This window comes from Parabacteroides johnsonii DSM 18315 (assembly GCF_025151045.1).
Classification (GTDB): Bacteria; Bacteroidota; Bacteroidia; order Bacteroidales; family Tannerellaceae; genus Parabacteroides; species Parabacteroides johnsonii.
The window spans coordinates 3,979,331-4,037,001 of sequence record NZ_CP102285.1 but is presented as its reverse complement, the minus strand read 5'-3'; the positions used below and the strand labels follow the sequence as shown (position 1 = coordinate 4,037,001).

Genomic DNA, 57,671 nt, shown 5'->3' with positions numbered 1-57,671 from the left:
CCAACTATTTTGTGCTGATCGACCATTTCCTGTTCTCGAAGCATCCCTGGAAATTCTTGCTATGCAATGTCGTACTGATCGCCGCTGCAATGGGAGCCGTCCATCTGATGTTCGAACTGCTCCCGCACCCCGAATGGGCACATCCGAGACCGGAAAGGGAATGGCAGGAGATAGTCGGCTTTTTTATGGTGAACGCCATGCTGTATATGCTGGTGGCAGGGCTAAGCGTCGCCATCAAGATGACCGGAAGCTGGTATCAGATGGAATCGTCGCGCCGGGAGTTGGAGAAAAGCCGTGCCGAAGCGGAATTGCAGAACCTAAAGAGCCAGTTGAACCCGCATTTTCTCTTCAACACGTTGAATAACATCTACAGTCTGATCGCTTTCAGCCCGGAGAGGGCGCAAGAGGCCGTGCACGACCTGAGCCGCCTGCTCCGCTACGTGCTCTACGACAGCAGCCAGCCGATGGTTCCGTTGGAGAAGGAACTCGACTTTATCCGGAACTATGTGGAACTGATGCGTATCCGCCTGCCGGAACATGTGAAACTGACTACCGACATATCGGCTGCCACGCCTGAAACCCTAGTGGCACCTCTCCTCTTCATCTCCCTGATCGAGAACGCTTTCAAGCATGGGGTAAGTCACAACAAACCCTCTTTTATCGACCTGAAGATTCACCAGGAAGGAACACGGATCGTCTGCTCCATCCGCAACAGCCACTTCCCGAAAGATAACGGGCAGGACAAGAGCGGTTCCGGTATAGGGCTTCAAAACCTCAGCCGACGGCTGGAATTATTGTATCCGTCTCATCATATTTTTACTTACGGGCAAAAGGGGGACGAATATGTCTGCCTGTTAGAGTTGCAGGCATAAGGATTTATAAGTACATAAAAGCAAGAAATTATGACGTTAACGTGTGCAATCATCGATGACGAGCCACTGGCTATCAGTCTGCTGGAAAGTTATGTAAACAAGACTCCGTTCCTCCGCTTGGCGGGTAAGTTCAGCAGTGCCCTCGAGGCATTGCCTGTATTGAGCGCCCAGCCAGTGGAGCTGCTTTTCCTCGATATCCAGATGCCTGAGTTGAGCGGCATGGAATTCTCGCGGATACTGGAGGCAGACACCCGCATCATCTTTACGACGGCTTTCGAACAGTATGCTCTCGACAGCTACAAAGTGAACGCTCTTGACTATCTGCTGAAACCGATCAGTTACCCGGACTTCCTCAAGGCGGCCAACAAGGCGTTACAATGGTACGAGCATATGCAAGTACCTGCAACAGAGATCGAGTCGATCTTCATCAAGACTGAATATAAACAGGTACAGATCGAACTGCGCAAGATACTCTACATCGAAGGGCTGAAAGACTATGTCAAGATCTTTATCGAGGACGAACCGCATCCCATCCTTTCGCTGATGAGCATGAAATCGCTGGAAGAGATGCTGCCGACAAGCCGTTTTATCCGCGTACACCGTTCCTTTATCGTACAGCCGGAAAAGATCAAGGTGATCGAACGGAACCGGATCGTGTTCGGCAAAGAGCATATCCCGATCTCCGACAACTACAAACCAAGGCTTGTCGAGTTTCTGGCGCAACGGGCACTTAATTTCAATTGATAATTAGCCTTTTAAAGTTTCATCTGGCAGGAAACGGGAGTTTCCTTAGCAGGGAACGAGAGTTTCCCTATAGGGGAATTATCAATCGCCAGTTACAAAAGTTGCAACAGCAGCCTTTCCAACGCCCCCGTCATCCGACTCATAGAACAAGAATAGTTATTCGAGAAAACGGCTACCGCATACGTCTTTCCATCTTTCGTAATATAGCCGGCATAACTTCTAACACCCGTAATACCTCCACTTTTCAGGCGGGCTTTGCCCTGCAACTTCGATCCTTTTAGGAAATTGCGCACCGATCCTTCTATCCCGGCTTGCGGTAAAGAAGACAGGAAAGCATCCGAGACGGCAGACTCCGTCGCCATATAGACCAGCAGTTCTCCCATAAACCCGGCCGACACCTTATCTGCCGGAGCCAGGCCGCTACCGTCGTTCATCCGGAGCGGGAAGACATCCAGACCTTTCTTCTCCCAATAATCTTTCACTACCCGCACGCCGCGACCGAACGAAGAGATCACTTCGTTCCTGCGCGGTTTATATTGCAATCCGACCGTTTTGACCAAAGCATCCGCATAGAGGTTATGGCTGACATGGTTGCACACGCTTGCGATCTCCCGCAGGGTGGGCGAATAGGTCGTGACAATCTCTTTCCGTTCTCCCTTCTTCCATCGGTTTTCCTCCGTCTCGATATGGTGGCAGGAAGGAGCCCCGTCCACCCGTATGCCCTTCCGCTGAAGCTGATCCGTCAGATAGTGTGCCAGGTACAAAGCAGGATCGGGGATATCTCCTTTCAAGACATACGTCTCCCGGTTTGCCGGCAGGACACCATACAGGTAGCGCACGTCCTCGAGCGGAGCACCAATAATATAGGCACTGTCCGAAGCAACCGGAGCAGTTTCCAGGTAGTTCTTAAATCGGATAAAGGGAATATCCGGTTCCGTCCCCTTCAAGGTAGGTCGCGTCCCGGCAAGCCCTGTTTGCAACGATAACTTATACATGTTATCGAAGATGGAAAGACCGTAACTTCCGGGGGCATAATAGTTTCCCATATCTTCCCGGAGCCATTTGATAGAAGCGCCTTCGGTATCGAAGATGCTTTCGTCCGATATGACCGATCCTGTTATATGCCTGATGCCGGCCTTCTGCAAAGCGGCTATCCAGGTGGTCAGGAACTTGTTCTGTCCTGGTGCGAAATGCGAAGAGCCCAGGGAGGGATCGCCACTGCCTTTTATATAGAGGTTCCCCTTCAACGTACCATTTTCCAGTATTCCGTCATATTCCAGCATGGTCGGATAACGGTAGTCTTCTCCCAAAAGCTCGAGTGCTGTCGCCGTGGCAACCGTTTTCAATACCGAAGCGGGCGATTGCAGCCGTTCCGTATCATAACTGTAGACTGTTCTTCCATCCTGCACATCTTTTACAACCAGAGAAAAAGAGGCTCCCCGCATATAAGGGGCCTGCAATAACCGTTTAACAGGAGCGGGAGTCTGTGCACCGGCAAGCAAATGGAAGCAAATCAGCAGGCAAAGCGGTACTATTTTGTTTCGTATCATCCTTTCTATTCAACTTTATTTTATCTTTGTCCACAAAGATAAGAATTTAATATGAACCCATTGTTTGATAAACCGTTCACATTCGACAGGGTGGCACGTATTCTGTTCGGCCTGGCTGTTATCAGCGGCGTCATCTATCTGATCGCCGTCCTGCGAAATGCTTTGTTACCTTTCCTGATTGCCTGGCTGCTGGCTTATATGATGCAACCGTTCGTCAAGTTCTTCCAGTATAAAGTCAAACTAAAAAGCCGTTTGCTGTCTATCCTGGCCGTTCTCGTGTCCACCCTTCTGGTGATTTCGTTGGTGGGCGTCGTAATCGTCCCTTCTGTTACCCAAGAGGTCAACCGGACTTTGGAACTGATGCAGGAACATAACAGGGGCTACGGGCATATCCCGATGATACCGCAGTCATGGGCGGAATACCTGGAAAAAAATATCGATCCGGACCAGTTGGCACAGCTCCTGAGCAAAGAGAACATAGAAAAGGCGGTCAAACAGATCGCTCCCAAAATGTGGATAGTGCTGACCAATACTTTCTCCATCCTGTTCAGTATCACGATCGTGTTTGTAATCTTCCTCTACTTCATCTTTATCCTGCTGGATTACGAACGGATTGTCAACGGCTGGATCCGCCTGATCCCCGAACGTTACCGTCCTTTTGTCCAAGGGCTGGCCGACGATGTCGAATACAGCATGAACCGCTATTTCCGCGGACAGTCGTTGATTGCTTTATGCGTCGGTATCCTCTTCGCCATCGGATTTAAGATCGTCGGCTTCCCGCTAGCTGTTATCCTGGGGCTATTCATCGGTTTCCTCAACCTCATTCCTTATATGCAAACGATCGGCATTATCCCGATGATCTTGCTGAGTCTCCTCAAAGCTGCGGAGACCGGGGAAAACTTTTGGCTGATCTTCGGATCGGGAATTCTTGTCCTTTGCGTCGTGCAGTGTATACAAGACTTGTATCTCACTCCCCGTATTATGGGAAAGGCAATGGGTCTGAATCCTGCCATCATCCTTCTTTCTTTATCCATTTGGGGAACTTTATTAGGTTTTATCGGCTTAATCATCGCTCTCCCCCTGACAACCCTCTTTCTTTCTTATTACAAACGTTTTATACTTATGGAGGAAGACCAGTCTCTCGTAGAGAAGCATGAGTTATCAAAGGTTCAAAAGAAAAAAACACCCCCAAAAGAATAAAAAACTTGCATTAACTATTGCATATATAAAAAAAAGCCCTACCTTTGCACCCGCATTACAGAAGTAACGCATAGGATGATTCGCTAGCTCAGCAGGTAGAGCACATCCCTTTTAAGGATGGGGTCCTGGGTTCGAACCCCAGGCGGATCACCAAGAAGCTGGACAAAACCAGACAAAGAAAAGACAACTCCTACAATATCAAGGTATTGTAGGAGTTTTTTCTTTGTATAAAGTCCGTGACTGAAGACACGGAAAGGTCACAAAAAGACATACTTTCGTGACCAATTCGTGACCTGTCCGACCTTTCGGATTTTAGGTCACGGAATGTCTGAAATTGGCAGTTTGTTGTCTTGATTTGTCCGTACTGCAAATATCTCATTTTCAGTTCATCAATTTAATTTTGTAACTAAAAAAAGAGATTATGAGAAGTACTTTCAAGCTACTCTATTTCGTCAAACGAAATGCAGTAAAGAAGAACGGCAACGCACCGATTATCGCACGTATCACCATTGACCAAGTTGTAGCCCAGTTCAACACCAAGCTGGAAATAAATCCGACTCACTGGAGCGTGAAGTTAGGCAAGGCTTCCGGCAGAACCGCAGAAGCCGTACATATCAATTCCATGTTGGAGAGTATTCGCAGCACGGTACACCAACATTACCATGCGTTAATGGCGCAGGACGGATATGTAACGGCAGAGCTGGTAAAGAACGCCTTTTTAGGCAAGATTGCAAGGGAACGGACTTTGATAGAGTTCTTTAAACAGCACAATGAACAATACTTGGAGAAAGTGAAGATGAATACCGCAGACAAGACCTATTCACGTTACGAACTGACAAAGAAACGGCTTGTTGAGTTCATGAAGTTCAAGTATTCGATTTCCGACATACTGATTAAAGACATTAATGTGGTGTTCATTGAGGACTTTTTGCTGTATATCAAAAACAACTACGGGTGCAGCCACAATACGGCGATGAAGTTTGTGCAACGCTTTCGCACGGTGGTAAACTTCGCCAAGAATACGGGTTTAGTGACTGCCGACCCTTTCGGTAGTTATCGGGTAAGGTTTGAGCGTACCGATAGAGATTATCTGACTATGGAAGAAATTACCACTATTTACAATCATGAGTTTAGCTCTAAACGGCTGGAACAGGTACGTGATTTGTTCATTTTCAGTTGTTATACGGCACTTTCCTACATTGATGTATGCGAGTTAAGGCAGGAGGACATTCGTATCGGATTTGACGGTAATTTGTGGATTATACGGAAAAGACACAAAACGAATGTTACATCTACCGTCCGATTACTGGATATACCCAAAGCCATATTGGAAAAGTACAAAGAGCAGTTACCAAACGGTAAGATTTTACCCATTATCAGCAATCAGAAAATGAATGATTACTTGAAAGAAATCGCAGCCATTTGCAGAATTGAAAAGACCTTGACCTACCATGTGGCACGCCATTCGTGCGCCACTTCGGTGTTGCTCGCAAACGGTGTTCCCATTGAAACGGTATCTAAGATTTTAGGTCATACCAACATAAGGACTACTCAAATCTATGCGAGGATTACTGATTTGAAGGTAAGCAGTGACATGGAAATGTTGGCTCAAAAGTTGGACACTCCACATCGGACTGCCAGCCGTTGAAATCGTGTTATCGTCAGATAACAGCAAGGTGTGATTTGTGGCACACAAATCTGTTTTCCGTGCCGCAAAACACCTTGGGCAAATTCACTCCGAAGTCGTGTTGCCAATTAAAGAAAGACATTCCCTAACTAAAGATTTTCGCTCGTCGGGACGGGTGGTCCCGCCCCTTGCCGCTGGGCGTTCCCCGACCGATGAGTTTATTTTGCAATCCTGCAATCTTGTTTTATTGAAATATTGATAGCTGGATTGATTGAAAGCAAGATTTCAATATGGCAGGATTGAATGAAAACAATATAACACTGGAGAAAAGAAAAATAGAAACCAGTCATTTACTATCATCTTCGTCCATTCGTTTGACTAAGCTGTCTTGTAAACGGCTAAGATATGCCGTCCGGTCTTTCTTCCGTTCTTTCATGGCAATATAGGCGGCATAATAATCGCCTAACTCCACTTGGAATACCGTACCGAGAAAGTTCATCATTTCTTTTATTTCCACGTTGCCATTGTTGATGTCGCCCGAAGAAACAAGAGAATACCCCAACTCTATCAGAAAGACCTTTTTACCAGTGAAACGAAAAGGATATTTCAGGCACTTTTGCAGGCTGTCTTCTACTTGGATATTGGTTTCCAGTTTTACCAGTCTTTTATTCAGATAGATACGCAGCATTTCATTGGCTATAATTTTAGCCACCTTATAATCATACCCGGTGGAGAAATTCGGGTCTTTATCGAATTGTGCGCTATCGGTACATAGGCGTAAATCAGACTTTCCACGGACAAAATAATATTCATCATACAAGGTTGAATGAGAGCGATAATATTGGTAAAAGTCCAAATTACGGTTAAAGAAGTAGGTCAGGTTATCCAGTTCTTTGCTGATATAGTTTCTGATTACATCATTGCTACCATTGGGGCATTGTGTTTCTATCCGATAAATCTTATAGAAAAATAGCAGCCTGCCAAGAATTTCCGGCTTCTGTGTTTTGAAGAATCTAATTTCATCCTCTTTGGCTGGAAAAGAATAGGTTTGCAGTTTTGTTTTTAAATCATTAAGAACCGTCTGCAAACGATGTACCATTGAAAGAGAAGTTTCAATAATATCATAACCGTAGAGGTCTATCTCGTCAATCTCTACATCTATTTTTGACAATATATCTGCTAACATCTCTTCCATATGGCAATAGTCATTTCCTCTTTCTATTTAAAATACAGGAGTTTGGTGTAGTTTCCCAACATTTATTACAAGAAATACATTTAGGTGTATAATTCGGATTTTCTTTCCACTTATTAATCAAATCAGGTTCAGCAAACAAAGTACGAGCCAAAGAAAATAAAGGGATATTATCATGGTTTAATACCTCTTCCATTACAGCTACATTGCGGTTCCCACCAACAAGAATCAAAGGCGTTTGAACATTTTGGGCTATTTTAGATACCTGCTTTTTAAAATAAGACTGTTTTTCAATAGAACGTGCTATGTGTGGAAAAGATTGAGTTATTCCATTACCGGACGACAAATTTGTTCCACTTGGCTCTATAAAATCCAGTCCTAATGCATCCAAGTGCTTAAACATTTCAAGTGATTCAGGAAAAGATAACCCTTCACCCTCTGACATGAAATCATCAAAATTAATTTTTATCATAACAGGAAAATCTTCACCCACAGCAGAGCGCACGCCTGCCACAACTTCATAAATAAGACGAGCACGATTTTGTACCGAACCGCCATATTCATCTTTTCGCCTATTATAATAAGGAGTAAGGAATTGACTAAGCAAATAACCATGCGCAGCATGGATTTGCACAGCATCAAATCCTGCTTTTTTCACTCTTAGAGCCGCCTTTTTATGGCTCTCTATGATATGCAAAATATCATCCTTGGTCATTTCTTCCGGTGTGATACCTGTTACCCTGTTTAAAACCGCTGATGGCCCGACTATTCGGCGGTGCTTGGAAGCGGCTAAACCACTCTGAGAGCCACCCGATGCAATTTGACACGCTATTTTTGTTCCCTTGGCATGGGCGTAATCTATAATTTCTTTCCATTCAGAAATGAAGGAATCATCATACATACCTATCATACGTGGATTGGGTTGGTCATTGACATCTATATAAGTATATTCGGTAATAATAAAACCAACACCACCGTCAACTAAAGCCTTATATACATCAATCAAATCAGGTGTTAAATGACCCTGTTCGTCAGCCATTTCCATCCAAACCCCGGAGCGTACAAACCTATTCTTTAATGTTAGTTTCGGGAAACTAACTTGTTCAAAAAGAGTTTTCCTTTTCATGTTCATTGATTTTTGGTACAAAAATATGGTTCTTATAAACAATCACCAATAAGGGAAATTTTTCTCATAGAATGATAAATTTATCACTCTCTGATTATCAGAAAAATACATTATCTTTGCATAAAAAGACCATGTACGAACGGAAAATACCTATAAACTTAGGATGTGGAATAGAAGTCACAATGAATGTTATTGGTGGTAAGTGGAAACCTTGGCTCATAAATCGTTTAAGAGAAGGACACCACCGTCCTATTGATATACAGCGTGCTATTCCTATCGCAGATAAAAGAGTCCTGACACAACAACTGAATGAGTTAGAAAACATGGGAATTGTACATAAGATAATATATCCCGTCATCCCTGCAAAAGTTGAATATTTCCTTACTGATTTGGGGGAAAGTTTATTGCCTATTATAGATTTAATGGAAGAATGGGGACGTAACCACCGAGATATATTAGAAAGCAGCCTGTAATAGATAAAATATAGTCTATCCGTATAGGCCATGTTAGCTTATTAATGTAGGGCTATTTTTTAGTGCAAGGTGCAAGTATATATCTATATATATAGCTTGCACCTTGCACTAACCTTAGAATGTTTATTTTCAACGGTTTGCATAATCCAAAAATAATGCGTACATTTGAACCCAAGATGTTGGCAGACAGACACCGGACAACAGCAGACAGTTTTCAAGGACTAAAGCGTGACGGATGCAAAGCCGAAATTTCTGAAAGCACTGATATTGAGGAAGAAATAACGCTTGGTTCATGACCCAGGCGGATCACCAAAAAGCTGGACAAAACCAGACAAAGAAAAGACAACTCCTACAATATCAAGGTATTGTAGGAGTTTTTTCTTTGTATAAAGTCCGTGACCGAAGACACGAAAAGGGATCATACCGAAATCCTGAGGGATTAAAATATAATCATCTCCTAAAGTATCTATTGCATCTTCCTATAAGCCTCCTGATAGTATTTATTATAATCCCCGATAGTGTAAAAATAATTCCAGATAAATTTGTTTTGTATAAAATAAAAGCGTTCCTTCGCGCTGTCACTCATTTTCAGAGAGATTATACGTATAGAGTGAACAAAAACAAAGGAGCCTTGACTGTGCAATGGGTATAGCTTGACAACTTTCAGGTCAAGCTTTTTTTGTAACAGTATATAACGACAAGAAATATAATAACCCAAACCTTAACTATTAGAAAGAGCGTGTTGCCTCTATATTGGAGGGACACGCTTTTTTTAATAAGTTATGTTGCAGTTCTTTTATTTAGCTCGGTTATGTACGTATGAGGAGATACCTATATCCATAGAGAATTAATTATGCATACATATTGGTGAGTCTGAATAAGAAAAAAGCAATATCCCTCACGCCTCTCAGCTGTGCTCTAAAAGCTTTGATTTTAGCATTGAAGGACTCACTCGCGGCATTGGTGGAGCGTCTTTTAAAAAAGCCAACAATATTCAAGTAGTGTGTTTGTATGGTTCTGGCGACAGTGCCAAAAGACAGGAAACCGGATTTGTCCACCTGATCATACCAATGTGCCAAACGCGTCAAGGCAATATCTGCCGATTGTGCCTGATGATATATCAACCCTAACCTCATGCTTAAGTAATAGGCCTTCTTGATATCGGGATATTCCCGGAAAAGGATTTTAGCTCTTTTTCTTTGGCTCTCCGACCACAGTTCAGTTTTTTTGAACAAAAGATAGCGGCTTCTGGCCAACAGCTGTTTTCGACTGTCCCCATTCTCAAATGTTTCAGTAACAAAAGGCTGTCCTGATGCTTTAGCGTATGTGATCTCGACCATTTCTTTATCCAAAGCTTCCCATCGTGCCTTTATCCGCATTTCCTGAACGGCTTCAAAAGCTAACTTTTGAACATGAAAACGGTCGATAACCAGCTTGGCAGCCGGGAAACAGAGACGAGCTATCCGGGCCATATTGGGTGCCATGTCCAATGTTATTTCCCGAACTTGAAACCGCCTGCGACGGGAAAGTTTGAGTATAACTTGGGATACCTTTTCTACGGATGTCCCTTTGATCATGGCGATGATTGTGCCTTTTCTTCCTTTGGCCTCTTTGTTAATCAGGATTGTATACAGTTCTCCCGACGACAGTGCCGTTTCGTCCATCCCGACGTAGGGTCCAATGTTTTTCTCGAAGAGAATCCATTCTTCGGCATGGGCACGTTGCTCCCAATTCCTGAAATGACTCAGATGATTCTTATATTGGGACTCCAACAGTTTGGCTTCCATTCCGTAATGATCCGCCAAAAGACTAATGCTAAGAGCGCGAGAGTCGATCCAATGCTTTTAAAAAAGACGCAAATTCAGTCGTTATTTGCGTTCCTTCTGCCACTAAGATACGATTTCTCCACTCAGGATTTCGGGATGATCCACGAAAAGGTCACAAAAAGACATACTTTCGTGACCAATTCGGGACTTACTCTACCCTTTAAATATCAATCGATTACTTTCACTGTATGAATTCCTGTATACGATTTCTCCAAAAAATTTCATCCATGCACCTTAAAAATTTTCATAAAAAGTTTTTGTGGAATAATTTGTTCTTGTATATTTGTACTATAATAATAGTACAATATTAATATAGCATAATATAAAATCATATGATCAAGTTTTTATTAGATTACTCCAGCGGTATGCCGATATACCGTCAGATCATTGATCAGATCAGGTTTGGCATAGCATCCGGGCAACTCAAGTTGGGTGAACAGCTTCCTACGGTCAGAGCGCTTGCCGTAGAATTGAAGGTAAATCTAAATACTGTATCCAAGGCTTATAAAGAATTGGAGATCAAAAATATCTTAGAAACTCAACAAGGAACCGGAACGTTTATTAGCAAAACGGACCATGTAGTTCCGGAAAAAGAACGGGAAGACAAGTTAAAAGAAATTTGTACACAATTTTCTTCTGTCGTACTGAGTTACGGCTTCAGCCTGGACGAGGTTATTCAAGAATTAAAGGATATCGAAACTTCTAAAAAACAATGAATATGACAACAAATGTAATTAACAAGGGTTGGTTTAATCCCATATCCCTTTCCGTATTTCTGATACTGGTTATCGTATCAGCCGTTTTGTATGTTTCGCAGATTGTAAACATATCGGTATTCATCTTTCTGCTCCTTCTTTCCGGGTTGGCGGCTTCTGCAATCCGTATTGCCGACCAGTGGGAACGGGCGGTAGTCTTGCGTATGGGGAAATACAGCGGCTTGAAAGGCCCCGGCCCCTTTATGATTATCCCGGTTATAGACAGTGTGTCGACTTATATCGACCAGCGTGTACGGGTAAGTGCGTTCAAGGCCGAACAAACTCTGACCAAAGATACGGTTCCGATAAATGTGGATGCAGTCGTATATTGGACCGTCTGGGACGTGGAAAAAGCTGCATTGGAAGTACAGGAATATCAAAAAGCGATCGAACATATCACACAGACCGGTTTAAGAGATACCATCGGTAAGCACGAACTGTCGGATCTCTTGCAGGAACGCGATAAGATAGCTGAGGATTTGCAACAGGTCTTAGACAGAAATACGAATCCGTGGGGCATCACATGCCAGACTGTCGGTATCAAAGATATCGCCATTCCGCAAGACCTGGCCGAAGCAATGAGCAAAGAGGCCCAGGCAGAACGTGAAAGAAGAGCTCGCGTCATCTTGGGAACGGCAGAAACGGAAATCGCAGAAAAGTTCGAACAAGCCAGTAAGAAATATACCGACAATCCTGTGGCATTGCATCTTAGAGGGATGAATATGCTGTTCGAAGGTTTAAAAGAAAAAGGATCAATGGTAATCGTACCGAGTTCGGCACTCGACACCATGAACTTAGGGGCTATGGGAGGCTTGGTTTCATTGGCTAAGAACAACGAGACACCGAAATAAACTATTTCCTAACAACAAAAAATCACCATTTATGAAAATACACAAACAAGGGATTACTTTTGTTCTCCTTCTATTAATCTTCACAAGTTGTTCACGAAAACAGTCACTGCAATGGATTCCATTCAGTTGGGAAGGTGATTCGATTTCCGGAATATACATTGAAAAAGCATATTTATATATTCCTGTAAACATAGAAAACCTATCGGACGATTTCACTATGCAATTTGATTTGGGAACATATAACACAGTCTTTTATGGAAATCCAATCGATCCCTATCTGGAAAAATCCGGCTTAGTAAACAAATTAGATTCTACCGGAATGTTTAAAAATGTCTGCCTCAAAATGGGAGCCATTCCATTCAACAATATTAACGTCGTATACAAAAAGGATTTTGGCGAGAAAGTCCCCATAGACTCGCTCCATACAAAAACACCTAAGCATATCGGAACGATTGCCACAGATATGTTTCAAGATAAAATAGTGATAATCGATTACAAATCATGCAGGCTCGCCATTACAGACAGTTTACCAAATGAATACACAGATTTACCGGCAGAAAAATTTGAATTAACAGATGGTATAATGAGACTGCCATTTCGTATCAATAGCAAGGAGCACAAATTAATGTTCGACACCGGCTCAAGTCCATTCCAGTTAGTCACAACAAAAGAAAGAGCATTAGAAATATCCAACTCAGCCATTGTCGACTCTTTAAGCGGTCCTTTATGGTGGGGACAAGAAATAACATTTTATGGTTTTAATGTAACCAAACCGATCGAGTTCGGCGGAAAAGCCCTGAACAATTCGAAAGTCTACTACGCCAAAGACGGCCTTTGGGATAGTATTTATAATTCCCTCGATGTCTGGGGAATAACCGGAAATGCTTATTTCTTTGAAAACACCGTGATTATCGATTATAAAAACAAACTATTCAGGATAAAATAAAAATTCGGTCCCATACTTCTTCATTCAGATGCAAGTGTAAGTTGTTTTCGACGTTGTCGTATATATTCCCGACAACGTCAAATATATACTCGACAATGTCGAATTTATTCTCGACAACGTCGAAAACAACTTACACTTGCATCAAAACAAAAACACATTGCCATCTTACATCAAACCTTTGCCAGAGCTTGGTCCAGGTCATCAAGGATATCATCGATATATTCGGTACCGATACTCAGGCGCACAGTAGAAGGCGTGATATGCTGTCCGGCCAGCTCTTCCGGAGTCATTTGAGAATGGGTAGTCGTATACGGATGGATCACCAGGCTCTTCACATCAGCCACATTGGCAAGAAGGGAGAATATTTCGAGCGAATCGATAAACTTCCAGGCCGCTTCCTGTCCGCCTTCGATCTCGAAAGTAAAAATACTTCCGGCACCTTTTGGAAAATACTTTTTATAAAGTTCATGATCCGGATGGTCTGGAAGAAGCGGATGGTTCACTTTGGTTACTTTCGGATGTTCGGACAAATACTTGACAACTTTCAGAGCATTGGCAACGTGACGTTCCACACGGAGAGACAAGGTTTCCAGACCTTGCAGCAGGATAAAAGCATTGAAAGGCGAGATCGTGGCTCCTGTATCACGCAGAATGACAGCCCGGATGCGAGTGACGAAAGCTGCCGGCCCCGCCACATCGGCAAAGACCGCCCCATGATAACTTGGGTCCGGTTTGCCCAAGGTCGGGAACTTATCGGCATTTGCTTTCCAATCGAAATTGCCACTGTCCACAATCACTCCTCCCAAGCTCGATCCGTGTCCGCCGATAAATTTGGTGGCGGAATGGACGACGATATCGGCGCCGTGTTCGATCGGGCGGATCAGGTACGGCGTACCGAATGTATTATCCACGATCAACGGGATATTATGACGGTGGGCCACCTCCGCCACAGCATCGATATTGGTAACATCAGAATTAGGATTGCCGAACGTTTCGACATACACCACTTTCGTATTCTCCCGAATGGCAGCCTCCAACGCCTTCGAGTCGTTTACATTTACAATCGTATGAGTAATACCCTGAGTCGCTAACGTATGCGTAATCAGATTGAAGGAACCGCCATAGAGATTGTCGGCTGCCACAATATGATCGCCCACTCCAAGTATATTTTGCAAGGCATACGTAACGGCCGCCGCACCGGAAGCCACCGCCAGGCCAGCCACTCCCCCTTCAAGAGCCGCAACACGTGCTTCGAAAACTCCCTGTGTCGAATTGGTCAGGCGACCATAAATATTCCCGACATCGCGAAGGGCGAAACGGTCGGCAGCATGCTGTGAATCATGAAATACATAAGATGTTGTCTGATAAATAGGGACGGCACGTGCATCTGTTGCGGGATCGGCTTGCTCCTGCCCTACATGAACCTGTAATGTCTCGAAATGTAATTTCTTCGTTGCCATAGTCGTATTCTTTTAAATTATTCTTCTTGCTTATTTTCCAGCAAAACTATAGCAGGCAGATATATCAAACAAGACATACGGAAAATACAGAAAATAACGCTATTTTTACAGCCACTAACAGAACATATAAACTGAATCAAGATCGAAAAAAAGATTTCGACAGAATTTTATTCTTATGAACACACTTGAGAAATTAGACAAAGTCGACTTGCAGATCCTCCGTACCCTGCAAACGAATGCCCGGCTCACCACAAAAGAGCTCGCCGCCAGTGTCAACCTCTCGTCGACACCCGTATTCGAACGCCTGAAACGCCTCGAAAACGGAGGATATATAAAGAAGTACATTGCCGTGCTGGACGCCGAAAAGCTAAACCAGGGCTTCGTGGTCTTTTGCAGCGTCAAGTTGAGAAGACTGAACAAAGAGATTGCGGCGGAATTCACAAAAATCATACAGGAGATTCCGCAAGTCACGGAATGCTACAACATATCGGGGAGTTATGACTACCTGCTGAAAATCCATGCACCGAACATGAAGTATTACCAAGAGTTTATCCTGAACGTGTTAGGCACGATCGACAGTCTCGGCTCGCTCGAAAGCACTTTTGTGATGGACGAGGTGAAGCATGAATACGGAATACATATTTAATACGCCACCCCGCCCATAGATCGCATTTATTTCTTCAAAGCATAGATCCGCTGGATAATGTCAACGACCTTCATGCCTTCCAGTACGTTGGTCGTGATACATTCCGAACTTGCGCCGGAAAGGACACGGACCACATTACGGATCACGAAATTATGGTTCTGGGCGGAACCTTTATAAGGCCCGTAGTCATTTCCCGGATTCGTCGGTGCCAGTTCCGGCATTTCATACTCTTTGATATGGCAGTATTCGACTTCGTTCATATACTGTCCGCCGATTTTCACGCTGCCGTTCTCCGCAACAATCAGCATACTGCTTTCCATGTTCTTGTTCCAGACAGAAGTGGAATAACTCAAGCTCCCCATTCCTCCGTTCACGAAGTTGAAATTCACAAAACCCGAATCTTCAAAAGCCGTGAGTCCGGCATGGTTGAAATCAGCAAAGCGAGCCTGGATGTTGCAGATATCTCCAAAAAGCCAGTACATAATGTCGATGAAATGGGAGAACTGGGTGAAAAGCGTCCCTCCGTCCAAAGCTGCATCGCCGTGCCAGCCTCCGGGTTTATAATAGCGCTCGTCACGATTCCAATAACAATTCAACTGAACCATATAGATTTTGCCTAACTTACCGGAATCTACCATCTCCTTGATCCAGACAGAAGGAGGAGAATAACGGTTTTGCATGACGCAGAACACTTGTTTACGGTATTTCAGCGAAGTATAGACCACCTTTTCGGCATCGGCAAGTGTCAGTGCCATCGGCTTCTCGATCACGACGTTGCAACCAGCTTCGACAGCCTGGATAGCCATCACCGCATGTAAGCCGTTGGGGACGCAGATATTCACGACATCTATAAAGAGGCCACTCTGCAATAATTCCGTAAGGGAAGAAAAGAACGGGACGTCGTATGCTTCAATCCCCAATTCTTCACGAGGACGAATATCACAAAGGGCCACCAGCTCGGCTCCCGGATCGCGTGTCACCATCTCGGCATGACGTTTGCCGATATGGCCACAACCGATGACTGCAAATTTTATCTTTTTATCCATCATTGTTTGATTTATGATTTATGATTTATGAATTATGATTTATTTGTGACGCATAAATCATAATTCATAAATCATAAATCTTTTAGTTTTTCTATTATATATTGCTGTTGTCCGAGGGACATTTCCGTATGAATGGGCAAGGAAAGGACGGATTCGCACAAACGGGTGGAGACGTCCAAATTGCCGGATACACGGGAGATCTGACGGTAAGCTTCCTGACGGTGCACCGGCAGGGGATAATAGATCATGGAAGGGATTCCCTGCTCTTTCAACAGATGCTGAAGAGCATTCCGCCGACCGCCTTTTACCTGAATCGTATATTGGTGATACACATGAGTCGAAAATGTCGATTTCGCAGGGATAACCAACGAATCGCAGGAAGATAAGGCTTCATCGTACTGGCGGGCAACCGACCTGCGGGCTTCCGTGAACTCCTCCAGATGCTTCAACTTCACATCCAGCACGGCAGCTTGCAACGTATCCAGACGGGAGTTGCATCCGATCCGCCTATGGTGGTATTTACATTCCTGACCATGATTGGCAATCATGAAGATACGGGCAGCCAACGCCTCGTCGGAAGTCATCAACGCACCTCCGTCGCCATAGCAAGCCAACGGCTTGGACGGGAAAAAAGAAGTAGTCCCGATATGCCCGATCGTTCCGGCCTTTCGTACCTTTCCGTCGGAAAAAGCATAATCGGCACCGATGGACTGGGCGTTATCTTCCACGACATACAGATGATAGGCATCAGCCAAAGCCATGATCGGCTCCATATCGCAGGCTTGTCCGAACAGGTGGACGGCCACAACCGCCTTTGTCCGTTCCGAAACAGCCGCTTCTATTTTCCCGGGATCGATATTGAAGGTATAAGGATCGACATCCACCAACACAGGCGTCAATCCCAACAAAGCGACAACCTCGGCAGCCGCTATATAAGTAAATGCCGGCAGGATCACCTCATCGCCGGGCTGAAGCTCCAATGCCATCAAGGCAATCTGCAAAGCATCCGTCCCGTTACCGCAAGGGATCACATATGGAACCTGAAGATAGTCAGCCAAATGTCCGGCAAAGGTTTTCACCTGCGGACCATTGATAAAGGCACAACTGTCGGTCACCGCCTGCATGGCCCCATCGATCTCCTCTTTGAACCGGAGATATTGTCCATGCAAGTCGACCATCTGTATCTGTTCTTCCAACATTATATTATCTGTTTTCCGATTAATTAATCCTTCGTCACTACAACGAAGGATTAACCAGATTATTTCACTTCGCTGCCCGGTTTTACCTCTTTTTCAGGAGTGATGACAGCCAGCCTGCCGTCGAAGTTTTCTGCGGAAAGGATCATTCCTTCAGAAACGATACCTTTCAACTTGCGCGGAGCCAGATTGGCAATGAAGCAAACCTGCTTGCCCACAAGGTCTTCCGGCTTGTAATGCTGGGCGATACCCGAAACGATCGTACGTTTTTCCAGACCGTCATCGATACGGAACTGCAACAACTTGTCCGCCTTAGGCACTTTCGTACATTCCAACACGGTCCCGACACGGATATCCAGCTTCATGAAGTCATCGAACTCGATATTCTCACGGATGGGTTTCGCCTTGTAGTTGGCTTCCTCGTTTGCTTTCTTCGTATCCAACAGCTTTTGTACCTGCGCTTCGATCACACTGTCTTCAATCTTCTCGAACAGCAGTTCCGATTTGCCCAACTGATGGCCGGCTTCCAACAGGTCAGTCGATCCCAAGCGGTTCCAGCCTAACGGTTCCACATTCAACATCTTGTTCAGTTTCTCCATGCTGAACGGCAGGAACGGTTCGAAAGCGATCGCCAGATTTGCCGTGATCTGCAAAGCGATGTTCATAATCGTGGCGACACGTGCCATATCGGTCTTTGCCAATTTCCAGGGTTCCGTATCAGCCAGGTATTTGTTACCGATACGCGCCAGGTTCATCGCTTCTTTCTGTGCGTCACGGAAATGGTAAGTATCTAACAGACGTTCCACGTCGGCCTTTACATTCGCGAAATCGGTCAATGTCTGACGGTCATAATCGGTCAGCTCACCGGCAGCCGGCACCTTACCTTCGAAATACTTTTCGGTAAGCACCAAAGCACGGTTGACAAAGTTACCTAAGATGGCAACCAACTCATTGTTATTGCGTGCCTGGAAATCTTTCCAAGTGAAATCGTTGTCTTTCGTTTCCGGAGCATTGGCCGTCAAAACATAGCGCAACACATCCTGCTTGCCCGGCATATCCACCAAATATTCGTTCAACCAGACAGCCCAGTTGCGGGAAGTGGAGATCTTGTCGCCTTCCAGATTCAGGAACTCATTGGCCGGCACATTTTCCGGCAGGTTATAAGAACCTTCGGCTTTCAGCATAGCCGGGAACACGATACAGTGGAACACAATATTGTCCTTACCGATGAAATGCACCATCTTGGTTTCAGGATCTTTCCACCAAGTTTCCCAACTTTCGGGGAGCAGTTCTTTTGTATTGGAGATATATCCGATAGGCGCATCGAACCAAACATACAGAACCTTCCCTTCCGCACCGTCCACCGGCACAGGAATCCCCCAGTCGAGATCGCGACTTACTGCGCGAGGCTGCAATCCCATATCCAACCAGCTCTTGCACTGCCCGTATACGTTCGGTTTCCATTCTTTATGTCCTTCCAGTATCCACTGGCGCAGGAATGGTTCCCATTTGTCCAAAGGCAGATACCAGTGTTTGGTCTCTTTCATCACCGGCTGGCTGCCACTGATAGCGGATTTCGGGTCGATCAGGTCCGTCGGGCTCAAAGAGGTTCCGCAGGCTTCGCACTGGTCACCATAGGCTTTTTCATTGCCACAATGCGGGCAAGTCCCGGTTATATAGCGGTCGGCAAGAAACTGTTTCGCTTCTTCGTCATAATACTGTTCGCTTGTTTTCTCGATAAACTCTCCTTTATCGTATAAGGTACGGAAGAAGTCCGACGCCACCTGGCGATGTGTAGCCGAAGTCGTACGGGAATAGATATCGAACGAGATACCGAACTCCTCAAAAGACTTCTTAATAATACCATGATAACGGTCCACCACATCCTGCGGTGTAATCCCTTCTTTCTTCGCTCTCAGCGTGATAGGCACTCCATGCTCATCCGATCCACCAATCATCAAAACCTCTTCCCCCTTCAGGCGAAGATAACGTGCATAAATATCAGCAGGCACATACACCCCGGCCAAATGTCCGATATGCACTGGCCCGTTCGCATACGGCAACGCCGTAGTTATCAGCGTTCTCTTAAACTGTTTTTCCATACCTTGTGTTCTCTTTTTGAGGCACAAAGGTAAGGAATAATTTGGTTAGATGGAAAAGATAGTTCATCGGATTACAATCTTTACCGATTCACCATTTCCGACCTTCACCACATACATACCAGCCGGCAGCAGATAAGACGAATAACCGGCCGGGACACCTGCCTTCTTTATCAGCTTTCCTTCCAGACTCCAGACGAACAATTCGGAAATTTCAGGAGACAGAATGTGCAAAGAGCCCCCGGCTGCATAGATACGCACAGCCGGGATCGATACGTTTTCATTTCCTACCGACATATTCGAAGCTGCAAAAGCTCCTTTCAACGTGCAATTGTCCGTCACCACATATTGATAAGGATTCAATGTGTTGCCATCCCCCCATTTCATAAACATATTACCCTTATTTGGCGTTGCCGTCAATGTGATAACCGTTCCATGTTTTAACATACCGACTTGACTGGCTTTTACCGTCCCGCCTTCTTGTTGTTCGAGAGAAACGACATATTCATTCAGCTTCAATCCGGAGACATCCACCATCATATCCTCCGACACATCGGAAAGCGTATAAAACAATGTTTTCGTTTCAGAAGAAGCTCTCAAAGACAAGGCTGCATCCAGTTCTTTTCCATTGGCAAAGACTTTGACGTCGCTTTGGCTATATGACGGCAAAACGACCAGTTTCAACTGAACAGATTCCCCTTTGGCTACGACCGCCGCATTCGCATTGACAGCCCCCATACCCGCACCGGCAAGGACAGGCAGTTTGACACATACAGCATCCTGCCCTGTTTTAGGCAGGAATAACGGAAACAGTTGCGATGCATCGGCAGCCGTTACGATACGAGGATTATCGGCTTTGCCATCATTCCATTTCGAAAATACTTGTCCTTCAGGCGCGTCAGCCTGCAATACAATCATGGCAGCCGTGAATAGAGAGAGGCCGGATACATCTGAACCGGTTTCCACATCGATAGCCGACACATGCTCCTGCAATACCGGTTTCACCTTATTGCGAACGATCCCATCAACAGAAATACGGATATTCTCGGAAATATCATATATACTATACACCTCCTGATTCACGTTCAATTTTTCATTATTGGCATACACGACAGGGACAGATTCGTTGTAATCCGCCTCCAGACGCAAATAGAATTTGAATTTGCCCCCCGGCTTGACTTCAGTCGAATACCCGGTAAGCGGTTTGACTGTCACCCCTTCCAATTCAGGAAGAATAACAGAAAATCCGGCACTGTCCTTCACGAAGCGTGCCTGCAACGTCACATCCGACTCAGCCATAAACGTACGAGGATTAGCTGTCTCACCATCCGTCCACGACTGGAATTTATAATTTTCATCAGCCATAGCCGTCACCGAAACAGGATCTCCATGATTGACGTTCCTGGAATTCTCTGCATCCTCATCACCGGTAAAAGCAATCATACCATTAGCCGACTGTACCAAAGTAATCAGATGGGTTACACCGGAAATACCGCTCACATTGACAATTACGTCAGAAGTCTGGTTGCTTAAGGTGTAAATGCCATAAATATCAGGTGTGATAACAGTTCCGTTTGCTGTCACCTTTATAGAATCCAATGTTTGGAAATAATTCTTATCCACAATCAGCTTGAATTCAAAAGCCCCGCCACTTGCTACGGCTTCCACGACTTCACCACCTGCGGGATTGCTAGCAGTGATTCCTTTCGGCAGGTTGAATGTGATGGTGATCTTTCCGGAACGGAACGTGATGTTACGAGTCGTAACACCATCCTTGCAACCGGACTTGCGGGCTATGGCTTGTACGGCAACCGTTTTGGTGGCAGTCGTAATAGTGCTTACCTGAAAAGCTCCGGTATAGAGTTTAGGGGTAGAACCGTCTATACTGTACAGCAAGGAATCGCATTCGCCGTTTTTTTCCATCGTGACTGTCACGGGTTCTCCACTCGGAATATAGTCCGTATTGACAGGATCGGTCGTTACTTTGGGAGCCGAAGCTGCCGGGCGCGGATCAATAAAGACAGCCGAGATGGTCAAACCACCTTCAGCAGGCATCACAACTGTTTGAGGGCTAGTCGTATATTCAATATTATTGACAACCAGTTTCGACAATTTATAATCGGCCGAAGCAGGTGTTGCCGTAATTGTCAACGAGGTGTTCGCTCCGACCTTATCACCGGGTTTCACTTCCGTCGATCCGCTCTTCACCGTGATTGTCCCGTTCGCCGGACGTGATATCTGCACAGAGTTACCCATTGTCCATTCGGCATATAGTTTCAAATTGCCGGTCGTTCCAGCAGGAATGATCATTAGTGCCTGATCCTTCAACAGGTCATCTTTATGCCATCCGACAAACGTAAAGTTATCACGTTGCGGAGTCGGTAATTTGACTTCTTTTTCAATATTATAGCAAGTCACGGCATCAGGCGGATTATTGCCATACCCGTAAAGTTCATATTCGATTGTATATTGTGCCAACTCCCATTTGGCATATAAAGTAAAATCTCCGTGGGTACCCTTTACAACTTCCCCATAAGATTTGGTTAGATCTTCATCTATATACCAGCCTACCAATGTATAACCTGCTTTCGTCGTTCTCGTTGGGAGTTTGAATGTTTCGGTCTCAATGGTGTAGCGCAGAGCATCCTGATCGGAACCACCGTTGGTGTTGAAGGTAATGGTGTACGGGGTAGGGGTCCATTTGGCATAGACCATTACCGGAATATTCGTTTGTCCTGCCGTTCCTGCCGGAAAAGGCACAGCCTCTAATTTGCTTCCAGTAAAATTCTCATCCAGAAACCATCCTCCGAACATATATCCTTCTTTTGTCAGACCGGAAGGTAAAGTTCCCGGTTGTGTTTTTGTATAAGAAATATCTGCTAAAGAAGTGCCGTTGTTCGTCTTAAAGGAAAGCGTATAAGAAATCTCCGTCCAATGCGCTTTAAGGGTGACATCACCCGTTCCGGCAGGGATAGAGGTTACTTTCTGATTACCCCGATACCATCCATCGAAAACATATCCTTCTCTTTGAGGAGTTGGCAAAGTGGTAAGAGCCGTTTCGATATTATATGAACTGTCAGGGAGTGCGACTCCACCGTCAACATCATAAACGACTTTATAAGAGACCGGAGTCCATGTGGCAACAAAAGTCATGTCTTTGCTGGCTACACGGTCTGCCGTTGTTGGCAAAGCTGTTGGATTGACCGGATTACCGTTATATGTCCAGTCGACAGTGTAACCGTTTTTTGTCACTGTCGGTAAGATAAAATCGGTGGTTTCGATGGTATAGGAAGGTGTCCCTTGAACCGTAGTTGTACCACCATTGGTGTTGTAGGCAATATTATATTGAGTAAGAGAAACAATAGCATCTTGTTGATTTATACCTTCACCTTTTTCAGTATATTTTACATCTGATGGATTTGAAAAATAAGCTCCATAAGGAACTACGTCACCTAATGTGTTATTACCCTCAGCATCCACAACCCAAGGAGAACCATCATTTCCTGGATTTGACTGCCCCCAAAAGTTCTGTCCACTTCCACCTTTTCCTGGTATTGCTTTTAGCGACATTGATAACAATGATACTTTTCCACTATTAAAAACGACAGCCGTTGCATTATAGCCATTTCCTCCTTTTGTATTCCAACCATTATTTTGTCCATTTGCAGCATAGGTTTCTATCGTCCCATTCTTTATAACAATATTGCCGCCATTCACATTAATAGCTGTAGCATTTTCTTGTGTTCCCGTACGATCATAGATAATCGTCTTTCCATTCAAATCAAGTATCATCGTCCCTCCAGTAATATTTAACGTACTACTCAAGTTCACAATTCCCGTCAACGTCACAACATTTCCATCCACCGTTGCATTGCCTAAAGCATTTCTCAACGCCTCCGCCGAATTCACATCCACCGCCCCGCCTCTCACCGAGCAAAGCAGCCCCACGATCAAAACGATCCAACCAATTAAAAAACTATTTTTTTTCATCTTTCTATCTGTTTTTATTCCGGCACGCTAAAAATAGCGTTGTCAACTACTTCCCGACCGGTACGATGCCGGGAACAATGTTTCCGGTTATCCCCAATTGTCAATCTACTCAAACACCAACTCACACTCGTCCAAATACATCACGCTGCTCGTGCTACCCGTGAAGTAATCACCGTATTTGCTGGCGGAGGCTACGATCAGGATGTATTTTGGACGGGTGAAGTAGTCGCGATAAGTCAAGTTGATTTTGAACTGTTTGTAATCGCTACCTGTCGCTTCGTTCGATTTTAATTCACCGAATGCGATCATCGATTCGTTGTTCCAAGTCAGGTCAACAAAAGTACCTGTTGTTGTGTTGACACGAAACGGAGCACTCCAATCGAACAAACCGATATAGATATGGCATGAATCCGTCTGTCCCATCAAGGCATCGTATGGAGCTTTTGCCTGGTCAATCACGCCTGGCGTATATTTGTAATATCCTTTCAATGCCGAAGGTCTTCCGATATAAGGTTGTCCAAAATCGAGTTCAGCCCCTTCGATACCTGCCAAACCGACAAAATCGCCCGTATAGATGTTACCAGCGGCGAACTTGCTGGCGATGCTGATATAATCGGAAGCCATCTTGACGGCACGACCTTTCACCACATCGCCCGTTTCCGGTGCAGTCGGGTTACGGCTGGCGATACTGGCCCCCTCGTTACCGGAATCCCAGAAATGGTCGGCATCGTCCAATGTCGCATTCGGATACCAAGTCTTTTCGTTTTTCATCACCCAATCGTCAAAGCCGAGATTCAGGACCTGCATGATCGTATCGGTCGTAAATGTGAGTATTTCGCCAACCGTCCCGTTCATCGTCAACCGATATTCGTAATCCGTCCCCGGCGTCAAGTGAGTCATCATGATCAAAAAGTCTTCTCCCTCATAGCTTATTTCATTAGACAGCACAGACTCCCAAGTAGTTTCGCCCACCTTGCGGTATTCGGCTTCCACCTCTCCTTTCGATATCGATCCACTGACATATGCACGGCGCGTCCAAGCGGAAAGCTGTGTCAATTGGACATTCGCATTCGGATATTGGACGCTCAAGGTCCACTCTTCCGTCTCGTCAAATGCCGTCACATAGAAAACACGCGGCCGGGTAAAATCAACAACTTTCGAAGGGTCGGGAGTCGTCTGTGCGATCGAACTCCCTAATTGCAGCTCTTCTATTTCAATGTTTCGTAAAGAGGGCTGCTCGGTCGAATCGACATAAACAATAACGTTCTTCGTATAATCGTCGACCAAGGCCGAACCTACCTGATTCTTGATTTTGATCTTACGTACGATATCCCGCGAAACATTGACCGTCCATTCATAATCCTGATAAAGGCTCAAGCAGAACTTCACCGGATTCAGAAAATTCATCCGTGTATCCATTCCGGCAGGCAAACTGTCAGCCGAGACAAAACCGGTATCCGGAAAATGAGCGATATCAAGACAGGCAGCCGAATCCGGATAAACCTTCATACCCTCTGTCACGACTAGCTTTTCAACACGCAGATCCCTCAGGTCGATCGTATCGGCCACTTTTATCTCCACTGTATTTGAAGCTCCGAGGATACGGCAGGAAGTCATACCGGCAACTTCCATCTCCGTGATCTGTCCAACAATGGTCGGATACGGCAAATCATTTTCGACACATCCTATCCAAGACAATACCAGCAATCCGAACGTAAGAAATATGCTTTTTCGTTTCATACCACTTCCTTATAGATAAAAAACAATACCCAAGTCGATCGAGAGCAGATTTATCTTAAAGTTTGCCGAACTGGAAGTACGTTTACCATCATACACCTGATCTTTTTTCTGGTCATACCAATTAAAGTTCAGGCCTGCGACAGCGATAGAAGCCTCCACAGCCGTAAAATCGTTGACAAAACAGGTGATACCCGGTGCAACACCGATATTTAAGTTATGCTTCAACTGATGTACGCCCGACAATCCGCTTCCCAAATCCGAACTGCTCGTACTTTTTGAAAAGCCGTACAGCAAACGTGCCTCATTAAACAAACCGAAACGTTTGCTATCCCCCAAATTTAAGTATGTACGGATGAAAAAAGCAGCCGAATAGGTATTCGATTTATCATTCCACTCGTTTATATCCAAACTGATATCATCTCCTAACGAAAGTGACAGGTTATCTAATTTCGTATAAGAACGCGAATAAGCCAAACGCCCGCCGATACTGATATTGTCACGGATGAAATAGCTAACCAAAGGTGTCACTTTAAATGTATATCCTTCCGAATCGATATCTTTCAACAACGACATAAATTCGAAATTATCATCCACATGTTCCGAGTAGGAGAACGTCGCCCCTACCATCCATTGCCCTTTCGGGATAAATGTCTTCATCACGATTCCCCGATCATATTTATTCTCTCTCGCCGAAAGTACCGTCACGGCACAAAGCAGAAGCAAAAGCAGACTCGTTATTTTTCTCATATTTTGTTTATTCGTTATTCGTTTGTGAAAGAGGCAGTGTTGTAATCATATTCCAAATTAAATTCATCGATATACAATGTACTGCCTTTACCTCCTGTAAAATAATCTCCATAGCGGCTTGCCGCAGCTACAACCACTATATAAGATGGAGTTACATCTGTTTTCCGATATTTGATATCTATTGAAAACTTTTTATAACCATTTGCTTCTTCTCCGGAAACAGCTTCTTTCGCCACTAATTCACCATAAGCAATGACAGAAGCATCGTTAGGGTCAAACAATTGGCGACTTTTCGGATTTGTACGTATCTCATAATTTTTTGTACACAATGCTATATAAATGATACATTGATCAGAATCTCCACTTTTCAAATCAGGATCTACTTTTGAATCCCATTGTTCCATATAATCTATGTTTACTGGAGTATATTTATAATATCCAGTCAATTTTGTAGGCTTAGCAGTAAATGGTTGTCCAAATGACAAGATACCATTCGTTCCATCTATGTCAACAAAATTACCAGTAAACATACTTGCTGAAGCAAATGCCCCAATGCCAATAAAGCCAATCCACGTAGACTGTAACTTAGCAGCTTTACCCTTGACTACAACACTTTCTTCAGGAGAAGTAGGATTATTTTCGCCCGCAGTATTTGCGCCAGTATTTCCAGAATCCCACCATTTAGATACATCTACATTAGGAAACCAAGTCTTACCATTTTTAAACCATTCATCAAATGTATTATTTTTTAAATTTACAATCGGAGACGTTGTAAAAGTTTTGACATCCCCTTGAGCATCTGTACCTGAAACTGCATAGTATTCATACTCTGTACCTGGCATGATATTTTCAATCAACAATAAAGAAAAATCACCTGTTTGCTCATTATAAATAGTTGCATCATATCTCTGAAAATCTGTATCTGCTTTCTTTTTAAACATAAAGCCGATATTATCTCTGTCAATGGAATTACCTCTTAATGTCACAAATTTCGCCCATACAACCGGCTCTTCCGTTGTTACATTCACATTCGGACGAATTTCATAAATGAATTGTACAGTCGTTTCCTGATGTAAATTATCCAAGACAGAGAACGTAAACGTATGGGTGGCCATTTGAGTTGCTGAAGCAGGGTCTAATGCTTTAGCAAAATCAGTCAACACGAATGTCAGTTTTTGCTTGTCCTTTACTTCTTGTATCGGGAAACCTAATTGCTGCAAACGCGTCCGTGCAGCATCCGTCAGGTTACAAAGATCAAACGATGGAATATCGGCAAACTGGAAAGAAGTCGTTTCCACTTTCAACTGCTTGATGCCGTTCGGGGCTTCTATCGTCAAAGAATGTTCCGGAACCACCGGATTGTCAGCCTTTTTATAGACAATCTTATTTTCCGTAAAACCATCAAGTGTCAATTTGGGAGCCGACTTGCCGAAAAGATCTTCCTCTTTGATGAAGATTCCGTAATATATCGTATCAGCTTTTTCATCCACTATGATCCCATCGAAATCAGCTCCAGCTTCTTCATTTCCACCACCATCATCAAGCGAGTATTTTATTTTATAAAAATACTGTTCTTTAATATCCGGAAAAACACGTTGCATGGTAAACTCGTTTCCATCCAAATTGACTAATCTTAAATCAGCCGTAAGCTTCTCTGCTTTAAAAAAGCCGGCACGAGTCTCATCTCGCGTATAAAGCAAGCTCCCGGAAGTATTGGAAACTGTTGTTTCATAGCGACTGAAATAATTAGCAAGATTGCCGGCATACTCGACTGCAACTTTCGTATTCGAAATCTTGCAAACAATCTGTACGGAGGTTATTTCGCCGGACTGAATTGTTATTTCTTTCGAACCGGAATAGAAAGGTTTTTCCCACCCTGCTTCTTCCGACTGGTTTGATTTTACTGAAATCGTATACGTTCCTACCGGAAGAACGATTTTCTTACCCTTCACCTCATCGATATAATCGGAATAGCTTTTTATCGTATCTCCTTCCGCTGCAATTATATCGACGCGAAGAGACTCATTCGTAACAGCCGATTCCGCCTTTGTCAGCAATGTAGCATCTTCTTCGATACCTAAATACAATGCGCCTGTCGGTATTCCTACCGATTCTTCATCACAGCTCACTCCCCATAATATCAAACTACACAAGCAAGCAAATATATATAACTTCATACTGTTCATCACTCATTAATCGTTCAAGTTCCTTACCGTTAATGTCTTGGAAGCCTTTTGCCCTAACTGATCCGTCGCAGTTATGGTAAAGAGATAATCGCCTCCTCCCAAACCTGCAATCATCGGCATAAAAGAAGAGATATCAAACGTTGTAGACGTAGCACCTTTTGTTGCTGACAATCCTAATTTTGACAAAGTTTCTTTCAAACCCTCATCACAAATATCAAACTCGGAAGTCAGCCCGACAGCCGGTAATAATGCCTCCAATGTTGATGAAGTTATTTTTACAACTAACGAAGCTAATTTACCCGGTGTATTAATCTTCACACGCACAGTTTTATTGCCTGCACCCGATATCTCGATCGGTTGGCTTATGTCCAATCCTGCATCCCCTACAATTGTAGGTTTAGCCACCGTGTCACCACCTTCATTATCATCGCCACCATCATCCTCACCACCGGCATCGATAAAATCCGAAGGAATCTCTATCACATATTCTTTCTCGACCAAGGATATGTCGACCTTAATCACCGGATTTTTAACTGAAGCCGAATCATCCGGCACAACAGGATCATCCGGTTCGACAGGTTCGTTATCATCCGGTTCATCAGGAGAACTGTCACCTTCTTCAAGATCCAAGTCGATCAATATATTATTATATTGTTGAATCTCCTCATTTTTCGACATATCGTAATTATATACCAAACTCTTTCCACCATTCTTCATAGTCGCATATACAGTAAACTGTAAAATGCCGGTATTTTTCAAATAGGTTGTCCTCTTTTCCCCGTTCTGGGTAGTCAAAGCTCCCACTTTATTATCGATAACGATCGAATAGTCATCATTAAATTTCTTCAAAAAATCATCCGAACAATGAAACGTAACTTTCTTATTGCTCAACACACAATCCGTAATCACCTTTGCCACTTCCTGAGGGGTGATTTCACACACATTCGTACCGGAATAAAAGGGCTTGTCGAAACCGGCATTCACATCTTCTCCCAACGTCGCCCGAATCGAATAATTACCGGCAGGCAGCAACAAGCCTCCCTCATTCTTCAAATCGGCGTAACTATCATAATGTTTGACCGTATTCCCGTTTCCATCAATGATATCTATAGCAAACTCATTGACATCCAATATAACAGTCTGCGAACCAGTAGCATTTCCTCCCTTCGAAACAGGGATATCCGCTTCTTTTTCCGGCTTCAACTCCAGATCCAGCAACCCTTGGTTTTCTACGGTCGTGTCATCAGTCTGACCTTTATCAGTCTGTCCCAATATCTCCTTCTTCATCTCACAAGAGAAAAAAAGAAGAGAAGAAAACAACAATAACAGGTATTTATATCTCATATGCTTATTCTCCTATACATTTAGTCATTAACCGTAAACATTTTGTTTCAGCTTCTCCTGCATCCAAGGTTATAATATAGTATTCCCCAATCGATACTTTATCTGTATTAGAATTGCATACATAATAGGTCCGTTCCGGATAGGTCAGATTATCCAACTTAACCGTAACTTTCAATACTAAATCCTTACAATCATTCAGGAAATAAGCCGGTTTTGTATGCTTATCCGGATCAAACGTCCACGATACTTCCTCATCATAAACAGTCACTGAATAGCTGTAATTAAGAGGTTCGGCTTCCAACTTCGCTTTGAATCGGTCGGACAAGCGAAGCTCCACACCCACGCTTTCAAACGTACAAGTAAAAGCAGGAACAGACGTGACTGTTTTTTCTTCAATCACAAAATCCTGTTTCCCTTCGAAATAAGGAGTTTCAGACACTTGGCCGTCAACCGCCGTCTGATCGTATGAAGAAGCAACAACCTGATAATCTCCTACCGGCAAAACCAATGGCATGCCGGAATCAATCATAGCCGAATAAGAAACAAAACTCATGTGTTTCGTATATGTACCATCCGTACCCTGTTGATCGATCCGGATCGAAAATGTGGAAGGTTCCAAACCAAAAGCACCTTTTGTCACAATTACCGGAATCTCCGTTTCGCTTTGGACAGATGGTTTTTCCAATCGGAACGCTCCGGAACCTTTACCAAAACCATTATCTATCCCTGCATCTTTTTGACAAGCAGAAAAGAATGTCAGAATAGAGATTAATAGAATATATGTCTTTTTCATTTTTTATTCATAAATGAGTTCAACTTCGTCAACTGTTAAAACATTGCCAACAAAACGGGAATCCGCATTTCCCGAGAATTCTCCCACACTACCCTTGACGACATCTAATGCAGGAACTGAAGCTGTGCTTGATATAAAGACAATGTACATATGCGTTGCTTTTAATGATGTATTTAAGTACTTAACGTCAACTTTCGCTTCTACAAAAGAACTCTGATCTTGGTTTCGAACCAATTCCCCCCGACCTAATTCCGTAACAGAATTTTGATCTCTATTTTCAACAACGATATAAGCCTTAAATGATTCACTATTCATTGATTTAAATTTATAATAAAATTTAAACCCTGTCGGCCGTACCGTGAATACATGTCCATAGTCAAATGTTTCGGACTCTCCTCCTGCTATAGCAGAATGAGAACCTATAAACAACATTCCTGCAGCTCGTTTTTTAGCAGTCCATCCTCCCGTTGTCTGTGAATAAGTACTGCCTTCACCAAAACCTAAAGAACTTATTTCTGCAGCCTTTCCCGAATAGCCATTATCAGTTGGAACAGTTCCTGAATAAGATGTATAATAACAGGTAGTACCTGAATTTTGAGAATTTGTCAAGGCATTACGCGTTGCCCACCAACTCTGCCCTCCTTCCAAGAAAGGCCACCATTGATAAATATCAATTCCAACCCAAGCAGTCTTATCACTATATACCTTTTTTGAATGCCAGTTTTCAAAAGAGCCATCTTCCAACTCCACTACATTTTCGGTTGTTATCACAATCGGTTCCGTTACACGCTTTTCTTTTTCCCGGTAAATTGCACGTATTTCATATTGCTGTCCTCCTGATGTCAGATTCTTCAATGTATCGCATATCTCATCCGTTTGGTAAGTATGGTTCTTGCAATTATTCCAACTTCCACTACCGACTTTTCTCCATTGGAATTTAAGATTATCAGGATGTGTTCCATCAGAAACCTTTGCCCGCAAAAAAGCCCGGCAAGCAAAAGCATCCCCACCATTAGCAGACGGTGTCAACTCAAACACCGGCGCCTTTACCGTCAATGTCTTTGTCAGAGTCGGGAAACTGCGTCCTTTCTTATCTGCTAAATCCAATTTATAAGTAAATGTTTTCTCTCCTTCCGTAGGAGCCTCTAAGCGGGAAGAAAAGACTTTTGGGAATTTAAGCGTTGCTGTCGCATTATTATCCGATTCAACACTAATACCCCAATCATTATATAAAATAGTTCCATCGGTTAGAATATTATACACCTTATCACCTACCCCGTCATTAATTGTCAATGTCGTTTTCGTTTCATCGATTATACCTTCAGCCTCAAATTTAGCTTCTATCTCTTTCGACATATCATCACCCTCTATAATCGTTGTTTCAGGAAAGCCGTCAAATGTTATGATCGGCTGGCCGGCTGGCTGTACAACAACTGTTACCCCCAATACATTTGTCGCATGTGCCTTTCCTGTCGCATCAACTCCTGAAAACTCATAATGATAAGTATAAGTTTGGTCTTCCTCAATAGGAGCCTCCAAACTATTGATTGCATCTTTCAAAAATAGCTGTCCGGTTTTTCTTTCTCCTTTCACATTAGTATTCGCCTTACCATTGACCGACCATTTGAAATTCTTCCCCAAAGCGGCGGTAACTCCTTCGTCCGTCGCCAAGTCATAGGTAATCTCTTCGTTTTCTTTGTCTTCCCGCCATTGCTTGACACACAAAGAAGCAATACCTGCCGGCATAGCAAATCCAACTGTAGGACTCTTCTCGAACTTTCCGACTTTAATGGTAAAAGATTCCCCATTTGTAAAATCATCCGGAGACAGTGTCGGCTTCTCAAACGGCTTCCACATAAAATCCGGTATCCCCTCATTCAGCGTGACATTTGTCATTTCATCATCCAGGATAATTTCCAGACCGATGCCATCCAAGGCCTCTCCATCCGTTTTAAAGATCAGGCGAATGTTCTGGCGACGTTCGATAGAAAGAGGAGTCGGGATTTTATATGTTTTTTCCTTGTCTTCGGTGACTTTTTTTAAACGGATGGCGATACCTAATTCCGATCCTTCTTTAGCTACTTGCACATAGGCCGGACGCATTTCATCTTTCTTTATTTCCAGGCTGCCGGATGTAAAGGCCGAACTCAACAAAACAGTATAATCAGAATATGCCTCCTTGAAGTCCTCGGTATAGTCGACCGTGATTCTCGCATTTCCAAGTGTACAAGTCACATCGATAGGCGTACTCATGTCAGCTTTCACCGTAAAGTCGGTACTCCCTTCAAAATAAGGGTTTTCAAAAGCAGAAGGGAGGTTGTCACCTTTGGAGGCGATGAGGGTATAAGCCCCCTCTTTCAGTTCGATTTCAGAAGGCATCTCATCGAAGCGGTCATACGATTGGACTGTATCGGACTGCTGTACGATACGGATCTTGTAATCAGCCGTAGTCAGGAACTTTTCGAACTCATCCGAAACGGCTGCTTTAGTCGAGTTGTTGATACCTTTGTTCAAAGAAGTAGTGTCTGCCGATAATGACAAGCGCAGCTTTCCAATTCCATCGGCAGGCACACGATCGGAATCACAAGAAGAGGCACAGATAAGTACCCCCAAAACACATATCCATAAAGCCATGATCTTCCCAAGACCATATTCAATCATACATTTCTTCATCTATATAGTAATATAGTTTAGCCCTAATTCAGTTGACTGTTGCAATTCACAAAACAACCGGAGTAATACCCTTTCTCTACCTATCAAAATCGGTGCAAAATAACGACAACGCAAGAGATCTCACAAGGTCTATTTATACGATTACCTGTCCTCTTTTTTAGATCTTGTTCCAAATAGTCAATTATAATATCCTAACTTAAACCGGATTTTATCATTCAACACTTTTTGCGTGTCCTATTTTTCATATCTTTGCACATATTCTAATGTATTCTGAATATGGAAAACGATATCCCCAAAATAGACCTTCCCGAAGATTGGATCATCGGGAATCTTTCGCATAAAGACATTGGTTTGTTGAACTTGTATGCCAACTATCCTTGCAGATTGAAGGCGGAGATATTCGTGCTTTGCATGCAAGGGGAGATCGAAGCATCCATAGATCTGACACGCTACCAAGTGAAGCCGGGCAGCTTTATCACGATCCTGCCGGGAACGATCTTACAAATTCATAAGATAGAAGGAGATTTACAGATCTATTTTATGGGATTTTCATCTGAATTCATCAACCATGCCAATATAGGTAAATCGGCAATGGACATGTTGTATGTCGTAAAAGACTGCCCGATTATCGAGCTGAAAGAACAACCGGCTCAATTGCTGGAAGATTATTTTTCGCTACTTGTCAAGACGTATGGATTCTGCGGACCCAAGTTGAACAAAGATATCCTTAACCATTTGCTTTCAGGCGTGCTTCTCGGAGTAGGGGCCATGTATAAAGACAAGACACTGAACAAGACGAATCTCTCCAAAGCAGAACAAATAAGCAAGAACTTCGGACAATTGGTTATGAAGAACTATACCACGCAACGTTCCGTTGCGTGGTATGCCAAGAAACTCGGCATAACTCCGGCGCATCTCAGTACGATTGTCAAGCAGACGACCGACAAGACTTGTGTCGAGATCATCACCTCTATGGTAATCATGGATGCAAAGGCACAGTTGAAATCGACCGACCTTTCCATCCACGACATCGCCTATTCGCTGAATTTCACGAACATGTCTTTCTTCGGCAAATATTTCAAGCGTCATGTGGGGATGGGGCCGTTGGAATACCGGAACAGCTAAAATAGGTATTATTTTCATTGACAATCAGATTCATTCGATTTATTTTTACGTTCCCCATGTTTCCCGGTCCAGACTCCGGTATTGTATGGCTTCCGCCAAATGGCGTGCTTCGATATTCGGAGAGGCTTCCAGATCGGCGATCGTACGGGAGACTTTCAGGATACGGTCGTAGGCGCGGGCGGAAAGATTGAGGCGCTGCATGGCGACCTTCAGTAAAGACAGGCCGGCAGCATCGGGCACGGTGTATTCATGAAGCAGTTTGGAGGTCATCTGGGCATTACTATAAATGCCCTCATGTGCGGCAAAGCGTTTTTCCTGGATAGCGCGGGCTTTCATCACACGCTCGCGTATCGCTTCGCTACATTCGGAAGGGTGTCCGTCGGATATCTTCTCAAAAGGGACCGGCACGACTTCCACCTGTATATCGATCCGGTCGAGCAGAGGGCCGGAAACGCGATTCATATACTTTTGGACGGCACCCGGAGAACAGAGGCAAGGGCGATCGGGATGATTATAATATCCACAAGGACAAGGATTCATGGAAGCGACCAACATAAAGTTGGCCGGATAATCGACAGATAAGCGGGCACGCGAGACCGTTATCGTCCGGTCTTCCAAAGGTTGGCGCATGACCTCGAGCACATTCCGGTTGAATTCGGGCAATTCATCCAGGAACAAGATCCCGTTATGCGCCAGGCTGATCTCTCCCGGCTGCGGGAAAGCACCTCCCCCGACCATCGCCACATTCGAAATCGTGTGATGGGGCGAACGAAACGGACGTTGTGTCATCAGGGAAGTGTCCACCCCGATCTTACCGGCAACCGAATGTATCTTGGTGGTCTCTAATGACTCCTGCAAGGTAAAGGGCGGTAAGATGGAAGGGAGACGTTTAGCAAGCATCGACTTGCCACTCCCCGGCGGACCGATCAAGATCAGGTTATGGCTACCAGCAGCGGCTACTTCCAACGCACGTTTCACATTCTCCTGTCCGCGTACATCCGAGAAATCCGCTTCAAACTGAAGCTGCCGGGCATAAAACTCTTCACGGGTATTGACAACCGTCGGTTCCAAATCCCGTTTTCCCGCAATGAACTCGATCACCTCTTTGATAGTCGAAACACCGTACACTTCCAGATTATTGACAACAGCGGCCTCGCGGGCATTCTGCTTGGGAACAATAAAGCCTTTGAATCCCTCTTCACGTGCCTTGACCGCAATCGGCAGAATACCTTTTACCGGCTTCAAGCTGCCGTCCAATGAAAGCTCTCCCATCATCATGTAGTGACTCAGCCGGGAAGCATCCAACTCTTCAGCCGCTGCCAGGATACCGATTGCAAGCGGCAAGTCGTACGACGAACCTTCCTTCCGGATATCGGCAGGCGCCATATTGATCACAATGCGGTTACGAGGGAACTTGTAGCCACTCACCTGAAGAGCAGAGATAATGCGCTCATGGCTTTCACGGACAGCTACATCGGGCAACCCTACCAAAAAGAATTGGATACCTTTCGTGCAATTCACTTCGATCGTAACGACCGTTGCCGATATGCCCTGCACGGCGGCGGCATAAGATTTGACTAACATAGTTAAAGATTTATGATTTATAATTTATGATTTATGGGTCTGGATTTATGAGGCCGGATTTATGATTTAGGGATAGCAACATTGCATAAATCAGAAATCATAAATCATAAATTCCTACTCCATCAGCTTTTCCAATGTCTGCTTTATCTCGACCCCATTGTCCGTTTTCAAGATGATCTTTCCTTCTTCATCGATCAGGAAACAGCGGGGTAAAGCACTTACATTATACAGATCGACCAACATGGCTGCCTGTCCGGCGGAATCGGTAACCAAATTCCAGTCGATGCTATCCTTTGCAATAACTTTCCGTACTCCAGCCTGATCGTCATCCAAGCTGATCAGCAACATATCCACCTTCTCTTTCGGATATTTCGTTGCCACTTCATCCAAATACAGATCTTCCGTCTGACACATATCGCACCAGGGAGCCGTAAACGCAAGCAGCAAATATCTATTCGGAAAAGAATCCAAACTGACAGGAGCTCCATAAATATTCTTCACATTGAAACCGGGTGCTTCAGCTCCCAAAGCCGTCCTTTTTGCCCGCGTACTGTATTCCTGTAGCTTCCGTACCAAATAAAAGTCATTCAATTTCGGACTCAGCACAGCCAGCAGTTCATCCATTCGCCGGGTATCGTCAGGATGGTTAAAATAATGTTGTATCAATATGACGGAGGCTTCTTCATCCGGATATTTCTTAATGGCGGCAGCAGCTTCCTCACTCAGCAGATGGTTTACATTCGCCAGGCGTGAAGCCATATCCGTTTCCTCTATCGAGCCGTTGACATTTTCCCTGTTCTTCTTATTCAGTTGACGGATCAGGTCGGCCTGTTCCTTCAACAAAGGAGCCATTTCTTTTTTTATCGTGGAAAGACGATCATTGATCCGCCCTCCTTTGACACGCAACATGGCAGGATAAGCAGCGTCCCCGGTGATCGTCACCTTCTCTCCCTTTTCCAGATAAGCCGTAACCCAATGCATCTTATTGGCAAAGAAGATCGTCACTTCCCGGAAATCACCTTGTTTCTTTTCGATCAAGAATTCGCCCGGCTTCCCGCAAGTCACCGTATCTACCACTTTTATATCTTCATTCTCGAAAACGGCATATAAGGTCTGATCCTCCAGATTGGTAAGTTTCCCTTCTATCCGGTAAGCAATATCTCCGCCACACGATGACAAAGAAACGATAATCCCAACGACCAGTAATAAACGTCTAATCATGTTATACCTCACATCCCACATTAAAAGATAATTTGGGGTAAAGATAGGAATAGATTTTAAAACATCCTAACATTTATGCTAAAATTAATGTATATATATAAAAAAAGCGCAGAACCGAAGTCCTGCGCTTTTATATAGTCGTTATGTATGTTATTACAATTTCGGACCAGCAGCAACCAGCTTCTTACCAGCTTCGTTACCAGTGAACTTAGCGAAGTTCTTGATGAAACGGCCAGCCAAGTCTTTTGCTTTTTCATCCCACTGAGCAGCGTCAGCATAAGTATCACGCGGATCCAAGATCTTCGGATCAACCCCCGGCAATTCTGTCGGTACAACGAAATCGAAGTACGGGATAACTTTTGTCGGAGCTTTGTCGATAGAACCGTCCAGGATAGCATCGATGATACCTCTTGTATCTTTGATAGAGATACGTTTGCCAGTACCGTTCCAACCTGTGTTGACCAAATAAGCCTTAGCACCGGTCATTTCCATTTTCTTAACCAATTCTTCGCCGTATTTTGTCGGGTGCAGTGACAAGAAAGCAGCACCGAAGCAAGCGGAGAATGTCGGAGTCGGTTCAGTGATACCACGTTCTGTACCAGCCAATTTAGCTGTAAAACCAGACAGGAAGTAATACTGAGTCTGTTCCGGATTCAGAATAGATACCGGAGGCAATACGCCGAATGCATCGGCAGACAGGAAGATAACCTGTTTTGCGTGCGGGCCTTTAGAAACCGGCTTAACGATGTTTTCGATATGATAGATCGGGTAAGAAACACGAGTGTTTTCTGTTACGCTCTTATCAGCGAAGTCGATTGTACCGTCAGCAGCAACTGTAACGTTTTCAAGAAGAGCGTCACGTTTGATAGCGTTGTAGATATCCGGTTCGCTTTCTTTGTCCAGGTTGATAACCTTAGCGTAGCAACCACCTTCGTAGTTGAACACACCTTCGTTATCCCATCCGTGTTCGTCGTCACCGATCAACAGACGTTTCGGGTCGGTAGACAAAGTTGTTTTACCTGTACCAGACAGACCGAAGAAGATAGCAGAGCTCTTGCCTTCTTTATCCGTGTTAGCGGAGCAGTGCATAGAAGCGATACCACGCAACGGGTTCATGTAGTTCATGATAGAGAACATACCCTTCTTCATTTCACCACCGTACCAAGTATTCAGGATCACCTGTTCTTTCGTCTTCAGGTTGAATACTGTAGCAGTTTCAGAGTTCAAACCTAATTCTTTGTAGTTGTCAACTTTTGCTTTAGAAGCGTTGAAACATACGAAATCAGGTTCTCCGTAGTTAGCCAGTTCTTCAGCTGTCGGGCGGATGAACATGTTAGTTACGAAGTGTGCCTGCCATGCTACTTCCATAATGAAACGAACTTTCATACGAGTTGCTTCGTTAGCACCGCAGAAAGTATCGACAACGAACAGACGTTTGCCTGACAATTCTTTTACAGCTTTAGCTTTCAGATCAGCCCAAGCTTCTTCAGAACAAGGCTTGTTATCGTTTTTATATTCTTCAGAAGTCCACCATACTGAATCTTCGCTGGCTTCGTTCTTTACGAAAAATTTGTCTTTAGGAGAACGACCTGTGTAAACACCAGTCATCACGTTTACAGCACCCAGTTCAGTTACCTGACCTTTTTCAAAGCCTTCCAAACCCGGTTTTGTTTCTTCTGCGAACAGAACATCGTAAGACGGATTGTGAAGAACTTCCTTCACATCTTTAATTCCGTACTTGCTTAAATCTAATGTAGCCATCTTGAAATTAATTTAATTGATTGACTTTATATAACTTTTCTCTCTACTCGATGTTAAAACACAAGGCAATTCATCTTTGTTTTTACTTGCTGTTCCCTCGCCTTGTTAATCGCGGTACAAAAGTAATACAAATTTTCATAGTACATACCGAATTAAGGAAATTTTTCAGTAATAATTATACTTTTCCATGCCGTTAACATCAAACCCTACCATTTTGTAACATAGAGTTTACAAATCAGCTACTTTTATCCAAAGATAGCATCATGTTTCCCGGCATTTAAGTCATCCTGGATGCGATGGAGCACGACAAGCAGAGGGGATAAATGAAATCATTTGCACAATGCACATTAGAGGTCCTCTCAAGTGCTAATTCTGCTTTCTCTGTCAAGAAAGACAAATGTTCCAATATAAATTCTTTAGACGTAGATTGCATCTTGTTTTATATTATTGCGCAATAACATACGCATAGTTTCAAATATTGGCACCAAATCTATCTCTGTATGGAACAGATGCTCCAACTCTTCTTTAATTGCCATACGAACAAAAAAATCCGGCTTTTTCAAACGAATAAACACATCGATGTCACTCTTCTCATTCTGTTCACCACGAGCCACGCTACCGAAAAGGCCCAATGTTTCGATTCCGTATTTTTCGGCGGAACGGGCTTTGTAATCTCTCAGGATTTCTATGATTTCGGCTGTTGTCTTCATTGCTATACCCTTTTGTTTCACAAAGATAGAAATATAAATAAGAAAAGCTGTAAACCCTTGCATCTTTTTTCAAGGTTTACAGCTTTTCTTATCACAGATCGGCTTACTGCCTTACTTTACTTCCCAGATTTCTCCGCTCATCAGATAATCCTGCAGGTTACGGATCGGATTCTTGGCCTGGACTTCTTCGATTTGCTGGTGGACAGCTTCATCGTATACAGGGGCGTCCACATCGCGGATGACACCGAGCGCAATCGGCATATCTTCGCCCATCATGGCAAGCATCATGTGCAGGGTGTTATCCTTTTCATGGGCATCATGTACCAGGACATCATCCAACGTATAACCATCCTGCCCGATTGTTACGGCTTTCAGCTTCAAGCCTTCCAGCACGATACCCTTTTCGTTGTCCTTGCCGAACAGCATCTTTTCACCATGCCGCAGGAAGATCGTACGGTCGGCGCGGAACTCCTTATCGACAATCTTTTTATGGATACCGTCATTAAAGATCACACAGTTCACCAGTACTTCGGTCACAGAAGCCCCTTTATGGCGGGCAGAAGCAGCCAGCACTTCGGTCGTATTCTTCAGATCCACATCGATCACGCGGGCAAAGAAATTGCCACGGGCGCCCAAAGCCAGTTCAGCCGGGATAAACGGATCTTCGACCGTTCCATAAGGTGAACTCTTGGAAACGAAACCACGGTCGGAAGTCGGAGAATACTGTCCCTTCGTCAGACCATATATTTTGTTGTTGAACAATACGATATTCAAGTCCACATTGCGGCGGACAGCATGGATAAAATGGTTACCACCGATAGCCAGGCAATCGCCGTCACCGGTAATCAACCAGACGCTTAGGTCCGGACGAGCCGTCTTCACACCGGTAGCGATAGCGGCACCACGTCCGTGAATCGTATGAAAACCGTATGTGTTCATATAATAAGGTAAACGGGAAGAACACCCGATACCCGAGATAACAGCCATATTATGAGGAGCCACTCCTACTTCGGCCATTGCTTTGTGCAAGCAGTTCAACACGGCATGGTCTCCACAACCCGGACACCAGCGTACATACTGATCGCTCTTATAATCTTTCGGTTGAAATTTTACTTCTTCAGTTGCCATCTTTTAAGCCTCCAATATTTTCGTGAATTCCTCAACTAATCTCGCTACAACAAAAGGTTGTCCCTTTACGCGGTTGAAACGGTACGGATTGAATCCGGCCACTTTACCACGTAGGTAGTTGGCAAACTGTCCGTTGTTTTGTTCGGCAACGACCACCTTCTTGTATTTGCCCAGCACTTCAGCCGTGTTCTTAGGCAACGGGCTGATGAACTTGAAGTGAGCCAGGGCGACCTTTTTTCCCTGTTCCTGCATGGTTTCCATTGCTTCGTAGAGATGTCCGTATGTTCCGCCCCATCCGACGATCAACAGGTCGGCATCTGAATCTCCGATCACTTCCAATTCGGGGATATAATCGGCAATCTTGTCGATCTTGGCCTGACGGGTGGTAACCATCTTCTGGTGGTTGACCGGGTCAGTCGAGATAGCGCTTGTCTCGTAATCTTTTTCGAGACCTCCCAAGCGATGGGCAAAACCTTCGGTTCCCGGAATAGCCCAATAGCGGACCAGGCTTTCTTTGTCGCGACGATATGCTTTCCATACTTTTTCGCTCGCATCGTAGTTGGAGACATAATTCGGTTTGATTTCCGGATATTCAGCCAGGTTCGGCAGCTTCCATGCGGAAGAACCGTTGGCGATGAAGGCATCCGTCAGCAGGATAACCGGAGTCATATGTTCGAGCGCCAATTTTCCTGCCCAATAAGCGGCATCGAAGCAGTCTGTCGGAGTCGAAGCGGCAATCACGACAGCCGGGCTTTCACCGTTACGTCCATAGAGCGCCTGCATCAGGTCGGTTTGTTCGCTCTTGGTCGGCATACCCGTAGAAGGACCGCCACGCTGCACATCGATAACGACCAACGGCAGTTCGGCAATCACAGCCAAACCGATCGCTTCGCTCTTCAACGCCAGACCGGGACCGGATGTGGAAGTCGCAGCCAGGCAACCGGCAAAGCTGGCACCGATAGAAGTACAGATTCCGGCAATTTCATCTTCCGCCTGAACGGTGATAACGCCGAGTTCCTTATGTTTCGACAGTTCATGCAAAATATCGGTAGCCGGAGTAATCGGGTAGCTTCCGAGGAACAACCGCAAGCCGGCCTTCTCGGCGGCGGCGATCAACCCATAGGAAGTAGCCTTGTTCCCGTTCACGTCAGTATAAAAACCAGGTGCAGCCTTCTTACTTTCGATACGGTAAGTGGAGACTGAAGCATGGATATTGTGTCCGTAGTTGTAACCGTCCGTCAGCGCCTTGATATTAGCCTGCGCGATGGCCGGCTTTTTGGCGAACTTATTCTGCAACATGTGCATCGCTTCTTCCAGCGGACGTTCGAACAGCCAGCAAACCAACCCCAGTGCGAACATATTCTTACAACGGAGTGCAGACTTGTTGTCCAGGCCGAATTCAGCCAGGCCGTCTTTCACCATCGTAGAGATAGGAGCCGCTACGACCTGCACGCCGCCGAGTCCTAATTCCTGAAACGGATCGTCCGTCGTAAACTGGGCCTTATCCAAGTCGCTCTTCTGGAACGAATCCGTATCGATAATGACGATTGCATTGGGTTTCAGGTTCTTCACATTCACTTTCAGCGCAGCGGGGTTCATTGCGACCAGCACATCCGCCTTATCACCGGGAGTAAAGATTTTACGGGACCCCAGATGAACCTGGAAACCTGATACACCACTAAGTGTTCCTTGAGGAGCACGCACTTCTGCCGGATAATCGGGGAATGTAGAGATTTCATTCCCAAAAATAGCCGACAGATTGGAAAAGATTGTTCCGGTCAGCTGCATACCGTCACCGGAATCTCCCGAAAAACGGATGACAACCTTTTCCAGAGTTGTTACTTTTGTCTGTTCTGCCATAATATACTTATATTAGCTTAATCGCTTATTGATATTTAAGATCATCGCAAAGTAAAGAATAAACTTTGCGAGTTCAAAACTTTTATGGGTTAAAACGCAGAGAGGTATAGATCAATGTTATTCGACGATAAACCGAATCTATTGGAAACGTAGTTGTTAACGGGCTTCCCGCAGTACATGTAGACTCCGTTCTTGAACCCCGGGTCGCTCTTGATCATCCCCTGCACCGCACCGGTGTCGCCCAACTGGAAAAGCATCGGGACGAAGATATTGCTCAGAGCCATCGAAGTGGTACGCGCCACACGGTTGCTGATGTTCTGCCGGCAATAATGCAACACGCCGTACTGTTCGAAAACAGCCGGATCGGAAGGACAAAGGCAACAGGTCGTCTCGAAACAACCTCCCTGATTGATTCTGAGGTCGATGACCAGTGCGCCACGCTTCATGATACGGATCATGTCTTCGGCAATGATATACCGATGCCGCGTATTGATGTAACGCATTGCCCCGATCACCACGTCGGCACTGCGAAAAGCGTTTTGCAGCACATTCGGATGGAAGGTGGAAGTGAACAGGCCTTGCCCCAATACCTGCTGGATGGTCCGGAGCTTGTTTATATCGTCGTCGAACACTTTTACGGAAGCGCCCAACGCCATAGCGGCACGGGTGGCGACAGTCCCGGCATTACCTGCTCCGATGACCACGACCTCGGTCGGCGAAACGCCCGGTATACCTCCTAACAAGATTCCTTTTCCACCCTGCGTATTGCTCAACAACTCGGAAGCGATCGTGATAGAGGCGGTCCCTTCAATCTCGGAGATCACATTCAGGACCGGGCAGCGTTGCTTGTCATCCGCCAGCAGCTCATAGGCGACGGCTGTAATCCGTTTAGCCATCATCAGTTCGAAAGCTTCATGAGAAAAGGTATTAAACTGGACGGTCGAAAACAGCGTAGTACGCGGCTTCATCATCATCACCTCGGCGGCAAGCGGCGGCAGGATCTTCAGGATGATATCCGCCTGGTACACTTCGGCCGGCGTCGCCACGATCTCGGCTCCCGCTTCCGAATAATGATTATCGGAGTAATTGATCCCCAGGCCTGCCCCGGCTTCCACCAAGACACGATGACCACGGTCGGTCAGCATGTCGACCGCTTCGGGAGTCAAAGCCAGACGGCGTTCTCCTTCCACCCGTTCACAGGGAATACCTATCAGCAGGCGATTGCTCACCTTACTGAGTTCTTTCAATAGTTCCTGCGGGATATAAGCCCCCTGCCCTTGTCTATCCATAATTTAATAGTTGAAAGTTGAGAGTTGAAAGTTGAAAGTTAAGGTTGTGCCAGTTTTCACTTTCAACTCTCAACTTTCAACCCTCAACTCTATAATCGTGTTGCCAGTTCTTGTGATATCTTATGTACATCCTGATCGGTCATCATCTCTTCCGCCTCGAACACAATCGCCGCTTTCGAATAGAAAGGTTCCCTTTTCTCCAGGCTTTCGGCGATGAAGGCTTTCAGTTCGTCGCCCGAACGACCTTTCAGTATCGGGCGGGTCGATTTGCAGAGTTCCAGACGCTTCGCCAGTTCCTCTACCGAAACCTTCAGGTAAACGGTCTGTCCGGCCTCGTTCATAAACTCTATGTTATCGAAAAAACAAGGAGCACCGCCTCCGGTCGATACCAGGACATTTTCAAAAGCTGCGACCTCACGGAGCATCCTCCGCTCGATATCCCGGAATGCTTCTTCCCCTCTCTCGGCAAAAAGCTGGCCGACGGTCTTATGGTAACGGCCTTCTATATAGTGATCCAGATCGATAAACGAGAGTCCCAACTGCTGGGACAGCACCTTTCCCACAGTGGTTTTTCCGGCTCCCATATATCCAATCAGAAATATACGCTTCATATCTATATGATTGTTTCCTGCAAATGTATACTTTTGTCAGCAAAAACGGCAATTTCATTAGCAAGAAGAAATGTTAATAAATATTACCCGCAATAGTAATTCCAAAAACATGGGGTAGTAATCCGATTTGGATGGGGTAGTAGTGACATTTTGATACATAGGAAAACAGGAGAAACAATGGCAAAAACAAAGAAATATTATGTAGTGTGGAAAGGCATCACTCCGGGCGTGTATGACAACTGGAACGAATGCAAGGCGCAGGTGGACGGACAGGACGGGGCAAAATATAAGTCGTTCGAAACCGAAGAGGAGGCGGCAAAAGCTTTCGAGAAGGGATACGAACATTATCTGAAAACAGCGTCTTCCTCCAAAGCGGCTGCAAGCCTGGCCCCGAAAGCTCCGGTCGGGAAACCGATTTGGGAAAGTCTTTGTGTGGATGCCGCCTGTAGCGGGAATCCGGGAGACATGGAATACCGAGGCGTCTATCCGCCGACCATGCAAGAGATCTTCCGGATCGGGCCGTTAAAAAAGGGGACGAACAACATCGGCGAGTTCCTGGCTTTGGTGCACGGGCTTGCCTTGTTGAAACAAAAAGGAAGCAGCCTCCCGATCTACTCGGACAGCCGGAACGCCATCGGCTGGGTAAAAAAGAAAAAATGCAAGACACTTTTAGAACGTGTACCGGAGAACGAGCCCATCTTCGACCTGATCGAACGGGCTGAAAAGTGGCTCAAGACCAATACCTACACTACCCCTATCCTGAAATGGGAAACTTCGGAATGGGGAGAGATTCCGGCGGATTTCGGACGGAAATAAATTGGGTAAACCCAATGGATTCCGGCTAATAAACATTATCTTTGACAAAAAAGTAACACTATGGTAGAAGACATTCGTTGGGAACAAAGGTTCATGAATTTTAAAAAAGCATTGGCCCGTTTACAAATGGTACAGGCTTCGGATCTCGCATCTTTATCCGATCTGGAAAAAGAGGGACTTATACAGCGGTTCGAATATACATACGAATTATCTTGGAAAACATTGCAAGATTTCCTTCGTTACAAAGGTTATACAGACTTTGCCGGCCCCAATGCTACGCTATCATTGGCATTGCAAGACGGTTACATCACGGATGCCGACGGGTGGCGTAAGATGAAAAAATCGCGCGAACTGATGTCACATACTTACGATGAAGGACAAGCAGATTTGATTGCATCCGATATAATCGAAATTTACACGCATCTATTTACCCAATTATCTATCCGATTGACAAAGGAGTCAGACCAAAAACAGTTAAATTTATTTTAGTCGTATGGAATTCGGACTGAGTAATGAAACAATACAAAGCATACGGGCTGTCTTTTCCCAATATAAACACATTGGAAAAGTATGGCTGTTCGGCTCTCGCGCAAAAGGGAACTTTCATTCCGGCTCGGATATCGATTTGGCTATAAAATCGGAACAAATTACAGCCTCCGAACTTTTACAGATCCAAGTTGATTTAGAAGAGTTGGAATTATTGTATAAAATAGATTTGGTACTATATCATACGATCAAAGAACCGGCTCTCCGGGAACACATAGATCGGGTAGGGATATTATTCTATCCCTTATAACCGATCATCGACCCAAGCCGGATCGAGACAGCCTTTCACATCATATACGACGCTGTGCTCTTTCGTCAGTGCCGGAATGTCCAGTGCCAGGAAATCAGTATGGGCAACCGCCAAAACGACAACATCAAACTTCTTGTCCGGCAGGGTGGACAGAACTTCCAGACCATATTCGCGCCGGACGTCATCCGGACGTGCCCAAGGATCATAGATCGTCACGTTGATACCGTAGTCACCGAGGTAACGAATGACATCTCCGACTTTTGAATTACGCACATCGGGACAGTTTTCCTTGAAGGTAAAGCCTAAAACCAGTGCTTCCGCATTCCGTACCGGAACATCTTTTTTGATCATGCACTTCACGACGCGACCGGCAATATATTCACCCATCGTATCGTTGATACGACGTCCGTACAGGATCAGTCCCGGATGGAAACCGTAATCCTCTGCCTTACGGATCAAGTAGTAAGGATCGACTCCAATGCAATGTCCTCCGACCAGACCGGGCTTGAAAGGCAGGAAATTCCATTTCGTCCCGGCTGCCGCCAGCACTTCGTTCGTATCAATACCGATCAGATGGAAAATCTTCGACAATTCGTTCATAAAAGCGATGTTGATGTCACGCTGGGAGTTTTCGATCACTTTGGCAGCCTCCGCCACTTTGATACTGGAAACCGGGTAGGTTCCGGCCTGGATAACCGATCGGTACAGGGTGTCGACCTTCTCAGCGGCTTCGGGTGTGGAGCCGGATGTCACTTTCATGATCTTCTCCACCGTATGTTCCTTATCTCCCGGATTAATACGCTCCGGCGAATATCCGGCAAAGAAATCGCGGTTAAAAACCAATCCGGAGGTTCTCTCCAGAATGGGGACACATTCATCTTCTGTTATGCCGGGGCAGACAGTCGATTCATAGATCACGATATCGCCTCTGCCCAAGACCTTCCCTACCGTTTCACTGGCTGAATAAAGAGGTGTCAGATCGGGGCTATGATGCAAGTCGACTGGCGTAGGGACCGCCACAATATAATAATTGCACCCACGGAGCTGTTCCGCATCGGACGTACAGAACAATCCCGTCTCACCTTCCTCCGGCAACCGGGGCAACAGTACGGACTTCAACAATTCTCCCGATACCTCCTGCGTCGCGTCCCGCCCTTCCATCAAGGCGGCCACCCGCTCCCGCTTCACATCATACCCGACCACCGGATAACGCGTCGCAAACAACCGTGCCAACGGCAAACCGACATATCCGAGGCCGATAACGGCAAGTTTTATATTTTCCACAATTAATAATCCATTATCGTTTAAACAATGAAAAGCGCACCAAAACAATGATATGCTTTAATAAACGCTCTATCTTTCTTCCCAATTTATGTTTCCTCCAACTTCCATATACCTGATGATGTGCGAAGGCTTCAGGAAATCTCATCTTTTTACAGGGAGAAACATAATAACCTGGATAAATAACGATATTATCTTCCAAATGTTGCTCAATGTCTTCGGCTTTATATCCTTTCTTTTGAGCTATCTCAACCATTATCACAGGAGAAATTTTTATATCAAAAGAACCATCCGGCAAAAGAAAAGGGCGTTGATTATAGTAATCAAACATATCCTTGCAATATCGATTTCCCTTTTCACCTATCAGAAATGCAGCCTGTAGACGAATCTCCTCTCCAGCATATTCATTAAAAGAAACAAAGCCTTTTTCAGGAATGAATGAATCAAAACGTCTCTCAACCAATATGTCACTATCCATATAGACACCTCCTTCTTTATAAATAGCATAGAAACGAACTACATCCGCAGCAAAAGCCCACTTCTTAGCAGCCAACGCTTCATCTATAAACCGGCAACCGATAGATTGAGCATCTGCATAATTCCAAACCCTAACCTTATAGTCTGGTAACACACGTTCCCAACTTTTCAAACATATCTTTATCTCCACCGGATAAGGATCATCGCTAAACCAACACAAATGGATTATTTTAGGTACCATACATCAATCTCTTTTTAGTTAACACTATAACCGTGTTTATTATTCTCCAAACTCTTTTTATTCTTTTATTCCCGCATACAGCCTCATTAATTGAAAGCATTTACAAAAATCGAACCCTCTCACCTTCGCGTATTCATCCGCAAGAACAGCAAACATTTCCTGGGTACCCGGCAAGCGTTCAAAATTTTTGCAACCAACTTCCATCCCTATCTCCATGAAACGAATCCGATTTAAATCAATGATTTCGACTTTCACACCTCCATCCGTTTCCCTAAACAATATATTCCCACGGGAATAATCCTTATGCAGATAGCCATGTTCATGTAGAGCAGCTGTCGTACGGGCAATCGCACGAAGGACTTGTTCCTGACCTGGAAAATTATTTTTCATCAAATCATAATAGGTATAGGGGCATTCGGATTTCAGACTGACATAGTAACTCCGTATAAAAAACAAACCGGCTCTTTCGGTATAATAGGCTACGGGACAAGGGGAACCGATCCCCGACTTCAACAGCATATTTGCATATTCGTAAGAACGCTCCGCTTTCGAAGAACGGAACAGGCCATATACAATCTGATTCACCAAATTAGGCTTTCTAAAAGACTTAACCACCAAATCAAAGCCTTTACAATTAAATTCGCGCAATTCATTACGTCCCTTATAAATTACTTCTCCGTCTCCATTTTTAAAATGTACGGGAAGTACTTTTACAAAATCACTGAGCTCTTTATATACTTCGTTTATAAATACAACACGAGGATGGAATATACGATATATCCTATTGGTCAACTTCGACCATGTCCTTTTGTAACGTAATGGTCCTCCCAACTCGCGCTCAAAGAATTCAGGATATGAACGGTTCAGATAATCGATCACTTTCTTTTTTTGCAACCGGTCAGTGACACGTTTCGAGCCCCCCCGTACCCGATAATACATGGACAAACGCGGCAAAGTGACGACCTTTCCTCCATCTTTCAAGACTGCAATCCAAAAAGCCCAGTCTTCACGTGCCGTAATCTCTTCGGCATATCCTCCCACCCGCTCCCAATCACGTTTGTAATAAAGTGAACAGATCGGTATCATATTCTTACGAGCCAGCAAGTTTAACGAAAAAGGTGCCAGATTCCAGTTTCCTTTACGTCCGTCGAAAAACTCAGCTTTAGGACAGACTACCTTTACTTCAGCATCTGCCACAATTGCTTTCACGGCGTCACTAATAAAATCAGGACACATCTTATCGTCCGCGTCAAAAGGAAGAATCAACTCTCCTTCCGCCAGCGTTATAGCATGATTACGGGCAGCACAGGCTCCGGCGTTCGGTTGAGTATGGACTTTTACCCGTGAATCTTTCCGGGCATACTCTTTTGCGATCTCCAACGAAGCATCTTTTGAACCATCATTCATAACGACCACTTCAAAAGACGGATAATCCGAGGCTAACACAGAATCAAGCGTTTCCCCCAAATACTGCTCCATGTTATACACGGGCACGATTACCGAAACCAACGGCGAATATTCCATAAAGTCAATCAGATTTTATCGAGCCCTTTTGTAAACTTCAACCAGTAATACTTCAAGGGATTCGTATATTTAAGTTGTTTCCAAGGACGGCTGCCGTGCGGACGATGCCACACGGTCAACGTTGTAAACAGGTAGTTTGTGAAGCCTTTTTCCAGAGAACGATGCGAGATCGTCACATCGTGCCAGTTCTTTTCCGGGTCCAGTTGATGGAAATCGAAAGACTTCAGGAAAGACAAGGTCAGCAGGGAGCAACAGAAACTCAAATGCTTTTTCTCCGGAAAGACTTTGCCCTCCTTACCTTTAGCGTATAAATACGGATAATTGATGTTTTCCTGTTCGTCGACCGTTACGGCGGCGGCGATACCACAATCCGGACGTGCCAAAGCGCCATCAAACAGCGACTGCAACGTATGCTTCTTTACGATCACATCCGATTCGACGATCAAAAGCCCGGCATCGGCGGCAATTGCTTTTTGCTGTGCAGTCTGAAGGATCAAAAGATAGTTGGGAGAAGGATGATCGGTCAGATCTGACAAGTTAATCAGTTCGAAGCCCATCTTCTCAGAGGCTTCACGAAGACGTGCCGTATTTTCATCCGTGCTGAAATCATTATATACATAATAATGATAAGGAACCGTAAAGTCGGATGACAGGATCGACTCGATTGTCTGTAAAGTCAGCTCTATCGAATCTTTCACCGGGGTAATGATATGTAATTGTTTCATTTTCCTTCTTTTTTAATTTCACTCTCTGAATCTATATTTACAGCCTGCTATTGTTCTGCCAAGGCGGCTTGCACACGGGACACGATCTTTTCTGCCGGCAACTGCGTCAAACAAGCCCAGTCTCCTCTGGAACATTCTTTCTGTCCGAATTGCGAACAGGGACGACAAGGCAACGGCAACCCGATCACATCCTCCGGACGTTGCCGATAGCCATAGAAACCAGTATAAATATGTGTCGCCCCCCAGACGGACAACACACGAGTGCCGACCAACGAGGCAAAATGCATATTCGCCGAATCCATGCTAAGCAACAGGTCCAACTGACTAATTAACGCCAATTCATTATCAAGCGTATATTTACCCACCACATTCTTTACACGCGGATAGCGATAGGCCCACTCCTCCAATACCGCCTCTTCATATCCTTTTGCTCCGAACAGGAATAAAGTCAGGTCTTCCCTTTTAGAAAGAGTAGCCACTACCTGCTCCATTTCATCAATCGGATATACCTTGCCCTGATAACGGGCAAAAGGAGCGACACCTAACCATTTCCCGGTCTTGACTCCGGCGATAGCTTCCATTTTCGACAAATCTGCCGGCCGCGACTCATATAAAGAAGTAAAAGATTCGGTATAGGCCAATCCTGCCGCACGGAACACGTCGGCATACCGCTCGATAACAGTCGGCAGCGGTTCCAGCTTCTTGTTTTCCCTGCGCATAAGAGGAGGATATTTTTTTCGGATTTTATCCAGGATGTAGACCGGCTTTCCTTTCATCCGAAAAGCGGCACAGATGATCCAAGTCCGGATCACATCCTGCAAATCCAGGACAATGTCGTAATCGAATTTCACCAAAGCAGAGGTAAACCGCAAAAGACCGACCAGCCTTTTCTCCGCCCCTTTGGTGCTGATGCCTATCACTTCCAGATTAGGTGGCCGGTTTATGAATACCGGCATCATAAACGCCTGCGTCAACACCGTAAACGAATCTTGTGGATTAGCTTTGGCTGCGGAATAGATGACCGGAAGAGTCATCGCCACGTCGGCAATCGCAGCGAGTCGTATCACTAATATCTTTGCCATTTATTTCTTATCGTACATTTTCATTTGCTTATAGACCTTCATATGTTCACACCCGGCTTTTGAATACTCTTCACCTCATAAAGGTTATGTACCGTAGCATCTATATGGTTAGTGATATGATATGCATTCGTAGCCTGCTCAAAAACCCGGCAACACTTCTCGCTGAAACTCATACAGTTCAATTTACTTAGTAAATACAGACGTACAAAGATAGCAAGTTTTTTTATCCTTTCAGCATATCGCTTTTTTTTTGTCCAGGCAACCGCACCAAAATCACGATCAAATATCATTTATATTCTATTGGGCCAAAATGGTCATTAGCAAACATAAGGGACTATTTGTGTTAAAAAAGCAGGTATTCCGCCTGATTATAATCGGAAACAGTGCATAAAACCTCCTCGGACAAGGCAGATAAACAGCTCTACATCCCTGTTCCAGTTTCATCAAGATCCGGGTCCCCACATCTTCCACACCCGGATCTCCCGCGTCCCGCTACCCGGGCCTGAAGAAACTTTTCAAGTTGTTTTGCAAAAAAACTTTTATACGAAGATGTCCGTACTAAAAACAAGGATGGATTATCCCTTATGATTTTTAGTGTGGTTGCCCTATTTTTTTGTCAGGGAAAGAATATAACAGGAGATGTGTCGAAACAAAATCCTACTTACTAATAGACATAATTTAGGCACGGATTACACGGAAAGAAAATAAATTTATCCGTGTAGATCTGTGCCTAAAGAATCATAATAAAGGTGTTTTGCACGCCTCCATTGCCTACTTATAATATTATTCCACGTTATACCCGGTAATCAGGACCTTACCTTCATTGCCTCTGGTATCTTCATCTTTCCAGCTCATGCGAACTTCCTTCTTTTCACCCGGAAGCAAAGAGAAGTAGTTGTCGGAATAGAATACCGGCAGAAGCTGCTGGCCGTCTTTGCTACCGACAACATTGAGGCGAATCATCAAAGCCGGTGTAGACGTCTTGTTTTCGATAACGGACACGGCGCTCCAGGTTCCGTCTGCATTCTTATCCACGGTTGTCGTGGATTGCAAAGCGACCTTTGCCAACTGGCGCAGATCCTGGTAGTTGTTTTCTTCCAGGCTTCTGTGATAGAAGTTGTCAGAAACGACTTTGCCGTTTTCGGTCAGGACCATTTTGATGAAGTGTACCTTCGATAGGTTGGCCGGGAATGCCAACTTGATACATTTGTTGGTCGTATCTTCATTGCTATCGACAGTCGCTTCCTTTTCCCAAGCTACGGATGCATCCATATTCAGGATCTGAACTTTTGCAGTCAGCCCCTTATGTGTCCCGGCGCTGTAGTTGACCACTTCCACCTCATCCGTTGCCGGATTCCACTGGATATGCAGCGGTTCGGAAGCCTTCTTGATTGCGAAATAGGCGGCAGTCGGCTCGAAATAATAATCATACGTCTGCCATACCATAGAAGGCCAGCAAGAATGGCTCATCCACATCAACAGACCTTTACGGTTCTGGCTTCTGGACTCGAACAAACTGCGGTGGCCGTCGTAGTTCACCCACTGTGCCAATTCGGCAAACTCTTTCGCACTCTGCGGTTCGCCATACCCTTTCGCGATGATCTCGTTGAAAGAGGTACAGCCCTGTGCCCCTTCGCGTGTATAGTCGTGCATACCCCACTGGTTGTCCTGCGGCCAGATTCCTTCCGGCGAGAAGGTGCGGAGCATGCTTTCGTAGGTCATGACGTTCGGCATTCCTCGTTCACTATGGAACTTGTCATTGCCGGTCTTCAGCGTGAAATACTCTTTTGCCGGAAGCATACGGTACGGGCCGTGACCGCTCACCACATCGTCAGCCGAGCTGGAGATATAATGGATATCCGGATGGTCTTCCTTGATGATACGGCGTAACGCCTTATCGATCTGTTCGGGCGGGAAACCCTCGTTACGTCCGCAGTAGAGGCCGATAGAAGCATGGCTACGGATACGTTTTACATAATCTTCCGCATTGGCGATAAACATTTCCGGGTAATACGGATCAGGACCATCAGCCGGATTTGCCAGCCAGAAGTCCTGCCAGATCATGATACCGTGGCGGTCACAGGCTTCATAAAGTTCCTTGTCACCGATCATGCCGACCCAGTTACGCATCATCGTAAAGTTCATATCGGCATGATAAGCCACGGCGATATCATATTCACGGGCACGGTAGTTCAGGTTGGATTCACCGAAACCCCAGTTACCTCCACGACCGATAAAGCGGCGCCCGTTGATAAAGAGACTCAGGATATGGTTATCTTCATTAAACGTCATCTGACGGATACCGACCTTAAAGTCTTTCGCATCCGAAACGGCATCTCCTACTTTGAACGTAAAGTTCGCATCATACAGGTTCGGCGCACCATACCCTTTAGGCCACCACAGACGCGGATTCTCCATCTTCAACTGCGGGAAATCCTTGACATCGAAGACGACCGTCTTCTCTTCTCCAGCCGCTAAGGAAACAGGTTTCTGGAATGTGATATTTCCGACCTTGCCTTCCAACGTACCGTTTACCGTATTGGCATCGTGGTTCTTCACGATCACCTCAGCCGTCAACGTAGCGGAAGTCGTATCGGGCAACGGCAAGACAGAGGTAACAAGCGGATCGGCCACCGTCACCTTCCCGGTAGAAGTAAGGAAGACATCGTTCCAGATACCGATATTGCGTCCACGGACAGTCGGAATCCAGTCCCAACCGATCGTTGCATGGAACGTCGGGTTATCAGCCCCTAAGATTCCACCATTAAAATCCGTGCTCTGTTTATTCTTTTCCTTGATCGCCCCGATATGATTATTCCGAATGATCTCTACAGCCACCACATTCTTGCCCGGAGCGACAACATCCGTCACGTCGAACTTACCCCGCATAAAGGCTCCTTCGATACGGCCCAATTTCTTTCCGTTCAGATAGACATTCGCTTTCCAGTTGATGCCGTCGAAGTTCAGGAACAGGCGATCCTGCTTGAATCCTTCGGGTACTTCAAACTCGTCGCGATACCAGAAGTTGGACCAGAAGAAAGACTCGGATACCTGCAACTGGTTATCCGCATAGTTCGGATCGGCAATTGCCCCGATATTCTTGTAGCTGCTCAATACCGTTCCCGGTACTGTCGCCACGATCCAGTTCTCCGGTTTAAACTCCGGGGTCGAGATTTCTTCGCCCGAAGCGTTCACTTCCGAAGCACGTTGCAGTCTCCAGTTGCCACCAGAAAGGTTCATTTCCCCCTTTGACACCGCAGGAGAAGCCACAGGCCGGGCAACCAGACCGCCTTTCCCCATTACTTCCATTTCGCTCAGGATATAGCGACTGCCGTTCGCCGGCTCTTGCATCAAGACACGCACATAACGGGCCTGCAGCTTGTCGTTCAAGGTGATCTCATCGTTCAACCCGTCACCTCCCGGCAACTCGGCTGCATCTTTCCACTGTTTGGCATCGTCCGATACCTGTATCTTACCCTTCACGGCTTTATTGATCCAGTGCAGGTTCACTTTGTCAAATTCAGACCGGCTGCCCAAATCCACATACAGCCATTCTTCACCTGCCGTTGCACTCATCCAGGCACTATTGAAGAACTGGGACGGCTTCATCTCCACCAGTCCGTCCCTATCCAGGAAGTTCGCCTCCGTAAACACCCAGTCATGAGCACCCGCCATCTTCAGCAGTACACGGTAGGCGGAGTAGGTGACCTCTTTATCGAAAGTTATCGTTTCATTCAATTTACGGACCGGCATAGTCGTCGTCTGGTCGGTCTGCTTGTTCGGGTCGGTCACCGGGACACGATAAGAGAGCGCTTTACCCGGCAGCCCGCTACCGCTCAGCTTCCCTATCTCTGTCCAGTTCTGCCCGTCATTAGAACCCTGGCAGATAATTTCATATCCGCCTTTCGAAACCTTATCGTCATAAACGACTGTTCCCACCAAAGAGAGTTTACCGGCCGCTTTGCTATAGTTTGCCAGCGTAAACTGAAAATAAGTATCTCCTCCGGTAAAAGTATTCCGTGAATAAGGACCTTCATCGATCATCCATTCGCGTTCCCGTCTCGGGACATCGCCTTCGGGAGTCGACAAGTTCAGATACTGCGGCTGCTTGTCGGAAACAAGGCCGTCTGTAGCCAACTGCGCTACCAGATTGTAGTCATGGCTGGAAGAGGCAAAAGCAGAACGCAGAAGGGCTATGTTCCGGTAAGTCGAATGATCCGGAGCCAGGGAAGGAGAGAAATCTTCCTCCGGGTTGCCCGGGTACTGCCCGATGCCGCGTGTGTAATAGTCCGACCGTTCAAACGACTTGTCGGCCGTCGCACCTGTCCCACTACATCCCCAAAGAACCAGCGATGCCATCGCCGCCCCGCAAAGGGTGAGAACACGAGTGCTCTTTTTCTGTACATTAAAAGTGTTCATATATGAAAGTTTGCTTGATTTTGTGCTTTTTGAACGCCCTAACCTCTTCTAAAAAGAAGTTTGCACAAACTTACGGAAAAAACCGAGATATAAATCACGATTTATGTCTAAATTTGTCTCTATCACCAATACAAACATTACAAATGGGACGAAGAGCAAGGAGCTACGCAGGCGAGATCAAAAGCGAGACGTTCAACCTCACCGATATCTCCGCTTATTTCCGGTACAGGAAAGAGGTGGAAGGAGACAACCTGCTATCCGACCAAACCTATTCGGACTTAGGAGTGGAAGAGTTGTTTACTTTTGCTGACAGGACTGTTTCGAGAGTCGGACAACAATACCTGTACCAGACCTTACGGTCCGTTCCCCAAGCGGCAGGCGAGATCAGCCGGCACGAAGAGATCATCCGTCATTTGCAGGCGGACAGCCATCTACGGGAACGACTGGCCAAAACACTATCCCATTTGCGCGACACCGAAGCCTACAGTATCGTACGATTATTGGCAGACGAGCAACCAGCCGCCTCCACAAACCGAAAGGTCACTTTTGCTATCTTGAAATGCCTTCCGGCTCTGTTCCTACTTCTCTATCTGCTCCTTCATATACCTGCCTGCGGGTTGTTCTTCCTGGTTGCCATTATCTTGAATGCCGGAATCCACTACACCTACAAGCCTAAAAGCATCGACTATATCTATTCCGTCCCCCAACTTATCAAACTGTTAGGGACGGCAGAGAAGCTATGCAAAATCCCAGAACTAAGCAAGTTGGCGACAGACATTCCGGATGCCTTGGCCACGCTCAAGCCTATCCGGAAAACCGCCCTGTTCCTCCGCATGGAGAACAAGCTACAAAGCGACATGGCCGCCCTTGCCTGGCTCTGCACCGAGCTGCTGCATATCTTCTTCCTGACAGAACCGTTCTCTTTCCTGCAATCCGTCTCTATCCTCCGGAACAAGTGCCGGGAGATCGAAACGGTCTACCGGTTCGTCGGGCTGACGGACTGCCTGTTGTCCGTCTGTTTCCTGCGGGAACATCTGCCCTACTATTGCCTTCCCGGAATACCGGAAGAGAGGCACAGACTGGCCAGTCAAGAGATGTACCATCCTTTGATAGAAGACTGTATCGCCAACTCCATCGACATACAAGACAGATCGGTCTTGCTGAACGGATCGAACATGTCCGGCAAAACAACTTTTATCCGCATCATCGGCATCAATGTCCTGTCGGCACAAACCCTGCATACGGCATTCGCCCGTTCTTTCCTTCTGGCCACCCCTTTAAATATATATTCCGCCCTGATGCTTGCCGACGATCTGTCTGAAGGAAAAAGTTTCTATATGAAGGAAGTAGACACTATCAAAGAGATGATCAGCCGGAATCAGAAAGGGACAGCCAACCTCTTCCTGTTCGACGAGATATTCAAAGGCACGAACACCACCGAACGGATTGCCGCTGCCAAAGCCGTCCTATCCTACCTGAATACCCACGATAATATCATCGTCGCTTCCACCCACGACACGGAATTGGCAACCTTGCTCGATAAGGAATATGATCTTTACCATTTCAGCGAAGTGATTGAGGGCGAAACCTTTTTTTTCGATTACAAACTCAAAAACGGTCCCCTCTACCAGCGCAACGCTATCCGCCTGCTGGAAATAAACGGCTTCCCGCCGATCGTTATCCGGGATGCTTATCAGACGATAGAAGGAATGACTAAACAATAAACCACCTTCACCCTTGTACACTTTGATAATTAAAATGTTTTAAAATATGGTGAAGCCAAATAGGTGGTTTGAATATAAGAAAATGAACAATTAAAGTTGGAAAAACATGGATATTGTCAATATTTTTCTCGATCTTCGTTCACAGCTCATATTGTCAGTATGAATGGCATGAATAAAGATTGCCTTCAGCACATGATTTGGAAACAAAGACAGTG

43 protein-coding genes, 1 tRNA gene and 1 pseudogene (1 of these 45 cut by a window edge) are annotated in these 57,671 nt (G+C 45.2%); 15 read left to right on the top strand and 30 right to left on the bottom strand.

Annotated features, from left to right (window positions below):
• Together NQ564_RS16500 and NQ564_RS16495 are read left to right on the top strand one after the other, a co-directional pair.
• On the top strand, positions 1-872 hold the 3' portion of the coding sequence (locus tag NQ564_RS16500; protein ID WP_008147040.1) for a sensor histidine kinase. 196 nt of this gene lie to the left of the window's left edge; 872 of the gene's 1,068 nt are visible here — the last part of the coding sequence; its start codon lies beyond the left edge, outside the window; it ends in the stop codon at positions 870-872.
• 30 nt (positions 873-902) lie between these two features.
• The gene (locus tag NQ564_RS16495) at positions 903-1,616 is read left to right on the top strand and encodes a LytR/AlgR family response regulator transcription factor (protein ID WP_008147039.1); all 714 of its coding nucleotides are present in this window, start codon (positions 903-905) and stop codon (positions 1,614-1,616) included.
• Positions 1,617-1,708: 92 nt separating this feature from the next.
• Here NQ564_RS16495 and dacB read toward each other — a convergent pair whose 3' ends face one another.
• Entirely contained in the window at positions 1,709-3,166 is a 1,458-nt protein-coding gene (gene dacB / locus NQ564_RS16490; RefSeq protein ID WP_008147038.1) for a D-alanyl-D-alanine carboxypeptidase/D-alanyl-D-alanine endopeptidase, read from the bottom strand.
• Positions 3,167-3,217: 51 nt separating this feature from the next.
• Between dacB and NQ564_RS16485 the strand changes: the two genes are divergently transcribed.
• The 3 genes from NQ564_RS16485 (at position 3,218) to NQ564_RS16475 (ending at position 6,014) form a co-directional block, all read left to right on the top strand.
• Entirely contained in the window at positions 3,218-4,366 is a 1,149-nt protein-coding gene (locus NQ564_RS16485) for an AI-2E family transporter (protein ID WP_021861798.1), read from the top strand.
• Between the two features lie 77 nt (positions 4,367-4,443).
• Positions 4,444-4,519 (top strand) — tRNA-Lys (locus NQ564_RS16480).
• A gap of 268 nt (positions 4,520-4,787) precedes the next feature.
• A complete protein-coding gene (locus NQ564_RS16475) occupies positions 4,788-6,014 on the top strand; it encodes a site-specific integrase (protein ID WP_008147035.1) in 1,227 nt (408 codons plus the stop codon).
• 325 nt (positions 6,015-6,339) lie between these two features.
• Here NQ564_RS16475 and NQ564_RS16470 read toward each other — a convergent pair whose 3' ends face one another.
• Together NQ564_RS16470 and NQ564_RS16465 are read right to left on the bottom strand one after the other, a co-directional pair.
• The gene (locus tag NQ564_RS16470) at positions 6,340-7,188 is read right to left on the bottom strand and encodes an RteC domain-containing protein (protein WP_008147033.1); all 849 of its coding nucleotides are present in this window, start codon (positions 7,186-7,188) and stop codon (positions 6,340-6,342) included.
• Positions 7,189-7,198: 10 nt separating this feature from the next.
• Positions 7,199-8,311, bottom strand: coding sequence for an NADH:flavin oxidoreductase (locus NQ564_RS16465; protein ID WP_039848047.1), 1,113 nt, complete (start codon positions 8,309-8,311; stop codon positions 7,199-7,201).
• Between the two features lie 71 nt (positions 8,312-8,382).
• Between NQ564_RS16465 and NQ564_RS16460 the strand changes: the two genes are divergently transcribed.
• Positions 8,383-8,784 carry a winged helix-turn-helix transcriptional regulator gene (locus NQ564_RS16460; RefSeq protein ID WP_008147029.1) on the top strand — a complete coding sequence of 134 codons (402 nt, stop codon included), beginning with the start codon at positions 8,383-8,385 and terminating at the stop codon, positions 8,782-8,784.
• Positions 8,785-9,635: 851 nt separating this feature from the next.
• On the opposite strand, the gene NQ564_RS16455 is transcribed toward NQ564_RS16460, so the two are convergent.
• Positions 9,636-10,571: an ISAon1 family transposase gene (locus NQ564_RS16455; RefSeq protein WP_129650243.1), complete on the bottom strand. Its 936-nt coding sequence runs from the start codon at positions 10,569-10,571 to the stop codon at positions 9,636-9,638.
• 371 nt (positions 10,572-10,942) lie between these two features.
• On the opposite strand from NQ564_RS16455, the gene NQ564_RS16450 reads away from it, so the two are divergent.
• From NQ564_RS16450 to NQ564_RS16440, 3 genes are read left to right on the top strand one after another with little or no spacing between them, the layout of a single operon-like run.
• Complete coding sequence (locus tag NQ564_RS16450) at positions 10,943-11,326, top strand: GntR family transcriptional regulator (RefSeq protein ID WP_008147023.1); 384 nt, start codon at positions 10,943-10,945, stop codon at positions 11,324-11,326.
• 2 nt (positions 11,327-11,328) lie between these two features.
• Positions 11,329-12,216, top strand: a complete 888-nt coding sequence (locus tag NQ564_RS16445; RefSeq protein ID WP_039848046.1) for a slipin family protein — start codon at positions 11,329-11,331, stop codon at positions 12,214-12,216.
• A gap of 31 nt (positions 12,217-12,247) precedes the next feature.
• The gene (locus NQ564_RS16440; RefSeq protein WP_008147021.1) at positions 12,248-13,162 is read left to right on the top strand and encodes a hypothetical protein; all 915 of its coding nucleotides are present in this window, start codon (positions 12,248-12,250) and stop codon (positions 13,160-13,162) included.
• A gap of 170 nt (positions 13,163-13,332) precedes the next feature.
• Here the strand turns inward: NQ564_RS16440 and NQ564_RS16435 are convergent, their stop codons facing one another.
• Positions 13,333-14,622 (bottom strand): O-acetylhomoserine aminocarboxypropyltransferase/cysteine synthase family protein, encoded by a 1,290-nt coding sequence (locus NQ564_RS16435; protein WP_008147020.1) that lies wholly within the window; start codon positions 14,620-14,622, stop codon positions 13,333-13,335.
• 175 nt (positions 14,623-14,797) lie between these two features.
• On the opposite strand from NQ564_RS16435, the gene NQ564_RS16430 reads away from it, so the two are divergent.
• On the top strand, positions 14,798-15,268 hold the full coding sequence (locus tag NQ564_RS16430; protein ID WP_008147018.1) for an Lrp/AsnC family transcriptional regulator: 471 nt from the start codon (positions 14,798-14,800) through the stop codon (positions 15,266-15,268).
• Between the two features lie 26 nt (positions 15,269-15,294).
• On the opposite strand, the gene NQ564_RS16425 is transcribed toward NQ564_RS16430, so the two are convergent.
• The 10 genes from NQ564_RS16425 to NQ564_RS16380 form a co-directional block, all read right to left on the bottom strand.
• A complete protein-coding gene (locus tag NQ564_RS16425; protein ID WP_021861993.1) occupies positions 15,295-16,314 on the bottom strand; it encodes a Gfo/Idh/MocA family protein in 1,020 nt (339 codons plus the stop codon).
• A 71-nt stretch (positions 16,315-16,385) separates the two neighbouring features.
• A complete protein-coding gene (locus tag NQ564_RS16420; RefSeq protein ID WP_008147015.1) occupies positions 16,386-17,513 on the bottom strand; it encodes a DegT/DnrJ/EryC1/StrS family aminotransferase in 1,128 nt (375 codons plus the stop codon).
• A gap of 59 nt (positions 17,514-17,572) precedes the next feature.
• Positions 17,573-19,612: a methionine--tRNA ligase gene (metG, locus tag NQ564_RS16415; RefSeq protein ID WP_008147014.1), complete on the bottom strand. Its 2,040-nt coding sequence runs from the start codon at positions 19,610-19,612 to the stop codon at positions 17,573-17,575.
• A 63-nt stretch (positions 19,613-19,675) separates the two neighbouring features.
• Complete coding sequence (locus NQ564_RS16410; protein ID WP_008147013.1) at positions 19,676-23,599, bottom strand: InlB B-repeat-containing protein; 3,924 nt, start codon at positions 23,597-23,599, stop codon at positions 19,676-19,678.
• 105 nt (positions 23,600-23,704) lie between these two features.
• Positions 23,705-25,339: a PCMD domain-containing protein gene (locus tag NQ564_RS16405; protein WP_008147012.1), complete on the bottom strand. Its 1,635-nt coding sequence runs from the start codon at positions 25,337-25,339 to the stop codon at positions 23,705-23,707.
• A gap of 9 nt (positions 25,340-25,348) precedes the next feature.
• Positions 25,349-26,086, bottom strand: a complete 738-nt coding sequence (locus NQ564_RS16400) for a hypothetical protein (protein WP_005639968.1) — start codon at positions 26,084-26,086, stop codon at positions 25,349-25,351.
• A 14-nt stretch (positions 26,087-26,100) separates the two neighbouring features.
• The gene (locus tag NQ564_RS16395; RefSeq protein WP_039848045.1) at positions 26,101-28,263 is read right to left on the bottom strand and encodes a PCMD domain-containing protein; all 2,163 of its coding nucleotides are present in this window, start codon (positions 28,261-28,263) and stop codon (positions 26,101-26,103) included.
• A 15-nt stretch (positions 28,264-28,278) separates the two neighbouring features.
• Positions 28,279-29,559, bottom strand: coding sequence for a DUF4493 domain-containing protein (locus NQ564_RS16390; RefSeq protein WP_008147010.1), 1,281 nt, complete (start codon positions 29,557-29,559; stop codon positions 28,279-28,281).
• A gap of 61 nt (positions 29,560-29,620) precedes the next feature.
• Positions 29,621-30,409, bottom strand: coding sequence for a DUF4493 domain-containing protein (locus NQ564_RS16385; protein WP_008147007.1), 789 nt, complete (start codon positions 30,407-30,409; stop codon positions 29,621-29,623).
• A gap of 3 nt (positions 30,410-30,412) precedes the next feature.
• Positions 30,413-33,082, bottom strand: a complete 2,670-nt coding sequence (locus NQ564_RS16380) for a DUF4493 domain-containing protein (RefSeq protein WP_008147006.1) — start codon at positions 33,080-33,082, stop codon at positions 30,413-30,415.
• A gap of 276 nt (positions 33,083-33,358) precedes the next feature.
• Here NQ564_RS16380 and NQ564_RS16375 point away from each other — a divergent pair, with 276 nt between their 5' ends.
• The gene (locus NQ564_RS16375) at positions 33,359-34,207 is read left to right on the top strand and encodes an AraC family transcriptional regulator (RefSeq protein ID WP_008147004.1); all 849 of its coding nucleotides are present in this window, start codon (positions 33,359-33,361) and stop codon (positions 34,205-34,207) included.
• 45 nt (positions 34,208-34,252) lie between these two features.
• Here the strand turns inward: NQ564_RS16375 and NQ564_RS16370 are convergent, their stop codons facing one another.
• From NQ564_RS16370 to NQ564_RS16335, 8 genes are all read right to left on the bottom strand, one after another.
• Entirely contained in the window at positions 34,253-35,791 is a 1,539-nt protein-coding gene (locus NQ564_RS16370; RefSeq protein WP_008147002.1) for a YifB family Mg chelatase-like AAA ATPase, read from the bottom strand.
• A gap of 114 nt (positions 35,792-35,905) precedes the next feature.
• Positions 35,906-37,012 (bottom strand): TlpA disulfide reductase family protein, encoded by a 1,107-nt coding sequence (locus tag NQ564_RS16365; RefSeq protein WP_227963176.1) that lies wholly within the window; start codon positions 37,010-37,012, stop codon positions 35,906-35,908.
• 153 nt (positions 37,013-37,165) lie between these two features.
• Positions 37,166-38,773, bottom strand: coding sequence for a phosphoenolpyruvate carboxykinase (ATP) (pckA, locus tag NQ564_RS16360; protein ID WP_008147000.1), 1,608 nt, complete (start codon positions 38,771-38,773; stop codon positions 37,166-37,168).
• Positions 38,774-39,189: 416 nt separating this feature from the next.
• Positions 39,190-39,483 (bottom strand): nucleotidyltransferase family protein, encoded by a 294-nt coding sequence (locus NQ564_RS16355; RefSeq protein WP_207212142.1) that lies wholly within the window; start codon positions 39,481-39,483, stop codon positions 39,190-39,192.
• A 111-nt stretch (positions 39,484-39,594) separates the two neighbouring features.
• Positions 39,595-40,611 carry a 2-oxoacid:ferredoxin oxidoreductase subunit beta gene (locus NQ564_RS16350; protein WP_008155874.1) on the bottom strand — a complete coding sequence of 339 codons (1,017 nt, stop codon included), beginning with the start codon at positions 40,609-40,611 and terminating at the stop codon, positions 39,595-39,597.
• Between the two features lie 3 nt (positions 40,612-40,614).
• Positions 40,615-42,471, bottom strand: coding sequence for a 2-oxoacid:acceptor oxidoreductase subunit alpha (locus NQ564_RS16345; protein ID WP_008146996.1), 1,857 nt, complete (start codon positions 42,469-42,471; stop codon positions 40,615-40,617).
• 89 nt (positions 42,472-42,560) lie between these two features.
• Positions 42,561-43,760: an alanine dehydrogenase gene (locus NQ564_RS16340; protein ID WP_008155877.1), complete on the bottom strand. Its 1,200-nt coding sequence runs from the start codon at positions 43,758-43,760 to the stop codon at positions 42,561-42,563.
• 89 nt (positions 43,761-43,849) lie between these two features.
• Positions 43,850-44,371 (bottom strand): shikimate kinase, encoded by a 522-nt coding sequence (locus tag NQ564_RS16335; RefSeq protein WP_008146993.1) that lies wholly within the window; start codon positions 44,369-44,371, stop codon positions 43,850-43,852.
• Between the two features lie 177 nt (positions 44,372-44,548).
• Here NQ564_RS16335 and NQ564_RS16330 point away from each other — a divergent pair, with 177 nt between their 5' ends.
• The 3 genes from NQ564_RS16330 to NQ564_RS16320 are packed head-to-tail and all read left to right on the top strand — an operon-like array spanning position 44,549 to position 45,983.
• The gene (locus NQ564_RS16330) at positions 44,549-45,187 is read left to right on the top strand and encodes a ribonuclease H1 domain-containing protein (RefSeq protein WP_008146991.1); all 639 of its coding nucleotides are present in this window, start codon (positions 44,549-44,551) and stop codon (positions 45,185-45,187) included.
• Positions 45,188-45,247: 60 nt separating this feature from the next.
• Positions 45,248-45,676 (top strand): nucleotidyltransferase substrate binding protein, encoded by a 429-nt coding sequence (locus tag NQ564_RS16325; RefSeq protein ID WP_008146990.1) that lies wholly within the window; start codon positions 45,248-45,250, stop codon positions 45,674-45,676.
• A 4-nt stretch (positions 45,677-45,680) separates the two neighbouring features.
• Positions 45,681-45,983 carry a nucleotidyltransferase domain-containing protein gene (locus NQ564_RS16320; protein WP_008146989.1) on the top strand — a complete coding sequence of 101 codons (303 nt, stop codon included), beginning with the start codon at positions 45,681-45,683 and terminating at the stop codon, positions 45,981-45,983.
• On the opposite strand, the gene NQ564_RS16315 is transcribed toward NQ564_RS16320, so the two are convergent.
• From NQ564_RS16315 to NQ564_RS16290, 7 genes and pseudogenes are all read right to left on the bottom strand, one after another.
• Positions 45,978-47,267, bottom strand: a complete 1,290-nt coding sequence (locus NQ564_RS16315) for a nucleotide sugar dehydrogenase (protein WP_008146988.1) — start codon at positions 47,265-47,267, stop codon at positions 45,978-45,980. The two genes, NQ564_RS16320 and NQ564_RS16315, sit on opposite strands and share 6 nt — an antisense overlap.
• Positions 47,268-47,280: 13 nt before the next feature.
• Entirely contained in the window at positions 47,281-47,982 is a 702-nt protein-coding gene (locus tag NQ564_RS16310; protein ID WP_008146987.1) for a glycosyltransferase family 32 protein, read from the bottom strand.
• Positions 47,983-48,039: 57 nt separating this feature from the next.
• Positions 48,040-49,506: a glycosyltransferase gene (locus tag NQ564_RS16305; protein WP_008146986.1), complete on the bottom strand. Its 1,467-nt coding sequence runs from the start codon at positions 49,504-49,506 to the stop codon at positions 48,040-48,042.
• Between the two features lie 8 nt (positions 49,507-49,514).
• Positions 49,515-50,231: a glycosyltransferase family A protein gene (locus NQ564_RS16300; RefSeq protein ID WP_008146985.1), complete on the bottom strand. Its 717-nt coding sequence runs from the start codon at positions 50,229-50,231 to the stop codon at positions 49,515-49,517.
• 47 nt (positions 50,232-50,278) lie between these two features.
• Positions 50,279-51,313, bottom strand: coding sequence for a glycosyltransferase family 9 protein (locus NQ564_RS16295; protein WP_008146984.1), 1,035 nt, complete (start codon positions 51,311-51,313; stop codon positions 50,279-50,281).
• Between the two features lie 297 nt (positions 51,314-51,610).
• Positions 51,611-51,856 (bottom strand): annotated as a pseudogene (locus NQ564_RS19430) (hypothetical protein).
• Between the two features lie 240 nt (positions 51,857-52,096).
• Entirely contained in the window at positions 52,097-55,732 is a 3,636-nt protein-coding gene (locus tag NQ564_RS16290; RefSeq protein WP_008146980.1) for a glycosyl hydrolase 2 galactose-binding domain-containing protein, read from the bottom strand.
• A gap of 143 nt (positions 55,733-55,875) precedes the next feature.
• Between NQ564_RS16290 and NQ564_RS16285 the strand changes: the two genes are divergently transcribed.
• Complete coding sequence (locus tag NQ564_RS16285; RefSeq protein ID WP_227963175.1) at positions 55,876-57,456, top strand: MutS-related protein; 1,581 nt, start codon at positions 55,876-55,878, stop codon at positions 57,454-57,456.
• Positions 57,457-57,671 lie beyond the last annotated feature (215 nt).

Excerpts from the sequence above, each read along its gene's own strand:
- NQ564_RS16365 (WP_227963176.1), bottom strand. The coding sequence starts at position 37,012 with ATGATTAGACGTTTATTACTGGTCGTTGGGATTATCGTTTCTTTGTCA.
- metG (WP_008147014.1), bottom strand. The coding sequence starts at position 19,612 with ATGGAAAAACAGTTTAAGAGAACGCTGATAACTACGGCGTTGCCGTAT.
- NQ564_RS16350 (WP_008155874.1), bottom strand. The coding sequence starts at position 40,611 with ATGGCAACTGAAGAAGTAAAATTTCAACCGAAAGATTATAAGAGCGAT.
- NQ564_RS16290 (WP_008146980.1), bottom strand. The coding sequence starts at position 55,732 with ATGAACACTTTTAATGTACAGAAAAAGAGCACTCGTGTTCTCACCCTT.
- NQ564_RS16305 (WP_008146986.1), bottom strand. The coding sequence starts at position 49,506 with ATGGAATATTCGCCGTTGGTTTCGGTAATCGTGCCCGTGTATAACATG.
- NQ564_RS16310 (WP_008146987.1), bottom strand. The coding sequence starts at position 47,982 with ATGGTACCTAAAATAATCCATTTGTGTTGGTTTAGCGATGATCCTTAT.
- NQ564_RS16285 (WP_227963175.1), top strand. The coding sequence starts at position 55,876 with ATGGGACGAAGAGCAAGGAGCTACGCAGGCGAGATCAAAAGCGAGACG.
- NQ564_RS16400 (WP_005639968.1), bottom strand. The coding sequence starts at position 26,086 with ATGAGAAAAATAACGAGTCTGCTTTTGCTTCTGCTTTGTGCCGTGACG.
- NQ564_RS16460 (WP_008147029.1), top strand. The coding sequence starts at position 8,383 with ATGATAAATTTATCACTCTCTGATTATCAGAAAAATACATTATCTTTG.
- NQ564_RS16410 (WP_008147013.1), bottom strand. The coding sequence starts at position 23,599 with ATGAAAAAAAATAGTTTTTTAATTGGTTGGATCGTTTTGATCGTGGGG.
- NQ564_RS16465 (WP_039848047.1), bottom strand. The coding sequence starts at position 8,311 with ATGAAAAGGAAAACTCTTTTTGAACAAGTTAGTTTCCCGAAACTAACA.
- NQ564_RS16320 (WP_008146989.1), top strand. The coding sequence starts at position 45,681 with ATGGAATTCGGACTGAGTAATGAAACAATACAAAGCATACGGGCTGTC.
- NQ564_RS16385 (WP_008147007.1), bottom strand. The coding sequence starts at position 30,409 with ATGAAAAAGACATATATTCTATTAATCTCTATTCTGACATTCTTTTCT.
- pckA (WP_008147000.1), bottom strand. The coding sequence starts at position 38,773 with ATGGCTACATTAGATTTAAGCAAGTACGGAATTAAAGATGTGAAGGAA.
- NQ564_RS16485 (WP_021861798.1), top strand. The coding sequence starts at position 3,218 with ATGAACCCATTGTTTGATAAACCGTTCACATTCGACAGGGTGGCACGT.
- NQ564_RS16430 (WP_008147018.1), top strand. The coding sequence starts at position 14,798 with ATGAACACACTTGAGAAATTAGACAAAGTCGACTTGCAGATCCTCCGT.
- NQ564_RS16475 (WP_008147035.1), top strand. The coding sequence starts at position 4,788 with ATGAGAAGTACTTTCAAGCTACTCTATTTCGTCAAACGAAATGCAGTA.
- NQ564_RS16335 (WP_008146993.1), bottom strand. The coding sequence starts at position 44,371 with ATGAAGCGTATATTTCTGATTGGATATATGGGAGCCGGAAAAACCACT.
- NQ564_RS16420 (WP_008147015.1), bottom strand. The coding sequence starts at position 17,513 with ATGTTGGAAGAACAGATACAGATGGTCGACTTGCATGGACAATATCTC.
- NQ564_RS16325 (WP_008146990.1), top strand. The coding sequence starts at position 45,248 with ATGGTAGAAGACATTCGTTGGGAACAAAGGTTCATGAATTTTAAAAAA.
- NQ564_RS16450 (WP_008147023.1), top strand. The coding sequence starts at position 10,943 with ATGATCAAGTTTTTATTAGATTACTCCAGCGGTATGCCGATATACCGT.
- NQ564_RS16445 (WP_039848046.1), top strand. The coding sequence starts at position 11,329 with ATGACAACAAATGTAATTAACAAGGGTTGGTTTAATCCCATATCCCTT.
- NQ564_RS16300 (WP_008146985.1), bottom strand. The coding sequence starts at position 50,231 with ATGAAACAATTACATATCATTACCCCGGTGAAAGATTCGATAGAGCTG.
- NQ564_RS16405 (WP_008147012.1), bottom strand. The coding sequence starts at position 25,339 with ATGAAACGAAAAAGCATATTTCTTACGTTCGGATTGCTGGTATTGTCT.
- NQ564_RS16375 (WP_008147004.1), top strand. The coding sequence starts at position 33,359 with ATGGAAAACGATATCCCCAAAATAGACCTTCCCGAAGATTGGATCATC.
- NQ564_RS16455 (WP_129650243.1), bottom strand. The coding sequence starts at position 10,571 with ATGGAAGCCAAACTGTTGGAGTCCCAATATAAGAATCATCTGAGTCAT.
- NQ564_RS16435 (WP_008147020.1), bottom strand. The coding sequence starts at position 14,622 with ATGGCAACGAAGAAATTACATTTCGAGACATTACAGGTTCATGTAGGG.
- NQ564_RS16470 (WP_008147033.1), bottom strand. The coding sequence starts at position 7,188 with ATGGAAGAGATGTTAGCAGATATATTGTCAAAAATAGATGTAGAGATT.
- NQ564_RS16495 (WP_008147039.1), top strand. The coding sequence starts at position 903 with ATGACGTTAACGTGTGCAATCATCGATGACGAGCCACTGGCTATCAGT.
- NQ564_RS16330 (WP_008146991.1), top strand. The coding sequence starts at position 44,549 with ATGGCAAAAACAAAGAAATATTATGTAGTGTGGAAAGGCATCACTCCG.
- NQ564_RS16345 (WP_008146996.1), bottom strand. The coding sequence starts at position 42,471 with ATGGCAGAACAGACAAAAGTAACAACTCTGGAAAAGGTTGTCATCCGT.
- NQ564_RS16295 (WP_008146984.1), bottom strand. The coding sequence starts at position 51,313 with ATGGCAAAGATATTAGTGATACGACTCGCTGCGATTGCCGACGTGGCG.
- NQ564_RS16340 (WP_008155877.1), bottom strand. The coding sequence starts at position 43,760 with ATGGATAGACAAGGGCAGGGGGCTTATATCCCGCAGGAACTATTGAAA.
- NQ564_RS16370 (WP_008147002.1), bottom strand. The coding sequence starts at position 35,791 with ATGTTAGTCAAATCTTATGCCGCCGCCGTGCAGGGCATATCGGCAACG.
- NQ564_RS16390 (WP_008147010.1), bottom strand. The coding sequence starts at position 29,559 with ATGAAGAAGGAGATATTGGGACAGACTGATAAAGGTCAGACTGATGAC.
- dacB (WP_008147038.1), bottom strand. The coding sequence starts at position 3,166 with ATGATACGAAACAAAATAGTACCGCTTTGCCTGCTGATTTGCTTCCAT.
- NQ564_RS16440 (WP_008147021.1), top strand. The coding sequence starts at position 12,248 with ATGAAAATACACAAACAAGGGATTACTTTTGTTCTCCTTCTATTAATC.
- NQ564_RS16425 (WP_021861993.1), bottom strand. The coding sequence starts at position 16,314 with ATGGATAAAAAGATAAAATTTGCAGTCATCGGTTGTGGCCATATCGGC.
- NQ564_RS16395 (WP_039848045.1), bottom strand. The coding sequence starts at position 28,263 with ATGAAGTTATATATATTTGCTTGCTTGTGTAGTTTGATATTATGGGGA.
- NQ564_RS16380 (WP_008147006.1), bottom strand. The coding sequence starts at position 33,082 with ATGAAGAAATGTATGATTGAATATGGTCTTGGGAAGATCATGGCTTTA.
- NQ564_RS16355 (WP_207212142.1), bottom strand. The coding sequence starts at position 39,483 with ATGAAGACAACAGCCGAAATCATAGAAATCCTGAGAGATTACAAAGCC.